The sequence below is a fragment of the Shewanella marina JCM 15074 genome, from assembly GCF_000614975.1.
Classification (GTDB): domain Bacteria; phylum Pseudomonadota; class Gammaproteobacteria; order Enterobacterales; family Shewanellaceae; genus Shewanella; species Shewanella marina.
Window position 1 is genome coordinate 1 of sequence record NZ_BALM01000005.1, and the last position, 57,671, is coordinate 57,671.

Sequence of the window (57,671 nt, forward strand, 5' to 3'; positions counted from 1 at the left end):
TATTATGTTAAATATGATATTGTTGAATCTATTAGCTTTATCTGGTTTTGGTAAATGCCACCCAAACTGAGAATCTCTGCCATCCCTATTTTTGACCCCATATTGTCTTATAAGTTGAGATTTGTTTAACGTTAACTTGGTGCATACATTGTTCCTTTGCTTGATAGTAGAATTTGCTGCTGCATTGCCTCAGCTTGTAAATGGCGAACCTATTTGTTCTGCTATCAATATCTAGCAAAATGGCGCGGTAACTTTCGGATGAGATTGTTGTGGTTCAACTCTTAATTCAATCTGGATTGAATTGATGATGCCATTAACAGTGATGATGGTTTGCTATTGAATACATCAGGCAGTGATATTTTTAATCCTGGGTTATTTGATTGGATTAGTTCTGTCCCAGGTTGAATTCTTTGTGTATTGCTTTGTGTTATGTGACTGATTGTGCTGAATTGAAACTGCGGCTTGCTTAATCATAGTCGTTCAAACATGGCTTTATTTAGACTGTTTATAAGGTCTAAATTTTAAATTCTGATGTATCACAGGCTTCAACTCGCCGCGGATTTTAATCTGGTTAAGCTATATTTTGGCCTGTTATTTAATAAAATATATCTGATTCAATTGCTTATGTCGTTAGTCTGCTGCTTTGTATGCTAGCAATTAGTCATTTCCTGCGCATTTTCACAATGAAATAGAATTTCTAGAATCAAATAAATAACTTATCAAATTGTAACTAAATGTTTCTTATCATAAGCTTAAGTCTGCGCTGCGTTATATACGAAAAAAAATTTATCGTAACAAATATTAGGAATAACGAATTAAGCTTAGTTATAAAGATTTTTAACCATGGCTAGTTATATGATTTTATTATGTTTTATTAATACTGCATATGTCATGAAAGTTGGCTGAAAACTGGGTAATATTCAGTCCATCATTGGTGCTAGTTATTCTGAATTTAATACCTATTTTGTGTTCTATATTTCTTCGACGGCTATGCAAAATCCCGCAAAAGTTTTATCAAACCCCTCTGTTTTGATTGTTTTTTGAGCTTCCCGGTTGTGCTTATGGAAATCATTCCATAACATAATTAGCAAGTTTTTAAGGATGACGACTTCTTCCAACCGGATAATTTTTCGCGGGAAATGAAAAATTATGCCCTTGTTCGTCATGCTTTTTACTCATTGTAATTTCAATATTTTTGATGGCGCCTTAGTGTGCCTTTAGCCTGTTGTAAAAGGCATAACCTTTAAATATAGCACATATAAACTACACTTTTATTTATGGAGTGAATGAATGTCAGTAAAGTTGGGCCATAGTATGAACAATAAATTAAGCGCAAATAAACATCGAGGACGTCATGTATATCGAATTTATTCGCGCAAGAATAAGGCCTCGCTTAAAACAGAAAGTTACTTAGAATGCCGATTTGCTCGTGTTTTAGAGATTGACCCATGCGTCGTTGCGTTTGCAGCACAGCCAGAGAGCCTGCATATTAAGCTCAATAATAAATCATTACGTTATACACCGGACTTTCTCGTCCGTTACCACGATAGGCCTGCTGAATATATTGAGGTTCATTCAAGTGATTTGTTAACTCCAGAATTTATTGAACGTGTTGAGCTTTTTTCTGCTTACGTGCAAGATCAGGTAGGTTGTTCAATTGTGATTAAAACAGAACAAGATCTGCCGCTGCTCAATGATTCAAACTTAGTCCTTATTGCAGACAATATGAATCACCAACTGAGTTTTGCAAAGGAGCGTTTATTGACCTATGAGCCGACTACATTTGCTGAACTAGTTGAGTATCTTTATACCACCCTTTCATCTCAACCCATTCAAGATGCGTATTACCTCTTAGCATGCGGTTATTATCAATTGCATCAGCCACAAGTGTTAATGAGTGCAGACTCGCCGATTTTTAGAGGTGAATAATGTCGACTCATATTGAAGTAGGACACAAATTCCACCATCAAAGTGGTGATATCAGATCTGTCTTATTTTCTGATGAAGAATCCATATTATTGGCATCTGAGTACGGTAATCGACAAACGCTAGGTACAGCAGATTTCATCAAACAGCTTGAACAAAATGAATATATTCAAATTTGCGAAGATAAACCGCATGTTGTGCTTAAACCCTATCAAAAGAAAGCGCGTGATGAACGTTTAGTATACATGCAGGAATTACAGCGTATCGTAGAAAGTGAAGGACTTAGACCCACGACTAAAGCTGCATACGATAAAATGATTGCTGCCGTTGAACTCAAAAAATCATCTTCAATAAAACACCCTGCGCGTTCAACTATCGCACGTTATTGGAAGGCATGGGCAGCATCATCATTTGATCATGACAGCCTGTGTAGTTTGAGGCGTACGCCCCTACTCGTGTTAATCGAGCATCTGAGGAAGCCTTATCAGATTATGTGGTCAATGCGTTTTATAAAAGTCATTCCTCTGTTATTAGTCGCTATTATAATGATTATGTCGCTGCCGTAAAAACCCAACAACAGACTAATCATCATATACAATTATTGAGCAAACGCACCTTTTATCGACGTTTGAATGAACTGATAAAAATTGATTGTGAATTAAATAAACCAGACATAACCGAAGCTCGACGTAATCAATTATTGTTGACATGTAGAAAGAAAATGGACGTCAAATTGCCATTTTCACGTGTTGAATGTGACCGTGTTAAATTAAGTATGTGCTTAATTGATGATGAAACGCTTAAGCCGACGCTCCCCATCTCTCTTTACTTTGCACTTGATTGCCACTCACGTTATCCATTAGGGGTCGTGTTAGAAATGGGGCATGGTGAAAATAAAGAAAATGTTGTTAATCTACTAAGACAAATCTACATGTCCGACGACAATCTTAATGCGAGAGGCAGACCTAAAATATTGTTTATGGATAATGGTGCGGGCTTTAATAATACAGTGATACCTAAGCTGTGCCAAAGATTAGAAGTCTCCCTTGCCTATACCCCCTCAAATAGTCCAAGTGCCAAACCTTTTATTGAGTCATTTTTCAATTCATTAAGGCATTGTTTTTTTTCTGGGATGAAAGTTGTCACTCAAAATGGAGAGCAAACAATAGGATTTAATAGTTATCGTTCTAAACGAAAAGCTAATGATACCAGTGTTGATCTTACGAAAATAGCAGACATTAAAGTGTCGGATTTTCTTCGCGCACTTAATATTTATTTAACTGAATACGTTAATACTGTGCATAGTGAGCTTAAAGATACGCCACAAAATGTATGGAATAAAGGACGCAGTCAGCAACTTGATACCAGCTATTTTATTAAGTATGAGAAAGTTAAACAACAATTTCATTGTTTTAGGCATAAAAGTTCACAAAAGTTGCAGAGTAACGGTGTCGTGAGAGTTCATAATCAAACTTTTTCAAGCCCACAACTTAAGTTCTTGTATAACCGACTTAACACCTTAGAGAATAATGGTTCATCAGTAGATGTCGTGGTTTATTATGATCCCTTTGATGCCAGTAAGGTGAGTGTGATTCCAGTTGATAATAAGGCTATCAGCCTGAAGAGTTTATTGGCTTAAATATCAATATTGATAATATGCATGACACCGTGAGTTTTGATGAGCTCAATGGCCATCCTCCGAAATCATATGATATTTGGCAACAGGATAAACATCAGGTTACAGGCCATCCAACCATTGAAGTGGCTAAATTTTACAAAAAGAAGAAAGGCACAAAACGCAGCGGTAAACCCGTTAGCTCATTTGAAGATAATCAGCGCAGAAATCTTTCTCTCATGGAAAAAATTCAGCAATCTAACCACCCGAAGGTGGAAAGAAACGACATTGCAAATATCGCTTCAAATAATGCTGCAGACCAATCCTCGTCAGGAAAAGACTCGGACAATAAATTCACGCCACGAGGAGATAAAAAGTTATGGGACATATAACTTATGCTCGTTACCCTGAATGTTTGGTTGAAACCGATTCATTATTAACGGCTTGGCGAAGTCTTTGTCACGTACATTCAATGTATTCGTCTGATTATACTAATAAAGGCCTTTTGATTTATGGCGCATCAGGTGAAGGAAAAAGTTGTTTAGCCAGTCATTACGCCAAGCTTCATCCTAAAAGTGAAATTGATGGCCGTATCCATCATCCTGTTTTGATGTATCGCTTTAAAGAAGCCAAAAAAACAACATCAGATATCTTAAAGTTATTAATTGATGCGTTAGGCGTTACACCGCCGAAAGGAAGAACAGAGCCTGGTGAGTTAGATAAACAATTTAAAACACTGGTCAAAAACCTTAATGTTGAGTTGATTATCTTAGATGAGATACAGCAAGTGTTACCAAACACAGATGGCGTACAAGCACTGAATACATTGAAATACTTTTGTGCATTGCTCGATGAACTCCCCGCCTCCATTGTGTTTATTGGAAGTGACCGCGCCATGCGCCTGCTTAAATTTGGCGAATTAACGCCTAAAAATATTGATGACAATGAGCAGTTAAGCCGGCGGATGTTACGCCCGATAAAGTTAGAGCGGTTTGAGCCTAAAACTCAAAAGTGGCTCGATTGTGTCAATTGGTACATGGACAAATTACAACTGCCATCTCTTACCGTAAATGATGGCTCACTTCTTAACCGTATTTATATCGCCTATATTGAACGCAGTTTTAGTACGCTTGAGTGTCTCTTTTTGCGTACAGATATGTCACATATCACTAATCAGGCAGAGTTAATTAAGCAACTCCATGAAAACTATCAATTATATTGCCAACATCTAAATCCATTTGATGAAACCAATTTAAGCGCCATCGCTGTGAATGAATTGATTGAAGATTATACGAAATCACTAAGATCGGAACAATCATGAAGCTAGCAATAACCCCTATAAGAAAAATGAACGAAGCGGCTATTGGTTATTTATTAAGATTAGCCGTCGCGAATGGGTACCAATATCTCTATCGATTAGTGGATAAGCGGCAAGTCAATAAAGTGCTGCGTTGTCAGCCGACCCATCATCATTTAATTGATAGTTTATTACCCTCTCAAGCGCCGGATTTAAGTCCGACTAGCAATCCATTATTTAAAACCACGCGCCAACTTCAGGCAAAAATTTGCTTAAGCTGTATCAAGCATGAGGGATATATTGCAGAAGAAGTACAAAATCCACACATTACCCATTGCAGCCAACACCAACAGGTACTGATTGATTACTGCACTCAATGTCACCATTCATTAGTTTGGGATATCAGTCTATTACAAGGGCGTTGTACTCATTGTCATGCCGAGCTGACAGCCAATCGTAATCTCAATATCGAGGTCTTGACACAAACCCAAGTAGCAGATTGCTTAGTGGCTGCGCATTTTATTAAAAATCCCCAAACGACGTTAATTAACCCCAATCAATTTGCTGTCGATAGCCATTATCAAATGCAGATAATACAAGGGTTTGAGCTATTGTCTAATACGCAGATGATGCAAGATTGGTCTCAGCAATCAGTACAGCGCTCTGCTTCTGCTATGCCAACGAATATGTCCCAAATCAGCATTAGATTATTGATGAGCTTGCTGCAACATCAATGGCCATCACTAGAAAATATCGGACTTGATGGGTCAACATCTAAGTACAGTGCTTCGGTTGATGTCAAACCATTGAAGGTGCAATTGACACTAGCCCTTGAATTGCTTGGCGCTAATCGTGAACAACTGAATCAGCTAATTGAGTTACAACTTGTGGAAAAACAAGGTAATGCGCGCTTAAGTCGGCACAGCATTATTGACTTAGCACCATTATTGCGTGAGCTCAATACTTATTCATGTATACCCAACATGCAAGCTATTACCCATCACCAACAAATGCTATTACACAATGATACGACCCTAACTGACATTCTTATCGCAGCTAAAAATGGTCGGCTTGGCATTGGTTACTGTGCAAATAAGAACCTTGCAAGTTCAATTTATTGTGAGCCTCAGCAGTTACAAGCATTTGCTCTTAATCACTTCAAAAATAAACATCAACATATCATTAGCATGGATAAGGCGGTACACATTACAGGTTGTAGCCTTAAAACCTTACAGTTACTACGTAAAGCGGGTCGATTACGCCAACCCAAGTGGTTTCGTTCAGGACTGGATAATTATTGTTTACGGGATGATGTGGTGAGCATTCGAAAGTTAGTCGAAACTGGACAACTTGATTTTGATTTTTAGATTTACTAATTCATACAAGCCTTCTCATTAGCTGGACATTAAGCAGTAATTAATTGTTTTTTATATAATTGGATGAAAAGGTGTTAGATAGTTTGTTCCATTATATTGGTAGATATTAGGGCATTTAATGGTGTATCTTAATTTCCTTCCAGAATTACTCTTCGTAATATTTTCAATATTTACTTATAAAGTAGCTTAGGTGTAATAGTTTAAAATATAGTAAAGAAACCAATTTTGGTTGTAATACACATATGTCAGATCTAGTTGAAACTAAAATAAATTAAAGGTCTCAATAATGTACCAGAGACCTTTAATTATTTTTAGTTAATCACGATTTGTTTCGAAGTGAAAGAATAGCTCGTACTGCGTTTTTATTTAAAACTTTTTGTTCTCGACGGATCGCTTCCTCAATATCACTACCGCTTCTTTTATCAAGTTTGATTAATAAACTATCAGGTAATAAAGAACTAAGAGTATCACATTTTGAATCACTCCAATTAATAGAAGCAGTAGCACCATCAATTCTTTTAACTAACAATAATTCAAGTAATTGCAAGCGTTCAGGATCTGTCGTGACATAGCCTATGGGTAAAGTTAAGGCACTATCTAAATGAGGCTGGCCATGGTATTGAACTATTCCTATAACCCCTGGGATTAATAACAGTTCTAATCTATCAAATTTTGCTTCCGTAGTTAAACTGACACCGTTTGAAAATCGCCCAAGATGTTGTTTACGCTTTAGACGACTATCACCGTTATTTTTACTCGAATGTAAAAGAGTTACTCGCCCGCCTTGACCTTCGGAATTGTTATCTAAAATATCACATAAATCTCTATTAAAACGAGCTAAATGACTACTGTTTGCCCCCCAGAGTGGAACTTCACTACTGTACCAAATTGCTTTTGGGATAATAGAGCTTTCTTGCTGCCGTAAAGTGTTTTTTAACTCGCTAATGAAGCGTTTGGCGTTGTCTGGCAGATAAACAGCTCCCAACATGCCAAATGTTAGATTACAGCCATATCCAGTATTTCGCTTCTCTCTGGCTTCTAACCAGCCAGAGTAATCAAACTGATATTCATTTGAGAAATTTACTAATACAGGGTCATTAGTTAAATGACAGAAATCAGTGCAATTTAGGCCTGATTCATTAAGCAATTGCTCACCAAGAAAATCTGCAATGTGTGCTTCCAATTCATTTGCCAATGGTATTCTATTATTGCCTATACGCTCGTACGAGCGTGTAAATTTTTGAGGAGGACTATTGTGAACAGCATTATAGCTAACTTCAACATCCACAGGGATTTGCACCATCTCATTAGAACTACACCCCATTATCTTGTAAAGTTGAGTTCTTTGACGCTCATAATCATTATTCCGACTCAATATTAAGTGATGACGGAATTGAGTACTAAATGCTTCTGTTATTGAAGAAATATCGACATCTAGTTTATCTCTAGGCAATAATTCAGGCAATCCCGAAGTTAGTCTGCGATGTTGCTGTGGTTTACAAACTGACAGAGTCAGTAAATCGAAGGCTACGTCTTCAGTTTGTTCCTTGTACTTTACGAGGCTTGGCTTGCCGTCATTACCAGCTGCATGTTTTCTCAAAAATGAGCTTGCTTCTACATGACCTTCTGGATTGATATTTATTAGACGATTAGCAAGTAAATTATCTAGTAGAACTTCTCGCTCTCTGTCGTTAAGTCCAAAATAACTTTGTAGTTCACTTGGGTATAGTTGGTCAAAAATAAGCAACAGTCGACAAGCGAACTGCTCTATTCCTGGCATTAATTTTTCTTTTGTCCAGGCGCAATTTATTTTGTAGCTGCGTGCTGGTATTAATAAGGTAATCACATTACCCAGACGTGGTTCTGACATTATTCATTTTCTCCTAACAAGCTATTCCCACAAAGTATTTGGTAGTTTGGGTTGGCTGCGGATACCTGGTTACTAATGAAATCATGTACAGTCCCTAAAGCTGAATCATTATTACCCTTTGACCACATTCTTCTTGCCCCTAACACCAGCAGACGTTCTTGAGCACGTGATATAGCAACATTGATACGTGGAGCATCTCTCAGAAAACCTTGAAGTTTTTCTGTGTTGTCTCGAACTAGGCTTAGAATAATGATTTTATTTTCTTGCCCTTGATACGAGTCAACGGTATTAATCTTTATTAATTTACGTATTCTACCAGCCCATTCTGCACGGCTAATTGCGTTTTCAATTTCTTCTTTTTGCTGTCTATACATTGTAATAATGCCGATCGGATACGGTTGTTCTGCTGTGATTGTGTTTTCTAACTGGGTAAAAGTATTGCCGTCTGCTAAGGTCTGTAATACTTCAAGTAAAATTTGAACTTCCCTAGGGTTATAATAACGCCCATTTCCTTTTTGCTCTTCTCCCCCATTTGGACATGCACTCGAACTGTCAATCCAAGTCACGGACTTATCCCAAGGACTAGGGAGTTTCTGGTACCACTCAGGAGAGTTTCCGCGGTCTGTATGCAACTTACCCATATCTTTAGCATAAAAACATTCAGAAACGAGATCACCAATAGGTTCAACCATTCTATATTGAGTGTCTAGAGCAACTCCGCTTGTAGCTTTAAATGCTTTTTCAAAATCAGATTCATAAAAAATGCCTCGACCAACTTCTAATTTCTTGGCAGCAAGTTTGAGATGTTGTTGTTGATAGAATGGTGGTAGCTGTTTATGATCTCCAACAAGTAATATTCTTTTGCCTGACTGTAATGCAACCATCAGTTCTGCAGCTTGCGCTCTACCTGCTTCATCGACAATAACCCAGTCAAAGCTAGACTCAGTTAACTCTAGCCGGGGGCTACCAACACCTACTAAGGTTCCACATACTAACTGTTTACTTTTGAACATAAATCGGTCAAAGCCAGATTCACCTCCTTGAAGTACATCCATCCACTCTTGGCTCATTTCCAGTAACTGTAGAAAACGATTGAGGTTTTCAGGGTTGTTATAGCAACGTTGGGCAGATATTATGTCAGCTAATTGGGAGAGCAGAGTCTCATCATAAGTTAGAGGTTCTGATATTTCACTTTCGAACATTGAATAAACCACTGTCTGAATTCGTTGTTCTATATGCTTAAGTTGTTTTATTTCCTTTGAAACTGTTTCTTGATAAGTTGGGCTATTGCTTTTATTTTTTTCTAACTTTAAAATTTCACGCCGACACTGAGCAAGTGATACTAGTAATGGGTTTAAGCTTCGGTGTAATTGACATAGTTGTTCAATTAAAGAAGGAGCCATGCCTAATCGCTTCCCGAGCGTACTGACTCGCAGGTCATATTCCCTATGAAATTTATGCTGGATCTGACGTTGAAGAGCTTTTGTTTCGACGCATAGCATTCCCTCATCAATCATTTGTTCGTGTCCAATCCTAACCGTGTCTAAATCCATCCCCTGTTGATGGCATAGTTCTCTGGCTTTTATCGCCACGTTATCAACGGCTGTATGTGACTGGCCAACTAAAAGTATGTTATTTACTCCACAATGTTTGTATAGATAGTGAATAAACTTTGAAACAAAGGTTGTTTTACCAGTTCCAGGGGGACCTTGTAAAACGCCAACGGGTCCTTGAGATACAAGTTGTTGGAATGCAGTTATTTGCTGTTCATTAAACTTTTGCTCAGGCTGGTCATATAGTTCTCGTAAAGTGTTGATACTTGGCAATGGTTCCATTGTCTGCATTTGTACTTTTTCATGATAATTAAAATACTGGGCAAGTTGTGGTATTTCAGCCTTATGGTCAATTACTCGCTGTAAAGCTTTTAAACGGAGTTCTCGTGAAGACTTGTCTCGAATTGACTCTAGTTGTAGCTGACTCCCATTTTGGATTCGCTTGCGAGCGGAATCAAAATCGAAACGTATAGCCATAAGGCTTGGTGTCGTTTCAGCTAGGCGGAGTTCTCCTAATTGAATTGAGTCATTTTTTTCTTTCAGGTATACGAGAATTTTATCATCAATTTCGAAATTTAGATCTGTTCCAGATTCAGTTGTGTATGAATAGAGTAAACAACCACTTGTCGACTCTTTAAATTCTGCTGAATCAATAGTTACCTGTTCACGTAACTCACCCTCGGTATCAGCAAGTGCTTGCCATAATTCAATTGGTTGTGAATCACTGACATCAAAATCGTGCTCTTCCATTTCTTGATTTGGATTAGCTCTTTCGATGATAGCGTCGATTACAGGATCAAGTGACATTAATAATTCTATGAAATCATTGCGATCAGTAAGTATCCCCTGTTGAATAGACAATGGTGATTCAATCTTAGTTTGAGAATGTTTCCCGGCTTTAATTGTTTCTTCAATCGATAGACTAGTGTTGTAGTTTATTCTTGATATACACCGTCCCTCAGGGTTGAGGTCTACTAGTAACTGCTCGCCAAGGCCTGTAATAAAACAGCGTAGCTCATTAGGAAAGCGAGGGTTATTAGACCAACTACAATTGAAATGGTATCCGCCATCATTTGGTTCTAGTAATTTTAACTCGGCAGGCCATGTTTCTCCGCGCCAACGTATCAAGATAGAATTCTCTAAAACAATTTGAGGTTTAGAGTCGATTTGGTTTTCGGGTAAGTTGGTTGCTTTCAAAGATTGTAGTAAAGGATCTAACGCAATTGGAATTCCATCAGGTGACTTGCTTGCACGACTAATTTCTGCTGCTACTGCAATAGGCATACTTTCATGAAAAAGCTCATCTATTATTTTATAAATTGCAAAGCAATCACGCCCGAAAGCATCTGTAGCATCTGGATTAGAGGGTTGGTAGGATTTGTTCGAAGTCAATTCATCACTATATTCCAATAATCCAGTTAGTGTTATAGTTATCTTTTCATCATTTTGAACTAGTAGCTTATTAGGGCATAAGTTACCATGCGGCAACTGCTTCTCATGAAAACGGAGCACAGTATGTATTAATATCTCTGCAATATTTAGCCGTTGTGCATGATTTAACTCATTTGAGGATATGTACTCTGACCAAAGTTGACCTTCAATATGCTCACTTACTAGGTAGAGCCCTCCTTGTCCTAATAAACCATAGGCATAGACTGATGGGGTAGGTAAGTCAAGTCGTTGAAGCTTATCTATACGTTGTTTAAATGTATAAATTCTTCTGTTGACACCTGGTTGCTGAGGATTTAGTGTTACCCCTCCCCAGAGTTTGACTTGTAGTACTTGATCATTTTGAGCTGTAAGATAATCGATATACCCAGTTTTAGCTATCGCAGCAAGAGCGGGATAAACGGTAACAAGAGCTTCGGGTAATGGCTGATACTCCATTACAACGCCCACACTATTCATATCACTTCGGAAAAAATTGCTTTTTTCTATTTCTTGGTAGATCTGGTTTGCTTCGTCATGTCCTTGGATTTGCTCTTGTGTTGCTAAATTGAACTCATTCAACATGATATCTGCACGAGGAAATCGTTTACTTGGCTCTAGATTTAAAGCCTGTTCAAACCAAGTAGTAAGAGTTCCTCCAAATAAATCTTCTTGTGGTGTGCGCCACTCAGGTACTTGTTTTTTTACTAATAGGGATTCACCAGAGAAACAGATACGGTATGCTATGACGGCTAACATAAATACATCTTGGCGGTATGGTTCGACAGCCTCTTCAAAGGCGTCCTCAGGGAGGATATAAGGTGCACTTTGTAATGTTGTGCGCAATTCTTCTAAATTGTCACGCCCATCAATATATGCAGAGCCAAACCCTGTGACAATAATACTTTTTTGATCTTCTGCATACCAAAGATTATGAGGATCTACATCGCGGTGACCAACACCTAGACTGTGTAGTTCAGAGAATGGTGCTAATAATGCCCGAACACGGTCGATCCGTTCCAGTTTACTCCAATTTTGAGCTTCGCTGTCTAATACTTCATCTAATCTTTTAAAGCTTCTACGTAACTCGTAAAGTTCACGGGCATCGTCGGTTACATTCTCTTCTGAAATTTCGCTGATAGCACGAAGCATATAATCTTGCATAGGAGAACTACCATTACGCACCTGACGACCTACTCTAGTTTCACGTAATGCTACTTCTGCCCATATTGTTTGTTCAGCGTATGCAACCCCTAAAGAATCGAAATTCCATGTTCGAAGCAAACCTTTATGGAGAGAATTATCTTTGTGACCAGCTCGAAACTCACAATATATATTGTGTGGGTGATTGAAAAACGGTTTATCGTTAGCTATATAATCGTTTTCTTTTAATGGTAAGGCTTTAACTTTAGGTCCATCAAAGAAAGCTTGAATAATTGGTAAAATTTCAATAGAGTTGGGACGTTTATATTCACCCTCAAACAGATATCCAAAGTTAGTTGTTTGAACCAGTTTATCGTAATGTTTAGGTTTTCCAATAGTTAAAAACTCGTCACGAGTATGAACAAAACGGCGTTCGCTTGTAGGTAAGTTTTCTGGGCCAGCCTTACCACAAAGTACGACATGAGCTTCTACATGTAAGAAGTAACCTAGTTTTCGATAAAGCTCTTCTTGTAAAAGATTTTTTAATCTTAATGCATGCTCGCGTTTAATTTGATAAGGGCTCTTACCTCGAGGTTTACCATTTTGAAACCATTTCCCACCATCATAAGTAATAGTACCATTCCATTCTTTTAACTCAACTAATAGTAGACGGTCTGCTGTAATAATAAGTGCGTCAATTTCCATTGAGCCTTGACTATCCGTAACGACTAACCCCGCATATCCAAACCAACTGTCAGGAAGCTGTTTAACCATCATATCAATAGTTTTAGTCTCGCTGCGGTGCAGACCTGCACCACCAACAATCTGATATTTCACACGTAATCCTTTAACCTCAATGGAGGTTTTGTATTAAATTATTAAAATAGACAATATATTCATTTAGATGAATGTCTGCATAAATGAGAATTTTAAATATTAGAAAATCACTGGAAACCGTTTACGAGTTACGTTCGATATACTTAAGCATTTCGGCATGGATTGTAGGCTCGTTATGCTCAATATAGGGGCGTTTTGCAAATGCACTATTTGAATCGTGGAACTACTTAAACCTGTCTCATTTTGAGCTAACGCTACAATCAACCTAAACTTTGACTCAGCAAGAACTAGCCAAACTAGTTTGTCAATACATCCCATTTCTTAAGGTCATGATATTATCGAGATATGTCATCATCACCATTGTGTACTAACCTTTCCTCTAATTTAGCTATAAATGAGGGGCGTGAACTCAACTTATTGAGTAAGACAAGTCCATTTTATGAATTGAGAAATTTTAATGTTAGGCTTTGAGTTTTTAGGGGCTTCATGCACTACAGTTAATAGCTCAAATGTATTCCCTACGACAGTATGTATTTCACTCCATCACTTTCTATAAACTGTTCTATCAACTATATTCTTAGTTCTCGAAAATTATCCCTAATAAATTTTAAGTATCTAGTCGCCCCTGTATGGTTACGATCATGTTAGAATAATCGATTGTTCGGCACATTAAATGCCTTATAAATCAGTCTATAATACTTAATAACTGTATATAAAATTATGACGTAAGTATCATTTTAATGATATTCATAATTAGATTGTGTACTTTAAGAAAGCATTATTCATTTTCTAAGTAAGTTATAAACCTCTATTATACTAACAGTGGTGATTTGCTTATATTGTAGTGGTCAACATCAATTGACCACTACACAGTAGCCATTACATCATTGATTAATAATAACCCTTAGTTTAACTCCACTTATCTCATCAATATAAGCTTCGGTGGCACCTAGAACTAATAATTGATCTTCAGACACTTGAGCTTTTGATATAGCAGGCTGGACAATAGCTACACCCAGCTTAAAAGTTGAATACCTTGCTATCTTTGCAAAGTGAATCAAATCTTCGTACTTGCCTTTATCAATTCTCGAAGCCTTTTCTTGATTGAGCCTTGTACGCTCACGATCCATCAATCGTAAGATTAGCTTCTCTTTATCACCAAACCACTTAACACTTTTTTCCGCTTGTCCCGCTACTTGATATACGTCGTCAACTCTTGCTCCAGGGCGTGCTACCCCATTTTTCTTTGAACAATACTTACAGTGAAAAAGGTCAATAACGAGTTCTTTATCATCGTTGTTTTTTATTGCTACGATATCAGCGACTTCACCTGCACCGTCATCATCAAAAACTAAATCATAACGGTCTTTCAATTTCTGAATTGTATGATATTGAATAGAGTGAGTTAGTTTAGCCGTCGTCTGTGACTCTACAGATATGTCAACTCCTGCCCAATCCCAGTCTTCCGTATTGTTAACATCATATAAATAGGCATAATCTTCGTTTGGGTAATACCTAAATCCACCATCGATAACGGATGTATCGCACATAAATATGGTTGGGGGATATTCATCAAAGAACTCAGATAATTGCCGCACTTGCTCTCCAAGTTTAATATCAAGATTGTCTTGCGAAACGAAGCTGACCTCACCTTTGCCTGTAATTGTTACTTCAATTGGGCTAACTGCATACTGACTCTTTAGAACCAAGTTAAATACTTTAGGGTCTTTATTTTGCACTTCCGCTATCAATAACTCGCAATTAATTAAGGTATCTTCCCAATTAGCAGACTTTACTGTTATTTTGGATTCATTTTTTCTTAGTAGCTCTACAGGCCATTCAACAGACAGAGGCGGAATTTCTGGATATTCTTCTAACTCTTCAGTCTGCATTGCAGTTTTCATGACTTTATTAGTATCAATGGTCTCATCTAGAATTTTTGCTCCGACTCCCTTGCACCAAGTGATCCATTTGTCCAAAGAATCACTATCCATCGCCCAAACCTTACCTTTATGGGAACAACCTATACTTACTAGCTCACCATTTTCGTACCCTTTGCCAAAAATATTAGATTTTGTAGCTCTATTTGCTTCTATATCTGGAATCTGCTCGTTAATCTCGGTACCTGTATGCATTGAATAACGTAGACCTTTTTTATTTTTATTTAGACCTACATTTTGGAGTTTCAGGCGTTTAAGCCCAGCTAAAGATCTAAATACATGCTCCCCTTGCACTTGAGTTGCATTCTCTGCTACTAACTTGACCAATCTTTTCACCAAACCATCTTTAGCTGAAGAGTGGATAAATAGGAGGTTTGTGTTCTGGTCATAAAAGGCTATATATAAGTCCCAAGACTCATTGAATAGTTCTTTTGAGCTTGTCCATCCAACTGGTAAATAGGATTTGACAGAGAAAACTAATGTATTCTTTTCATCGTTAAGAACCGAATCCACTATCTGAAATTGCTTATTCGCAAACCTTTGAAATTGATCTGGCTGCCAAGTAGCTACACGCATCCTATAAACAGTCGTGCTAATGCTAGGTGTCAGACCTAAATCAAGTAGCTTACTTGGAGTCGAAAATTCAGCTCGAAACTCTTGATACTCTTTTTCATCTTTGATTTTGCGAGAGCTGATGTCGCTTATAACGTTGTTCCAGTCGGAATCTTCTTTGTACAACTCCTCCAAGCATTCGTTAACATTGGGATTAGCAATGTTTGCCACGAACTTTGCATCACCAACATCTTGTGTAGTCCGTGTAAAGCGACCTGTGAATTGAAGCATAATGTTTATGCTCTTATGCGGATCGTGAATCGCCGATATCTTTAACTGTGGCAAATCAAAGCCTTCACCTAGCATATCAACACAAACAATAATTTTGTGTTCCCTATTTATTATTGCTTGTAAGACTTCTGCTTTCTTTTTCACCTTACTGTTGATTAAGACTGGCTTTAAATCCTTTTCATTAGCGTATAACTCAAAAATGTCTTCGGCTCTTTTGATGGTACTAGCCCTAGCCATTACAATATGATCTAGCCCTGCCGCCAGATCTGCTCTCAGTAGTTCAATAGCTTTCTCTGCAATTGCCTGATCAGAATGCTCTTCAACAAACTCCCTTACTGGGTGAAACTCAATTGGTTTGAAGTAGCCTTCATCTTGCGCTTTTTTAAGAGGGTAATTAAATATTATTTTTCCCTCAACTCTTGAACCATCACTTCTAAAAGGAGTCGCAGTAAATTGAAATACGGATTTATCCTTGAATTGTGACTTTACTCTTGCCCATGTTGCAGCAGTGATATGATGCGCTTCATCCACTACGAGGTGTGTGCACGCTTCAGTCAACTTTACAAAGTATTCACTTTTGAATTTAGCAAGCGCCGATGCAGATGCGACTATGACGTTTGATTTCAATAACTCGTCTAAATGTTCATGATCATCAACACCATGTCTTACGGTGGCAACAATTGGGTTGAGAGTATTTTCTGTAATTAATCCAAGTTTTCGAAGAAGACCTAATTGGACGAATTTATTCTTCGTTTGTTCTCGCAATGCGTCAGAGGGAACTATAACTAGGGTTCTTTTAAAATGGCCTGCTACCACAATGGATAATATGGTTTCAGTTTTCCCTGTACCCGTCGGCATTACCACTGTCGCAGCTGTTGTATTATCAGAACGTTCGTACCCTAACGCTGAAAAAATCCCCCAATTTGTGGGGGTCTCAAGCCACTGACCTGATTGGCTACATTTTCTTCATTGAACAAAAAATTAGATTGGCACCATGAAGAGTGAATTGATTCTGGAGTGTGCTGGTCTGCATTAATTGGTAACCAGGTTACCGTACTATTTTTAACTTTTACTTCTTTCAACTGTTCCATCAAAACATTTCCCTGAAAAATATCATTAATCGATTGATTTTTAAACTATTAATTTACCACTCAGCGAAAAAATTATCTACAAAAGAGACGGTAGCCTCGTAGATATACTTCTAGCAACATATTGGTTAAAACAAGCCACTATCGTTTTGTGTAGATGGGGGGATCAGAATACACAGCACTCAATTTAGCTTTGCTTATTTTGGGTGGTGGATGTGTCGGCGTGGCCAAGTAATTCTTGGACATGTCTTAGGCCTGCATCATTTTCAAGCATTGTTGTTTTAGAGTAGTCGCACTAAGGCGCTCTTGTCCCTAAGCGACTTTGGTACATAAGTAATCGAGTTTTATTTTACGAAATCCGCTGAATTTGATTTCCATAGGTCAGTATTCGTAATTTGGCTTGAGAAAAGAATGAAATTATACAATTAGATTACTCTCAGTTACGCATTTAGATTACTCTCACTTACGCAATTTTTGTTTATATAATAAACAGTCATTATGAGTGGTAAACCGTTTTATTATCCTTTATTGAATCCATTGTATAGATGTTAGCCCTCCATTTATAATGGTAATTTAGTGAACATGCGCTCCAGTCCCCTTTTGTCTTCCTCAAAATAATGGCATAAATGTACGATATCCATTATAACTGTATATATGAACAGTTATTAAAAGAGCGAACCAATTGAAATTTTATGTGGTATCAGACTTACATATCGATTTACATGGAATAAATCGTAGTTACTGGCAATATTTCGACAAAGATGCGGTGTTGCTTATTGCCGGTGATACAGCTAACGCACTCAATGGTATCGAATATATAAAAAAGGTGCTGTGTCAGTATTTTAATGTGGTAGTCATGATTGCAGGTAATCATGAATGGTACAGTAATAAAGGAAAATTAAACCGAGTTAACCATTCCTATAAGAAACAAGCTGGCGCTGAACTCGACTATCTTCAAGTATTAAAGAACTCACCTATCGAAAGACTTAAAGCTCACAGTGATACTACTGAGAACTTATATTTTCTTGATAATGAGTTGATTACTGTGGATGGTTGTACAATTTATGGTGGGACACTGTGGTTCCCTATCCACACCTATTCAGCTGAATTATTGCAATCATATTCAAGGCTGATGAATGATATGGAATATATCAATCTTCGAATGATTGAAGAACAATATCAGGCGTTTATAAACAACTTTCCTGATAAAGTTGATATTGTTTTATCTCACCACCTTCCCTCTAAAGAAGCCTTTGCTGTTCTTGAAAATGCAGATAATGACTACGCGCCATTTTATCACGCAGGGTTAAGTAATAAGCTAATTTCAAAGGCTAAGTTTTGGGTGTCTGGTCATCAACATGATGCGGTTGAAAAAGTCATAGCCGGCTCAACTACTTTCATATGTAACCCTAAAGGCTCCGTGCCTCTCAAACTAGGAGACATGAAGATAAAAGCATTTTATCTTTAATTGATTAAATAAAAGTGTATATCGTTATGTTGGTCCCCTTACATTTAAGGCTATGTCCTCTCTAGTAGGTTTAACTAAAAATGAGTTTAGAGCCGTGAGGTTTTCAAATCTTTAGCTCGGAGCGTACAGCATCCCAATTAGGGAATTCAGCGCTGCCAAATTGAAATATCTTGCCTTCAAAGCTCTCCTGACCTTTGCCTGAAATATAATCATCTATAAGAATATCGCCCTTTAATAGTCCTTTATTTGAGCAAATGATAAGTTTTTCAACAAAGTCATAACCTAGATATTTCTCAACCCAGACTCGTTTTTCTGTGTAGCAAAGAGGGTTTCTTGGTGAGGGAGCCGTCAATATATAAAAATCATATTTAGGACAATCATTTATTGCGGATACTGCACTAATCGCACCTTTAATTGGTTCTAGATTGGCAAAGAATCCGTATTGTGATTGAGGATATTTTATTTGCGGGTTTTTCAACGTAGCTTCATTAAAGGCCTTTTGAAAATCACAAATTACATCGTCCATATCTACGTAAATAATCATTTTTAGTCCTTGTTTGAACATAACTTTATATCAGTAAGTATGCATGTTTTGATGATTTTGACAGTAATCACTCTTTTCAAAAGATTACCCACGGTATCACACACATAATCGTCACAATGTAAGACATCATAACCATAGTTTTTTAAGTCCTGCTTAGTAATATAAATAGTGTCACTATTTTTGGTGGCCAAATAAATTGCTACTAACAGGATCTAGAACAATAGAACCAACGACCTTTCGATTAAAAACAAGGTCTAACGCATACGCATTAGTTCCACTCACTCCACTCATAAGCTCCATTACTCCATTCCTCAATAAATAGATTTACCCCTAAGGCGCGAGTAATACGCAGTAGCGACGACAAAAGGATTTCTTCAGTACCATTTTCCACTTTAACTAGAGTTGTCTTTGAAATACCGCACATCAACGCTACGTCTTCCTGAGTCAATCCGCTCTGAGTTCGTTTCGCCTTTATTGCTTGTCCTAACAACTGACCAGAGAATTTCTGTTTTAAATCTGGAGTCTTGCTAGCTATTACTCTTTTTGCCATATACACCTCTAGCTTTACAATTTACGTGTACGTGAAGTTTTGATGAAAAATACTCTCATAGTTATAGCTATAAGTTCACTGTAATGAACTTATATTTCACATTGAGTGCGCTAATATCAATAAGTTTAGTTATGTGTACTTTTACGTACTCTAGTGTCATTTCTTATAATTAAGTCCATTGTAGTGAACTTTTATGGTCACATAGACAGATTTTATCGTATAAGTTTAGCTTGCTGTACTTTTATGTATCTTTATTTCGTTTTGTTTAATTAAATTCATTTAGATAGCCTTTTTAAATGGTATAGCAAGACTGACAACATAAACTAGAATTTGGAGACTAAATGCTAGTGACTAAGAGTTAGAAACTAAGTCTTAGTTTCTAACTCTTAGGCATGCTATAATGCCGTCCTACTCCCAAGAATAAGAGGCAATACAATGTTAAGTTACACTGACTTTTTCTCCAGAAAAGTAGCGAAAGGCAAAGCATTCTTTGATCGCCAAGACCAAAGACGTAAATTAACTATTGATCTGTCTTCATCATCATCAGTATGGCTAGCTGGAGAACGTAGAGTCGGCAAAACCTCTGCTGCTATTCATGTATGCAGTGAACTTGAGGCTAACCCAAGCCAATACGGCATAAATCATTTCGCATGGAGCGAATGCGATATAAGCTCCTGTGCAACTATTGAAGCAACAAAGCGTCAAATATTGCACACTATCGCCGATGCGGCAGGAAAAATAACGGGAAAAAGCAAGAAAGCTATTGAGCTGCTTAAATCAGCATTTGCTCGTTTCGACCCCGAACTGTCCGTGGGCGGTTCCGATATTGCAAAGCTAACGTTAAAGCTTAAATCAATATCAGCAGAAGACTCACTGCAGGACGCTATCATTGCGCTAGACGGACTCGCTAAAAAACAAAATAGCAAAGCCGTTATCATCATTGATGAATTCCAGACATTGGCTGAAATAGAACAGGCGACCGGAGAGAGAATTGAGTGGGACATTAGAGCTGGACTGCAGCACTCAGATAATGTGTGCATGGTTTTTGCTGGCTCTAAAAAGCGCATGATGAGCGAAGTGTTTTTAAATAAGAGCCGAGGCTTATACGGCATGTGTCGCAGAATCAATATTTTTGAGCTACCTAAGGATGACTGTATCGCACACCTAACGCTTGCGTCTAAACAATGTGGCTACACCTTTGATGCTAAAGCGCTAGAAATGATTGTGGACATAACATTGGGGCACCCGAGAGACTTCTCACACTTAAGCCTACAGGTTTTTGAGGACTCCACTTTTGATAACGTTAAGCCTAAGCATATTAGCACTGATACTGTGATTAACGCTTGGGGCACATATATCAAAGACGTTGTTATTGACGAGGTTAGTTCTTTATTAAAGGAGAAGTTGAACAACAACAAACGCGCTGAGATTTCTACAATCCAAGCAATTGCTCATACTAGGCCACGCACAAACAAGATTAGAACTGCCAAATTTGCAATGCTGGTAGGGCTTAGTACGACCCCTATTGTTGGGGCAATTAAGAACTTAGAGGAACAGGGACTTATTAGGATCGTAGACGAAAGGTGGTCGCTGTGCGAACCATCATACGAAGAGTCACTTAAGCAAATATCGAAATACCATTTCGATCCAGCACTAATAGAGGCCGTGAAAATACTAAGCGAACAGTAAAAAAATTTTTTAGCCTACATTTTTTGATGGCTGGACTGAAGTATTGCCGTTACTTTTAACCGAATCATTACTAATTTTTGATTTTGTTTGTTTAGGTAAGTCAGCAAAGCCTGAAGCAACTCTGCAATTAGCTGCGGACCTGCCTTTAATTCTAGAATACCCTGTCGGATCAGTCTCTGCCAATGGATTGTTCATGATGTATGAATATGGGGTGACTGATTGAGTCGATGTAGGACTTTGAATAAGTGGGTCAACTGACATAAAGCGGCCCAGGTTGTAGTCATACACTCGCCCGTTCATGTGAATGAGCTGCTGCTCATTAAAATGTTCATGGTCAGTAAAGCCGCGGCGATACTGATTGGTGTCTGATAAATCGATTAACTTGGATAGCACCACATTGCCATTGAACATGTCAGTATGGTGGTCTGCGCCGACATTTGTGGTGCGGCCAAAGGCGTTAAAACGCGGAGATGGCTACTTACGCAAACAACTTATCCATGGCGCAAGGACTGTTGTCGCTCATTCAAATAAAAAGAACGATGACTTAAATCACTGGATTAACCAATTTAAATGTAGTGGTGCATTAAATTTGGCTGCCTAGTTAGAGGTGATATTATCGCCTCACAATCCTAGTTAATTAAATCTAGTTCAACCTGCATAAACCACCATTATTATGGGGGGAAATATTATTCTTTATTGGGTGCTAGGTAGTTAGATTGTTTGTATGGTTAAAGTGGTCGAATAATAGTGATGGACATGATTTTTAATATAACATTGTCTACCCGAAGGTAGACAATTGTTTTTCTATAAATTTTTTAAGTGAATCTCGTTTAAGGTTTCCAGAAAGTTCATTTAGATAATTCACAGACTTATGAGGACCAAGTAAAGTAAGCAATGAAAGCACGGCTTCTTCAGCAATTCCTTCTTGCTCCATTTTGATAATAGCAATAATATCTTTTGCGTCATCACAATTACCAACCCAACCAATAGCTGTAATAGCATTCCCTTGAATTAACTCATTATCCGAAAATAAATACTTTCGAGCATATTCTCGCTGCTCTGTTACATCGCCGGAGCTGCTTTGGCCTAATAAAGCTGCTAAATGCAATTTAACTAATGGGCTTTTTAGTGTTGACGTACCTTCCATTGACCACCATTTAGCAATGGACTGAGTTTTAGCAGCTCTATCACCACCATTCAACCAGTTTTTGTATAGCGAATTAGATACTTTGATAAGCAAATCTTCACATAGAAACTGTGCATCTAAATTGAACACTTTAGGATATTGTGCACAATTGGCCGCATCAGCCTTGACCACATTATCCAAAACATCTTTTTCCCATTGAGAAGCGTTCGCTTTTCCAACAACCCCCACCCAGAATAAAAATAAGGTCAATACAATCTTCATGATAACTCCCTATCGTAATGGTAATTTTCGACTTAAAGGTGTGGGCCATTTCTGTGTTCCTAGCTTTTGACCTGTGCTAGATTTGTAACGAAAGTAAGTCCCTTTTAAAGGAGTTCTAATTGTATTATCAATTACCAGAGGCTTACCATCAAAGCGCATTACTTCACCGCTAGGTGACAAGGCTTTATGATGTGTCCGAAAGGTAGAAATCTTCCCTCTAACTCTAACCCTCCTAAACTGCTCAATTTTCACATCAAACTCATGAAAATCGACATGCAACTCCATGCCGAATGATACTGGAGAGCCACCCCTTATAGTTTGCCCATCGACAATTGAGTGCCCTGACAATACATCTCTCACGTCAGGTAAGTCTGCACCCGATGAAAATGCAGATCTCCAGTTCTTACCTATAATTAAGTCCAAACTCCAAGAGTCAATAATCTCTTCTTCGATTCTATCTATATTCTCTTCACCTGCGGGGGCATGCAGGGTGGAAGGTATTCGGGTTAAAGCTCGCCATAGAAGCCTTTTTCTTTATGAGATGTTCGTGCTTGATTATTATTGCCCCCCCCCTCACCACCAAGCCTAGTACCATCATCCTGGCTGATAGTCTCTGTAGAACCAATTTTATCAATCTCAAAGTCTACATTTTTTGATGGCTGGACTGAAGTGTTGCCGTTACTTTTAACAGAAACATCACCACCTTTTGATTTTGCTTGTTTAAGCAAGTCTCCAGAGTCATAAGCAAGTCTACAATCAGCTGCTGACCGACCTTTAATTCTAGTTCCTGTAGAGCAATACCCTGTCGGATCAGTCCCTGCCAGCGGATTATTCATGATGTATGAATAGGGGTTGACTGATTGAGTCGATGTGGGGCTCTGAATAAGTGGGTCAACTGACATAAACCTGCCAAGGTTATAGTCATATACTCGGCCGTTCATATGAATGAGTTGCTGCTCATTAAGATGCTCATGGTCAGTAAAGCCGCGGCGATACTGATTGGTGTCTGATAAATCGATTAACTTGGATAGCGCCACATTGCCATTGAGCATGTCGATATGGTGGTCTGCGCCGACATTTGTGGTGCGGCCAAAGGGGTCAAAGTAGCGTCGACTGACGATTTGCGCATGTTGATTGACCAAGGTAGTGGCACTGCCAAGTCTGTCGCGTAAAGTATAGAGTAATTGATGCTTACGCTCTGGCGTATAGCTAAGTACCGCGATGTCGCCAATAAAGGCACGCCAACTGCCATCGTTGTCGGCTTCATAAAACTTATCGACATAATGAGTGTTAACGGTTTTATTGGAAACAGTGCGAGTTTGCAGTGCACGCATATTGTCACTGCCGTAAACAAAGTGCGAGCTTGCGCCGCGACCGATGACGCTTAATGGTTTATCTAACGTGCTATAGGTCATGGTGAGGCCATCACCAGAGGTTAAGTTACCTCGCTGGTCATAACCAAAGCTGACAGTTGCACCATTGAGTTTATCAATTTGGCACACAGCATTAGGTTTACTACTATTGCACTGGTTGCCATATCGATAAGCGTTTTGATGGTTTTGACTGTAATCGCTCTTTTTCAGCAGATTACCCACGGCATCATACGCATAATCAACACTGCCATTAAATCCTGCTCTACCTAAGAAAGCCTGACTGGCAAAGTCATAATCCGTGAGGCGGTGTAAGTCATCATAGCCATAGCTTTTTTCCAGTCCCGTTTGGTAATTAATCTCCTGCGTGAGGTTCATAAAGGCATCGTATTGCTCATAAGCATGGTGGTGCAGCGTGCCGGTTTGCGCAGTCGTTTTAGTGGAAGCCATCATGCCTGCGTCATGATAACCGTTGACTTGCTGCATACGGCTGTTGGCGAGCCCAGCCCCAGTAATATGCCTTGTGCATCCATGGCGGTGATGCGTTGGTAGGTATAACCCGATGCGGCATTACGAGTATGAGTCATATAGCCAGTCTCATTGTATTGATAGGCTAATGTGAGACCATTAGGGTATACCAAACCTTTCGGGCGACCATAAAAACTGTCGTACTGATGTTTTACGGTGCGAGTTTGGTTATCGCCGCCAACGGCATTGCTGACTTGCACACTAGATTGAGTGACTTGCAAGGCCGCGTTATATTGATAACTGCGGCGAATACCGTTGCCTTCTTCTTGGGATAATAGGCCTTTTTTGTCCGTGTCCCAGCGATATACTGAAACGCCTGCATCATGCCCGCCTGTAATCGTTTTGCGCGTGATGCGCCCAAGGGTATCTAACGTCAAGGCTTGACTGACGCCATTAGCATCTTTTTGATAAGTCAGTTCGCCTAAACTGTTATAAGTAAACTCTGTGCTGCCTTGGTTAGGGTCAATAACCTTGGTTTTATGCCCTAGGCCATTATATTGCGCTTTAATCTGATTACCGTTGGCATCTTCAATCACTAAAGGTCTACCTGCACCGTCATAACCAAAGCGATTAGTACCGCCCATGGCGTCAGTGGTTTGATATAGCCAGCCTTGTGAGCCATAAGTGCGAGACATGCCAAGTCCTGCAACACTGATGTGGGTGGTTAAACCGTCGTACTCATACTGAGAAAGCAGTCCGCCGTTATAACCGTTGGGTAAACGGCGCCATGCGGGACGGTCTAATGCATCAAAACCCCCAAATTCCGTATATTGTGTGATATCGCCGGCGTAATACACTTGTGAGTCTTTGATTAAACGGCCTAAGCTATCATAGTGTTTATCTTGATATTGATAGCGACCATCAAAGCCTTGAGTGGCACTACGAACTGGTCTGCCAAGACTGTCGATAAAGGCAAGACTGGTCGGCATACCCGCACTGCTCACTTGAGTCAGCCATTGACCATAGGCGGGGTTGTGGTTGCTATGACTGGCTTTTAAATAACGTAGATATTGATGTGGTTGACCTGTTTGTTTAACTAACACTGGGCGCCCTAGTACATCATATTCTGTCTCAGTGATACGATGATTGGCATCAGTGATTTTGATAGGTAACCCTAGTCCCATATCATAATGAGTGGTTACTTGATGATTGAGGCTATTGGTGACGGTAAAAGGCAAATAACCGTCTGCTTGTGTGCTGTCGCCCGTACGAGTGTACGTTATCTGGGTGACGCGACTATTCATGGTACTGCAACTGCCATTAGTTGGCGTTTCACCCATTACAGTACTGCGATACGGCAAGCCATAGTCGTTATAAAGGTTTATTTCAGTTCGTTGACAACTATTAATGCCATTGTGAGTCCCGAATGAGGTTACTTGTTTAGGCTTGTGGTGAGTTACATCCCATTCATCAACTACTTGCACTTGCTGGGTGGATTGGTCAAAACCGGCTAAGTTGCCTCCCCAACTGCGCACAACAGGACTGATAGTGCTGGTTTTGCGGTCATATCGACGCAGCCACCAGTTATTCTCATCCGGTGCAAATGCGGTGTCAACTTGAGTCTGATAGCTAAGCTGTCCACCTTCCACTTCATCCACTAACGTGGTGGTACTCCGCTTAATATTACCAAACTCATCGACATCGTTAGCGTTCACCGCTTGCGTAGACGTGGAAAGCATTTTGCCATTAAGGTCCCAGCGGGTTTGCACTTGCTGGGTTAACACATTGTGTTTGACTCCACTGACTTGATGATTAGGGTTATCTTGCCAAGTGTACTGGGTTTGGCTGATTAACTGACTGCCTACATGGACTTGTTGCTGCTCAATCAGGCCAACTTCTGGGAATTTTTGGTGAAAGCGTGACGACACAATTTTATTGCGTCCCTGCTCTTGCTCAATTATCTCTCTAAAGCCCGTAAAGCCACGTCCTTGTAAGTGATACATGGCGCCTTTATAGGCATATTGGGTTTGGTTATGTCCGCCTTGTCCATTGGGAGAATCAAACGCATTGACCACATACATACTGGAGCCAAAATGTATGTAACCATCACCAACGTATTCATGGTCGGTATGGTAAAGCTTATCTTGCCCTGCGCTCGCTATACCGCTTGATAATGGACGATAGTGCCAGCGGCTTTGATTACCAGCACCATCAGTGACTGCTTGTAAATAATCGACGGGTTGATAATCGCTTGGCGTTTGACCTGAGCCCGCGCCGAAATTGCGATTATAATAAACGCCATATTGCTGCCCAAATCCCGCAAATGGTGTACCTGAAGCATCTCCATTGTGCTCTGTATAATCTCTTTTTCGATGCACAAAGAGTAAGCTAGGCAATCCAGTTCCATAAGCATCGACGACTCTTGATTCGTAGGCATGGCCATAATAATCCGTTGGCTCCCGCCTTAAAGAAATGCTGCCATCCTCATTTTCATCAAAATGAATGACATCAAATTGATAAATGCTATCGTCAGCTTCTGCACTATTAATACTTGTGCGGCTACTTATAGCATTAGTTGCATAATAGTTACCGTATAATGCATCCCCACACCGCATTGATTGGTTATAACGTGGATAGACCGTCGATACTAAAGCGCAGCCTTCGATTACACGTGTGCCTGGCGTCAAAAGCTCTGGTTGACCGTCAAAGTTAATATCGTAAACCTTGAAAGCATTGTGATACTTAGGTACACGTCTAATATCGGGTTCACGTTCAGAGTGATAATAATAGGTAATACGACTGGCTAATGTGTCACCATCGATTGGTAATGATTGGCTAAAATTACCTAACCCTTTATTTAATCGAAGAATTAATGAATCATCGACTTGCCTATCATCATTCCAACCTATCCAATCTTGTAATCCATCTGCGTTAACATCAATAAAATAACTAAAATAACTGCTTGTTCCTGCTACGATAAAATCTAGGCTCTGGTGGCTAAAATTATTCCACAATCCCGTTGTCATTTGGTTAATTAGTAATGTTATAGGTCTAGGTTGAGGATAGCCATTTTTAACATCTGCCCCTGTTTCATTAATAATCAAATCAGGTAAACCATCACCTGTCATATCACCCATAAATTGCACATCAGTAATTAAGAAATGCGCGGTGTTATTGGCAGCGCTGGTTCGTTGATAATGAAAAACTACCTGACCTTGCTGATAAGGAGAATGAGTTTGTTTAGTGTGCAAGAATAGCTTCAATAGTGGATTATGGCTGTTATTGTCATACAGCATCAAATCGACCCAACCATCACCATTATAATCAGCTAAATGCACAGGGTGACTGTCTTGTAGGCCAGTGACACTGGATGGTTGTAATATAATACCTGTATTTATCCGTGCACCATCCGTATATTGAATAATGAGTTGATTATTCACATTTTGCCAATCATCGGTTTTTCCATCTTGGTTGATATCCCCATTGACACATATTGGTTTTAAAGACAAACGGTTTAGATAACATGGATCCAATTGGAATGGATTTTCACCTGTTTTTTGCCCTTCCGCATTAACATATTGCCCTAACCAATCAGCCACACCATCGCCATTTGAATCACCTCGAGGCATCACTTGATGGATTTCTTTTGCCTCAGGGTAAGCCATGCCTTCACCAAAATTAAATGGCTCAAGCGTGTGCGAAAGTTGTTGCTGCCAATCAAAGTCGGTTGCAGGTAAACATTGCTGGCTGCCGCTGTCTGTATATCCACACTGAATGACGGATGATAATAAACTGCGCTGACTTGCACCGCTGTAGTCATAACTGAGCTGATAACTGTGTACTTTGCTGCTTAAATGATAGGTGTTGATTTCAGACAAACGGCGCGTTGTGACCGTTTTACCGCCTGCGAGATAACCAGATCGTTTATCTTCTCTCGCCTCGTAAATCAACTCAATTTTACGGTCACCTTCTGCAGTTTGGCTACCGGTATAGTGAATGTTTTTAAGCAGGTGTTCGCCTGCCACACTGGTGTCATAGTGGTAATTAATGGTGTTGGCCCCACCACTATATCGCTCTTGAGTGACTTTCCAGCTTAATGGTGTGCTTAAGCCAGATGGTGCAAAACGACTTTGAGTATCACTGCCATAACTGGCTTCACTTCCATCTGCACGATAAACGGTAAAGTGACTTTGGTTACTGTTTATCTCTCCTTGTTGAATAACTTTAACAAAGCTGTCCATTTCAGTGCGGTATTCCGTACCTGATTGTCCATAAGCGCCCGAAATTGCGATTAGTCGTTGACCGTTGAAACAGAGCCGGTCTGTTTCTGCATTAAAGGTTACCGCACGCGTAAAGCCATCTTGAGCATAGTTGGCGCTGCAGCGGCTTATACTAGAGCCTGCATTGAGTGACCAGCCCATACCTGCAATACCATTACCTGATTGCGAGTTGTAACTGAGTGAAACTTTAGGCTGAATGCCTCCGCGCCCAGGTGCGAGTTGGATTGGAATATTGTAGCTCGCTTGACCACCCGAGACGCCGCCATTGCCTTTTAGTTGAGCTGCGTCGATATTGACAGCTTGTGTTGGTACTTGATTGCTGCCTAGCGCATCTGGCACCGTGGTTTCAGTTATATTGATGCCATCATCGAAATTAACGTAAAGTTTATTTGATAATGTCCAATCACTGCAGCCTGTGCTGTTACAGGCGCGGACACGATATTGATACTCGCCAAAATCGGAAATGCTGGCATGGTATGAGGTGGCCGAAGTGCTGGTGACGCTTTGCCATGCGCCGCCATCCAGTGCACTTTGCAATTGATACTGAGTGGCCTTCGCTGTTTGATTCCAACTAATATCAAACTCAGGCTCGGCGACGCTACTGGGTAAATTGATTGCTGTTGGTTTGTTGGGCGCCGTTAGGCTCACTGTTACGGTGCGAGCTTGCACATCTGAATAGCGGTTATTACTTTTTGCACGAGCATAAACAGTATACTGGCCCGCACTTAGGTTGCTGAAACTGTATTGATATGGCGCAGTGGTGTCACTTTGCATGATGAGTTATTCAGTTTAAATTCAACTTGCTGGATACTAGAGTCGATATCGCTGGCATTGGCACTCACCGAGAGATTTTGTCTATCCGTAATTGAATTAGGGGCGCTCAAATTGACGATTGGCGCGTCATCGACTGCATTAACGTTAACGGCAAAAGTACGGCTAGCACTTAACTGTCCATCACTGACGGTTACAGTCACATTGGTGCTGCCTGATTGATTCGCTTTAGGGGTGACCTTGACATAACGATTGGCGCCAGTTCCCCATACGCTAATGTTGCCTGTCGGTACAAGAGATTGATTGCTTGAAGTGCGTGACAAGGTCAGTGAATTGACAGATGTATCAATATCAGCAACGTTGAAACTGATGTTCCCCGTACTGCTGTCTTCATTAATGCTCTGATTACCAATAGCGCCAATAGTAGGTCTATCATTAATGGCATTAACCGTTAACCTAAATTGTCGAGAAGCCGTTAAGCTCCCATCAGAGACCGTGACTGTAATGTCTGCAACACCAGATTGGTTCGCTTTTGGGGTGACTTTAATATAACGGTTTGCTCCTGCTCCCCACACACTAATATTACCATTCGGCACAAGAGACTGGTTGCTGGAGGTGCGCGATAACGTTAATGAATTTACTGAGGTATCAATATCACCTACCGTAAATCCAATGGTCCCAGTATTGCTATCTTCATTAATTGTTCGATTTGAAATGCCGCCAATTGTTGGTCGGTCATTGATGGGCTTAACGGTTACCCAAAACTGACGACTGGCCAATAATGCGCCATCTGAGACATTAACCGTAATAAGTGCGCTTCCCGATTGATTAGCTTTTGGGGTGACTTTAACGTAACGATTGGCACCCGTGCCCCACACGCTGATATTACCGTTAGGTACTAAGCTTTGATTATTTGAGCTACGCGATAAGGTCAGCGAATTAACGGAAGTATCAATATCGCCTACCGTAAACCCTATAGTGCCGGTATTGCTGTCTTCATTCATTGTGCGGCTAGAAATGCCACTGATGGTTGGTCGGTCATTAATGGCGTTGACTGTCACCCAAAACTGACGACTGGCGGATAATGCTCCATCAGAAACATTGACGGTAATCAGTGCATTACCGTACTGATTAGGTGCGGGTGTGACTTTGACATAGCGATATTGGCCCGTGCCTCCTAAACTGATATTTCCTGTTGGAACAAGCGTTTGATTACTGGAACTTCTTGATAGTATTAGTGAGCTGACGGGGGTATCAATATCTGAGATGGTGAAGATAATATTACCCGTATTGCTATCTTCATTAATCGTTTTATGGGGTAAGCTACTGATTGTTGGTCTATCGTTGACATTTTTTACGGTTACCCAAAACGAGCGACTGCTCGATAACTGTCCATCAGATACGTGTACTGTTATCAACGCACTACCATATTGGTTTGGTGCTGGCGTCACTTTGACATAGCGGCTTGCACCGCTGCCTCCCAAGACAATGTTTGAATATGGAACTAAGTTAGCGTTATTGGTGCTACGGCTAAGAGATAAATTGCCCGCAGGTGTTTCTATATCATTAACACTAAAATAGATATTGCCAGTATTACTGTCTTCATTAATAACTTTGTTGCCAATCGAGCCAACAGTAGGTCTATCATTTCGGCAAGAAACATTGACTGAAACACGATACTCAAAATAAATGACTTGTTTAAGAAAGGCGGGTGTTGGCGCAGCATTCAAACCTGCAATAGGTGGTTTAATTGGGGTAATGTTATCGCCATAGCCATCTTGTTTAGTTTTAATGATGAAAGTGTCACCACCACAATAATTCTGATAAGCTTTGTAAGCCAAACCGTGCATTGTAGATGAAGTGCTTAAGCTTCCATGAATTGGAGATGACTGAATACTGATACCGTACTCAGAAGGTGAAATACCAAGCTGGATGTAAGTGAAGTCTAACTGAGTATCCTCAACTGCAGCAAGATTAACATGCTTAATAATGGGGTCGATAGATGGTATCGGCGGTACCCATTGGCCGCCTTTTGCTATTACTGTATTTACACTTATTAATAACCCAATAAAAAATAGGAACGCTTTAGTCGTAAAACGGTTAAATCCATTTATAGCCATTGTCCAGCCCTTCTCAATTTAGGGATGTAGCTGAACTGCAAATCAAAGCATTAACCCATTTGTTTTTATGATTTTATGCTACTGATAATTTGAAATGAATAAACGGGGTCATCATCTAAAAGTTAATAAATCCGAATTATATTTTACAAACTATTGTAATTTATTATTTTTCTTAACTATTTATATGAAAAGAGAGAATTAATGCTTACACAATCTGTGGCTTTTTTCTCTTATTATTACTTAATACCTAATTGTATTTCAAATTAGTACAAACTGAATGCGGTAATGGTTGTAGTGGTACATTAAATTTGGCCACCTAGTTAGAGGTGATATTATCGCCTCCCAATCCTGAATATTTTAGTTCAACCTGCATAAACCGCCACTATTATGGGTGTCATAATAAATTTTGGATTCTGCGTAACTGCAGTTTAATGAATATTATTCACAAGTCTGCTCACTTTTACATTCGATAATATACATCCCTATACTATGGGTATTTTAAACACTTCTTGAAAAAATCATTTTGATTATCAGTACTGTCAATTTCATCAAAAACCTCCCACTTTGAGAATATCCCAGCATCAACTTCACAAATAGAGTCAAGAATAGGAGCATAGCTCTCCCAATCCAGTGGTTCATCAAACATCTTAATGACAACCGTTCCTGTATCAAAATACTTAACATCTAAAGAATTATTAATAATATTATCTTTATCTACAATAAAGTTTTCTATTAAATTTTTAGAAATTAAATTACACCAATATAAACCAGGTAAATGATGGTTAACAGACCTCCCAACCCATTGATGAATTTTAGAGTTACCTATCTGTTTTACAATCAAATTTCGATACTTTCTTTCATCCCAATCACAAGCATATCCATATGTTACATTTCTTTTTGCAAAGAAACACAATAACTCATCAACATTTCTCAGTGGTATTTTCATCTTCACATCAAAAAATAATGAAGATTTATCTCCAGATAAGCTTACGTCAACGGTACTTGATTTTGCATGTAAAAAATACCCTAACGGATTTTCTTCAATAAAATCACAAAATTTATCTGTATATTCAAATATATTATTCTTTTTATCTATTCCTGTTTCATTTTCACTAAAATACTTTGGAATAAACTCACTAGGAAGATTAGAAAATTCCGATACACACTTCCTAATCTCACCTTCACTACCTAAAATTTGAATTATCACAGAAATCTCATGTTTATAGGACAATTGTTTTTAACAAAAAGCCACTATTATGGGTGGCAATATAAATTATCAATCTTCTAATTCGGTGACAATATAATTATTTAGAGAACCAAGTACCCTACCTTCGCCTTTTCATGAACGGGTCATTTATAATTTTTTCATACAACCTGTTGCAAGCATCAGCTTCAGAGTCAAATGTTTCAAATTCGAATTCAACGCCACGCTCAAAGTAGTAGGTACACCAAACTTCACCACGGTCATCAAGGCAATGCCCTTCCATTAGTGTGTTGCCATTTAAACAATAGCTTTCAGTGTTATAGTTTTCTGATTTTAACCTTTCTTGTAATTCAACTTTATTCATAGCTATCAATTTCCTAATATTCGCAAATGCCCACTATTGACCAGATTACCTGTTACAGCACCGTTTATCGCCTGGCAATATCTTTAAGTACCCATTGTAATTCTTGATCGTTACCTTGTTGGAATGATTGCCAGTTAAGCTCAATTTTAGTATCTAGTGGTACTTGGTTTTGTTCAGTAATAGCTAAATTGAAACGACGTTTTGAATAGGTGATCTGTAAGTTTGAGTGAGGTAAGGAGAATGAATCCATATCTTGAAACCCAGTTGGGATAGCTCCCGGTAGTTCGCCAACGATTTTCGCATTCAATAGTTGTCGAAAATTAATCGCATTGACCATGGCGGCCGAATAGGTTTTTCTGCCTACCAAGACATAAACCCCTTGCTGCCAATCAATTGAATCGGCAAGGTTTAACCATCTTGCCAGCATAACGCCAACATATAGATCGCCGCCATAGTTATCTCTTAAATCAATAATGATATGGCGTAAACGCTCTTTATTGATTACCTCTAATGCCTCTTCACCAAACCGATTCATGGTCTTCATGTACGGATAACGCTCAAAACGAATATACAAGGTTTGGTTTTTGAGGGTTTGATGCCACAAATATTGACTATTGTTACTGAATAATCCGGTTTGCGTGGCAGAATATTGATCACGTGGGAAGACGCTTTCACTCATCACTTTATCTCGTTTCGAACGAGAAAACGGCTGTAACGGTAGGGTAAATTGTTTGCCGTTGGCCTTAAAAGTGAACTGGGCGACTTCGCTGTCGTTGATTATGCCAAATGCTTTTAACAGCGCAGACATCATCATGTAAGTAGATACCCGCTCATATTGTGATGAACGATTCTCGACAAAGGGGACGATAGCACGAAATTTTTCCCGCACTTCTTCAACGGGATGACCACCTATTTTTACTAGCTCTGCGCCAAGCAATGCTTTGTGCTCTTTACTGGTTTTAACCACCCGCACGCTGCGGTCAAAAAACAATAAATCAATGGGAAAAATCTCTATCCCTTGTTGCGATAATGGAATACTGGTGTGACCATCTCCTATTTTATGGTGTATTTTCATTAATTCAATAATCACTTGGTAACGGGTTTTATCGGCCAAATTAGTTTTAAGCTGTTCAAGTTGTTTATTGAATTGTCGCTCATTTATTTGCGTAAACGGGTTAATGTGACGCTTAACTATGTTTAGACGATAATGCTCAATATCACTTTGCCACTGAGATACTGCTTGCTCGGTTAGAGCTGTAGCTGGCAGGCTAAATAACCACAAGGCGCCAAACAGCGCCGATAGAGACTTTCGTATTTTTTGTTTGAGCATCATAAATGTAAGGCTACTGAAAATACATAGAAGAAGCGTGCAAGTATATAAATAAAAATGATTAGATTGATGATCGCTGTTCATATATTCATCCATGCTAGGTATGGGCATTGAACAACACAATCAACTTGTTACCCGTTATGTTATTGTTTTCGTTTTATAAGATATTTGAAGTTCATACTTCAAGATATCATTCTAGTCATATATTTTTAAGGCTTAATAAGTGATTTGTTATGTAATATTTTTCTCACATTTCATTTCGTTTATATGGTGTGTTTTAAATGTATTTAAATTGAATTCGGTAATTGTACTGATTGACATCATATTTAATCCTCTATAACTTCGTATTTTTAAACATCTAGAATAACTCCAGTTAAGTCATTGTTTATAAATGCTTTAATTTCCATTGAATATAAATCTAATTTTATTTTGCACGGATTCACAAAAATCTCAACTTGTGTGACAAAGTAAAAAAATGTCAGACGTTTAAGTGGTTGATTATTAAATAGTGCCATCCCTATTTTTGATCCCATATTGTTCTATGAGTTGAGATTTCTAATATGGCTGCGAATTGAGTAATGCTTGGTTAAGTATAATTAAAGCATTACTCAATAATGAAAAATCTAAATCAGTATTTATAATGCAATCACTTGCTGCTCTAGCTCTTTTGCTGTTTTTTGACTGATAAACTCATTATATAAAGCGGTCTTATTTGTTGGGTCTACCGTTTTATCTTGTCCTATTGTTTCTTCAAATAACACATGAGTTAGTGTTTTCGGGATCGTGACTAATGCACATACTTGTTCTACATCATTAATTTCTATGAGTGCGATTTGTTCAACTTGGCTATTTTGTATAGAGATACTTGTGACTTGCTTTGCTATTTGCTCAAAAGATGAGCCGGTAGTTGATAGTCCTGTTGATTGGTTTAGTTTTTGATAGCTTTTCTCTAAAATACTGGCCTTTAATTGCATGTTTTGCGCTAATGTAATTCGAGTTAACGAAATCGCATGATTACGGTCAATGGAAAAATTGCCAGAACTTGAGACACAATTAGATGCTGAATAACCATTTGCAGATGATGGATTCATTACCCAAACAGGAATATTACTCGATGTTTCTATATTAGTGACTTCCGTATTCGCACAGCCACCAACAAATAAAACTGTTAGAGCTACAGATAGTATTTTATTATTCATGTCATAACCTTTATTTTTTATAGTGCTGATTGTTGATAAGATTTATTGTATTGCTGTAGTCTTTTATTCACCTTTTGAAGATAATTACGTGTTTCTTCATAAGGTAAATTAGTTATTAGTTGTTGGTAAACTTGATCTGAATTCATTTTATTTATTTTATTAATTGCGGCATTGACTGATTTACTTCCAAAGGCTTTAGCGACATTGCCAGAGCCAGTATTATAAGCAGAAATAATGCTATACATTGCACTTTGTGGATCATTAATTCCTTTTAAGTATCGACTCTGTAATATTTTCAAATAAGCTGTACCTGTTTCTATATTTACTTTTGGGTCGTATAACTCTGTTGCAGTCATTGGAGAATCTTTTCCACGATATAATTTATTTACATCATGTCCTGCAGTATTTGGTACTATTTGCATAAGGCCATAAGCTGGTACATGGGATTTTGCGTTTGGATTAAAATGTGATTCAGTATGCATAATCGCCAAAATTAAGGATGAAGGTAGGTTTTGTTTAATACTTTCAGTATCAATATGTGGAATATAATTTTTTGCACGTTCTGAAATGGCTGTTTTGGGGATCGAGACTTTGTACTGTACAAGTTTTATTGGTTTTTTTATTTGATGATTTTTGGCCTGCTCAAAGTTCTTTGTATGCTTTTTGATTCTATTCCCCTGCTCTTTTGACATAATTTGCTTCTGTTGAGAGAGCACTTTCTGTTTGCTTGACTCATCAATAGAAATATTTTCCTGCTCCATAAATATGTCGAGCTGACTCATTTGTTGTTCTGTTTGTCTTTGTATTTTATTTTTTATATCTTCTAAAACTGAATTTTCTGGTAATACATCTACAACTGCGACGGAATCCATTTTTGAAAAAACAGATTCAGCTAAGCCTACCTCACTCCATAATTTCTTATTTGAAGAAATAACATTTTGAACTGCAATTTGTTTTTGTTGAATGTTGGTTTCGTCAGCTTCATTAATTTTTACATTGATGATTATTTCGTTATTTTTGAAGTCTATGACAGTACGACTAGTATTGTTTTTATTATTGATAACATGCATATCTTGAGATGAGGTTTTTGAGTCGCCCCATTTTACAATAGAGCTTTGCTGTTCTTTATCCCATTGATTTAAATGGATTTTTTGCCATTGTGCGAATTCATTTATATGGTTTGCGTACCATTGATCAAACTCGATAGAATCATCAATCGAAAGTTTAGCAACCTCATTATCAAGATTAGTAAATGGATCATTGGCAGATACATTCGCAACGAGTAGCAAATTTATAGCTAAAAAAACGATGCTTTTTCTAAATTTATTCAAGAGTATAATTCCATTATCATTTAAAAATATGAAGATAGATCGCCAGCGGTTTTTTGAGCATTTGCATCGATAGCACTATCTATCTCAAACAATAATTGTTGGCAATTTGAGGTATTACATTGCTGTACAATAGTTTTACTTACTTCTAATTTTCCAAGTTGCATTTTCCACTGTGCTAACCAAAATTTAATATTGTCAGTTCTAATATTTTCTATTTCTACATATTTATCAAAATAGGCTTCTGCCTTTTGACTATCTTGAGATTGGAGTAGTAATGTAATAAGTGCGGCAGCATCAATTGAAACGATAGGTTCTTTTATTAAAAAAGGCAGTAATTGCTTAATTTTGGCATATTGCTTAGTTGTATAATAAGCAACGGCATAGCTTAACCCCGTTGTTGCAAGGTTCGTTGCTTTACCACTATCGATCACGATGGCAGAACATGATGCGGTAAGCTTAGTAACATCATCATATTTAATTTTATTAAGATCATATTTAAGATCTGTCATTGGCCAATCTGAAAATGGCTCATTAATAAGTTGCTGGTCAATTAGGATTAATTCATATTTATTTCTCAATGGCAGTCCAAGTCCTTTACGACACAGACTTTTCATTTGATTGTGAGTTAATGGCTTTTCTCTTGTTACAGTAGCTGAGTAACCTGGTGCCGTGCCATTGACTTGATAATGGTTCCCTGCAAATGTCCAAGAAACCTGTGAATTAGCCATTGCTGGTAAGCTTAAAAAGCTCACCAGCATGAAAAAATGAATCTTATAACTCATTAATGTTACTAACCTTGCCTGATGGTCCTTGTGAACTATCTGTTTCAGTCAGTCCACCTGTAGAGTTTAGTTTTCGATTACGGTCTGCTTGACCTTCTTTGATACGTTGCTTATTTTCTGACGAAGCCTTTTGCGCTGCTGCTTCTAATGATGGAGCATAAACTGCAACTGCTAATGACCAAGCTCCATCAGTACTGGTAAATGTTTTAACTGAAACACCAGGGGGAACTTTACCCGCAGCAAACGATTTATATGAATCCGCTGTTTTCATATTGTTTAAGAAGGTGTGTTTATCTTCACCTAATGCTTTTGTTTCAGCAGGGTTAATGCTTTCTGGCTCATACTCAAATTGTTCATTTTTCTCTAATTGATTTTCAGTAAAGCCACCTTCCCAATAAACCTGTTCCCCCTGCATCACTGAGATTAAACTATTACGTGCTTTTGCTTGTGCTTGAGACTTAGCTGTACTCAATAATTTGCGTGCGACACTTTTATTTTTATTATCACGAATAATTGATGAGCCGAATCCTAAAACATAAGACTCACCAGTTTCTGCATTAGTAATTACTTTTGCACCAACTGGTGGTAAAACTCCAGCTTGTAGATCAGATACTATTTGCTTAAAAATAACATTAGGCTCTGTTGTTTGAGTTAATGCACCAACACTGCGCTTTGTTTGCTCTCTAGTTTTAGGCGTTGAAATTAAAGTAACACGTACTAAATTTTCACTGGGATCATCAAAAACATCAAATGTTACATAGCCGACCAAAGCCCCTTTTACTGACTCTGCGCAGTTATCACTCGTTAAACTAACCGTGTTAGCGACACTATCTGTTCCGGTGTCAATGATATCCATGGTTTCATTGATGGCAGTACCGCACATGTTACTCATGCCTTCCATATTTTCTACTAATTGTTTTTTAGCAATTTGGAATGCTTTTAAATAAGCGCCACGTTTTGATAAGAGCGTAGCATTTCGATTCTCATAAGTTTCGTAGCTCGCAGAGCCACTGGATAAAATACCGACTCCTGAACTTACTGCGATCATTTTAACGCCATCACCATCATCTTCTATCAGACTTTGATGTGCGACTAACACTGCGGCTTTGGGATCAGCGGAAATAATTAGGTCATCGACCTCTTTAACGTTGTCAGTGTTGATTGATTGAGCTTGATCTACATTAGTAGCAGGAACAAGGTCATTTAAATCAAAATCTACATTTGCATATGCTGTACTTAAACTACTTGCTAATGCTATAGCGATAAGTGTTTGTTTAAACATGTTAAATAATATCCTTATATTCTTAAAGAGCCTGAATTTGGTACTCGTTAAGTACAATTAGTTTTGATTTATATTGTGGTTGATGCATTTTTAACGTTGGCTCTATGTACTGGGCAAGATCGTTAGCGTTATTGAGCGAACGAAGCTGAACAAACACCTTTCCTGATTTACTGCTAATTTTTACATCAGAGACCCCCGTTATTGCACTTAACAACGAGTATAATTGCCCCTGTTTGCCTGCGACGTGTTCAGATAAAATCAACTCACGAATAGGCCCACCACGCATAGCCATCTTTTGCATAGAATCATGCAATTGCTCTTTTAGGTTTTGTCTATTTTGATCAACGGCTAAGTGCACAGTTGCTAACTCTGTCAACATGCCTTTTTTATTAGGAAGAGTAATTAGTCTGGGATCGTTTTGCCAAACACCATACTGGTTACCAGCACGATCAAGTACCCGAGCACTCAACTCCAGTTGCAGTCCAGACGGTGTGAGCTTTTCTTGCTCTGTGATCTTGAGAATAATGCTAGCTTGAGCACTTGATGGAGATAAACCAAATCCCATTGATGCTAACGTATCTTTAAAGTTTGCTTGTACCACTGGAAGCTGTGCATCAACAAATACTGATGGTTGTCCTAAACTTTGAATTAAGTGCTCAACTTTATCTGCAATGAGTTTTTTCTCTACGGTAATATCAAGTGTTAATTTTAAAGTGCCGTCCTCTAACTCCTGTGTAGCAATTTCATTCCAGCTACTGACAACACCTTGTGATTGAAGTGATAGAGATTGTTTGGCAACTTCTTGAAGATTAAATTCATCACTATCTGCAGACGCTGACATGACAGAGTTTGTCTGTTGCATAAAGCCTGATTTAACCATTACGCCAAGAACTTGGCTTACTGCTCGTTGAAAAGCATCTTGTTCAGCAACTTGTCTTGCACTTAAACCAGAACGACTTTTGCCTTCACCTACCACGACGACAGATACTGTTGGCTCAGAGTTCCAAGTTACACCATTATTATTTAGTGATGTTTCTGCTTTTGGTGATGCAATTCGCACTGTTATACAGGTATCATCACCAAAGATTTCAACTTGATCATAATGCGCATGGATTTGTCCTTGCGCTATTCCCGATATTAATAAATCGCGTGTTTGTTGGCTGAATTGTTCATTAAATAATTCAGTATCATTAGTTGAAAGTGAGTATGAGGTTTCACCTTGTAAAAATAAGCGGAGTTTATTTAAGCCATCCGCTTTAGCTGTTGCCACTGCTAAAGCACCGCGACCATATGCGCAACCTTGTTCAACAAGAGCCAACTCAGGTTGGCTCTTGTCTAGTTCCAATGCAGGAACAGAAAGGCATACAAATAAGGTACTAAGGGTAAATCCAAGAGTTAACCTTTTTGCACCCATGTGCTTCGCTCCTTCATAAACTCCATTGGTACTCCGACACTTACGGCAAATATGCGACGTTGTTGATCTGGTCGATAAATCCCTTTACCTGCTATATCACGTACTTGTTCGGCTAATTCGCTGTTTTTCCAACGTACTAATTTTCCTTGAGCACTCTGCATACTGGGATTCACTGTTGCAACACCAATAGGTTCAACAAAACCGGCGCTATATTCAAAAATAACCATGGTTTCATTAGGTAGTACACCTGCATTTTGACCACGATCTAATGAAATACGGTCACCTTTTATTCCCATTACTTGTGCTGTGGCCGGCATTTCTTTTAGCAGGCGAGTCAACATAATGTCGAAACTACGGGAAGACATCTCATTAAGAACCGACTCAACATCTTTACCACTGGTATAGTTAAAACCGCGGTAGTAATCACCATTAGCTATCACAGTTGTATAACTGTTCTTTTCTCTAACATCAAAGTTAGATACACGGATTTTGCCGATATTTGGATAACTCAATTTTTCACGTGTATAAGGATCTATAACACCTGTTGAGACTTCCATTGATGTTTGGAATAGTGATTGAGTTGAACCAAATAACATATCTCCTGTTTTTAATACGTCGACTTTAATGATGTAATCTGTTGCTAGCTTACTTTTACTTGTCGCCTTATTTGCTACGCTTACAGCACCTTCATCAGCAAGGATTTCTTCCATTGCTGAATTGACGGCCTGGGTATCACGCGTCAAAATTCGGAAACGATTAATCCCTGCAAATTGGTTTTCTAAAGTATTCTCTAGGGATTTAGTCTGAAACTTGCCAATGCTTGAATGCATCGCATTAAAGACATCGGCAGAGCGTCCTTGCAAATTTTCACTAACATTTGTTTGCACATCGCCAAAATAGAGACGAATAGTTTTTTTTGCTAGCGGACAACGAGTATCTTTTTCTTTTGCTTCATAAGTGCAAAATTGCAGGCCTTGGGTGTTAAAATATGCAGGAACTTCAATATCACTATTCTCAAAATCATGAGCAGATTTGCCGATGATTAGCGATGAATTCCCCGCATTACTTTCAACGCTATAAGTTTGTGAGCTTTGAGTGCTTTGACAGCCTGCTAAGACAATGCTCATTGTCACCAAACAAGCAATTTTAGATAGCTTCATTATGACTTCACTTTATCTGCAACGATTTTATCTAATTCGTTAAGTTGTTTAATCGTACCTTGATCCAGAGAAATCATTGTGTTTGCATCCAAAGCTAGCATTGAGCGATTTTTAAGCTCATTGTATGCTTCTACGATTGGTACTATTTCTTTGTCTTCTGTTTCTTCTTTTGACTCGTTAGATACTGATTTGAAAAGACTATTTAATGCACCACCTGCTGCATCATATGCAATAGCTTGTGCATTATCGGCCGCAACAATTGCAATTTCAGCTGCTTGAAGTGCTAAATCACTTGCTAATTCAACGTTAGCTTCAAAAATTTCGTCAGATGCCTTTTGAAATGCTTCAACTTGAGGTCGGATCTTTTTATCTTCTGGCTTATTTGAATCAAAATCGTTCATTGCCTTGACGAGTTCTTCATCAGACTTATCCGCATTAATTGCTAAGAAACCTGCAACATCAGCGTGTTTCGCAGATAATGTTGAATAGTTATTAGCGACCGTACATTGACGCTCTTGGATTTCCACCATGATTTTAGAGACTTTATCTACGGCATATGCCACAGGTGTGTACTTATCACCAAGGTCAATACATTTTTGTGCGATTTCTGTTTGCATTTGTTTGCGATCAACTGTAGAAGATTCCACTCCTGAAATAGAAGAACAACCAGATACGGCAGAAATGATTAGGCCTGCTAAAATAGACTTTTTAAACATGTTACTTTCCTTTATTTAATAACATATGAATTGATTTATTACTAACACTTGTAATAAGTTGTTGCTTGGCTAGTTCAGTAGCTAGTTCAATACTGATTGGTGAAGTTCCAATTTCTTTAAATATTTTTTGTTCGACAATAACTGTTGGGTTATTTTTTTCAAAAAACTGTAGCCATAATATTTGTTCTGCAATAAATTGGTTGTTTTGCTTACCATTCCTAACCTGAGTTTTATATAAAGCAATAAATCTGAGTCACCTGATATTCTTAATCTATTGCTAATAATAGACCTGAGATGAGACGAAAGTGAGTCTTGTCCTGATTTTATTGAAATAGATAAACCTTGTTCTTGTGAATTAAATTCGCGTTCTAGACGTAATTGTTCGATATCAATTTTATTGTTATATCCTGCCTTTATGGCTGACAAGGTCATGATATAATTTTTAGTTGTTACTAACTGCTCACCAATCTTAGACAGGCGCTTAATTGATTGCCAACCATACGTTTTAGTATTGAGTTCATCATGAGTCAAAATATGATTATGGTTAATATTCTTTATTAGTAATTTAGCCCACTGGTGACTATCAATCTTAAATATATATTTACAAATATGATCTTTGCAGCTGTAGCTATCAACCATCATACCAATTACTTCAATAGGTAAAGTCGTTACTTTAGAATCAGATGAATAATCTGATAAACTAATACTATTACTCTTAGTTTGGATATTTTTCTCTGTTACTTGAATTTTACTCGTCAACTGTAGCGCAAGTTGCTTTTTGGCATCTAAAGCAGCTGTTTTTTGTTCTTCGCCATAACCCGTTACAAAAATATAATTATCTTTGGTCTCTGCAAATACGGTTGTAGTTATTAATATTGAAAGAAATATGATTACTTTCATTTTTGAGAAAATACCAATTAATTTGTTTTTTGAAAGGTACTGAATTTTTATAATAAATACAATATATGCAGTAGGACGTGAGATTCATTACAAATGCATTTTTCATTCAATTTTTATGCATAGTGGTAAATAGTTATTTAAGAAGTGGTAAATTAAGCGTTGAAGATAAAGCGTGTCTATGGGCGTTGCGTTGTATTAAAGTAAAGCCTTATGTTAAAATTTGTTTTAATGGTTGTTTATAGACTTGAATAATTAGTTGAAACATTAATTATTCTGTTTTTGTTAATTATGAAATAAATCACGCTAAATAATGAAGTTTAACGCTGTAATTGCTTGTGATGCATTTGATTATTATGGTTTTTGACGGTTATTACTTCTAATTAATTGTACCCTTAATTTGAAGTAAGTATTTAAGTGTATTTAAATTAATATGCAAATAATTATTTTACAATATAAGTTGATTGCTTAATGACCTTGAAATGTTCAAAGTTCTAGTTATTTAAAATTAAGATTTTCATTTGTTATTTTTACAAAATTAATATTTTAAATATTTAATTTTACAAGTTGGATATTTGTTATGGGTAAAGTGATGTGTTTAAATTATTTTGTGAACTGCATACATTACAAAAAATTAATCAAGCAACGGGTAAAAAATGGGTATAGTGTAAATACGTTAGCGATGGATATAACTCTATAACTAGCAGGAGATGATGTTCCTCCTTTAACTGCCTTTCTGACTAGCTTTTAACTATCTCTAAGGATGATGACGTCTAACAACAGTCGGCTTTGAATAGCTGTGGATTGCTCTACTTTTGTGGAGTGAGTTGTTAGTGCTGCTTATTCATTCTATTCCTTGCCTTGTTTTAATGTTTATTGGTTACATATAAGGCAAAATAATGCAATATTCCGCTGAAATCCAATCTATGTGTGCCGTTGCACGTGGTCCACAACATCAATCTGCTCCCATTCCTGTTGAAGGACGTTGGGTCAGTCCAAAAGAGGTTATTGCTATCTCGGGTTTGAGTCATGGTGTCGGTACTTGTGCACCTCAACAAGGTGCAGCCAAACTCACACTTAATGTCAAAAATGGCATTATTGAAGAAGCACTGATTGAAACAATTGGTTGTTCTGGTATGACCCATTCAGCGGCAATGGCTGCTGAGATTATTACCGGTAAAACTATTCTTGAAGCATTAAATACCGACCTTGTTTGCGATGCGATTAACGTCGCGATGCGGGAAATCTTTCTGCAATTTGTTTATGGCCGTACCCAAACTGCATTCTCATTAGATGGTTTGCCTATTGGCGCGGGTTTAGAAGATTTAGGTAAAGGTCTGCGTAGTCAAGTTGGTACCCATTACGGCACTCTTGCGAAAGGAGCTCGTTATATGGAGATGGCCGAAGGTTATATTACAAAAATGGCATTAGATGAGAATAATGAAATCATTGGCTATCGATTCGTCAATGTAGGCAAAATGATGGCGGCTATTAGTAAGGGGGTTGCAGCGCAAACCGCCATGGAGCAAGCCACTGGTGAATATGGACGTTTTGATGAAGCTGTACGGTTAATTGATCCACGTCAAGAGTAATTGCAGGCGATTCTATTTATCCGTCAATTATCCAACTTACTAAGAGTATTATCATGATTTCATTATTTGAAGGTTTCGATCGCCGTATAGAACAAATCCGCCCTATTCTTGCTCGATATGGTTTTAATTCGTTAGAGGAAGCAAGGCAATACGGTGAGCAAAAAGGCGTTTATGCTTACGATATTATTAAAGAAACACAAGCCATTGCATTTGAAAATGCATCGTGGGCATATGTGCTGGGCGCGGCTATCGCACTTAAACAAAATGCTGCTAATGCGGCCCAAGCTGCCGAGTATATTGGTCAAGGGCTACAGGCATTTTGCATTCCAGGTTCAGTTGCAGATCAACGCAAGGTCGGACTCGGTCATGGTCGACTTGGTGCCAGTTTATTAACCAATGACACTCAATGCTTTTGTTTTCTTGCTGGGCATGAATCTTATGCTGCAGCCGAAGGTGCGATTAAAATCGCGTTAAATGCTAATAAAGTAAGACAACAGCCATTACGGGTTATTTTAAATGGTTTAGGAAAAGATGCGGCTTACTTAATTGCTCGTATTAATGGTTTTAACTATATCAATACCTTATTTGATCACCAAACTGGCGAATTAACGGTTATTGATGAGCGCCGATTTTCTAAAGGTGCTCGTGGAGAAATAAATTGCTATGGCGCTGATGATGTCAATGAAGGCGTTGCAATTATGCATAGAGAAAATGTCGATATTTCAATCACGGGTAATTCTACTAACCCTACCCGTTTTCAACATCCTGTTGCTGGTACTTATAAAAAAGAACGTCTTGAAGCAGGTTTAGCTTATTTTTCAGTGGCATCAGGTGGTGGCACTGGCCGTACTTTGCATCCAGATAACGTTGCTGCGGGTCCAGCTTCTTATGGCTTAACTGATACCATGGGGCGTATGCATTGTGATGCACAATTTGCAGGTTCTTCTTCTGTACCTGCACATGTTGAAATGATGGGACTTATTGGTATGGGCAATAACCCAATGGTGGGTGCAACTGTTGCGGTAGCAGTGGCAATTGAGCAAGCATTAAGCTAGTCACTTATGTGTTACGATGAATAGATGAGAGTTATCTTTTATTTGATGTTGATTTAGGCATTCAAAATCAATGGGATAACTCTCTACATTGCTCTTTAGACAGGATAAAGACTGAATAGATTAATGTGCCCGTTTAGGCCCATTACGGACGATATCTTTGCCGTTATCAAACACGTCTTGTGTTACCCAACGACCAAGCAATAACTGGTGTTTATCATCAAGCACAGCAACAAAAGGTTTGCCGTTACTGTTGTTAGTTGCCAGTGCAATACCTGCTACATTCTGCAAGCCTAAGCCACCTTTCTCAACCAATAGCAAAAAAGCTTCAAGCTCTTCTAGTGTATCGATAATATCGTTATCGTTAATCATTGTGTTTACTCTGTTACTACTAAAAAGAGACTAGCATAGCAGTTATCAAGTTTGGCATAAATAATTAGTTGGACTTGATTATGATTGATTTCGTCATTGCTTTAGTCATTTTAAAATAAGTGTTAAATATTTTAGTAAAAACGATTAATAAGAGCTGTTGTAATTAATATTATTAAAGTGTGACCCTGCTCTGATCCGTTTATATGTAAGATTCTTATACTGGTCGTATAAAAAAACAGCATGTAAATCTAATCTGCCCACAAATCGTTTTTTTTTGTATAGAATATGCGCCCCTATCGCTCTTTATTGGAAATATATTCTGTCAGATTGGTTGATTACTGCATTTTGTAGTAAGGATCTAGATGGAAGGACCATTTATGAATACATCAAGTAACGATAATAATTCACCTGAAAGTGAGTTATTAACGACTCCCGCGGCTTCACCTGCTCAGTCAGGATTACTTAATCGATATTTTAAGCTTTCTGCTCACAATACTAATGTACCAACTGAAGTCATTGCTGGTATCACTACCTTTATGACCATGGTATATATTGTGTTTGTTAACCCACAAATCCTCTCTGCTGCAGGCATGGATGCTCAGGCTGTATTTGTTGTGACCTGCTTAATTAGTGCAGTGGGTTGTATCGGTATGGGGTTAATCGCTAATTTACCTATCGCACTGGCTCCTGCTATGGGCTTAAATGCATTTTTTGCATATTCAGTTGTGGTGGGTATGGGTACCGATTGGCAAACTGCAATGGGCACTATTTTCTGGGGCGCAGTTTGTTTTGCTATCGTCTCTGCTGTAGGTATTCGTTCATGGATCCTAACTAATATTCCGCAATGTCTCCGTATTGGTATTCCAAGTGGTATTGGTTTATTAATTGCGCTTGTGGGTTTAACTAACGCTGGCGTGGTTGTTGCCAGCCCTGCAACTATGATTACTGTCGGTAATTTAACCTCATTGCCTTGTGTATTAGGTGCTTTAGGTTTCTTTATTGTGATGATCTTATCATCACGCGGTATTCATGCCGCGGTGTTAATCTCTGTGGTTGTAGTGACTGCGATTGCGGCCTTAATGGGCGCTATTGAATATAAAGGCATTGTTTCTATGCCGCCTGATATTAGCAATACATTTGGTCAGCTTAACTTAATGGGCTCATTAGATGTGGCTTTTGCCGGTATCATTTTCTCTTTTGCTTTAGTTAGCATGTTTGACAGTTCAGGCACCATGATTGCGGTAACAGAAAAATGCGGTATTACCGATAAAAATGGCCGTTTCCCTCGCATGAAAAAAGCATTAATGGCTGACTCGGTGACTTCTGTTGCTGGGGCTTATATGGGCACCTCTACCGTTACGGCATTTATTGAAAGTTCATCAGGTGTTGCTGTTGGTGGCCGTACTGGTTTAACTGCAATTGTGACGGGTTTACTGTTCTTAGTGGTTATTTTCTTCTCTCCACTAGCTGGCATGGTGCCAGGTTATGCGGTATCTGGCGCACTTATTTATGTGGGTATTTTAATGTGCTCTGACTTAGCCAAGGTTAAGTGGGGTGACATGACTGAAGCTGCTCCTGCATTTATTACTACAATTATGATGCCTTTTAGCTTCTCTATTACTGAAGGTATTGCGACGGGTTTTATTACTTACTGTGTCATGAAGGCTGGTACTGGCAGATGGCGTGAAATCCACCCTTGCGTGTTGGTTGTTGCGGCTTTATTTATTATTAAGTTTGTCTTTGTAGACGCACATTAATTTACGTAGTTAACTTAATATTTAAGGGTGCTTTTAAGGCACCCTTTTTATTTGTCATAAAGTAGAAATTGTCAGCGCTAAGCGGTTATTAATTGCTTAAACAGTTATGATTGCTTAGGCCAAATATAGGCTTCAATTTGGCATTCAATGATCTTCTCTTGATCTGTCACAATAGCAATTTTTTCATATAATATTTCAACAGGATTCTCAGTAGATTCAGCAATTAGTCGTTGTTTCAAACTGTCTAAGCAAGTCTGCTCTGCCTCGGTTATATTCTCATAATCTTCTCTATTGACTTGTTTGCTGACTGACTTTTTAACCCCTCCAGTAATTAACATTTTAGTGTCGGTATAGATCCCCTTACCCGCATTGATACTTTTTTGTATGCCATCTTCAGGTAATACTTGCATTTTTACGCAAGCAGATAGTGCTAATGATAATGATGTGATACAGCCAAGTTTAATGAGAGTATTTAATGTCATTATTGAATTACCTTGATGATTTTTGTCTATTTATGTTCAACCTAGCACGCAATTGACTGTATTAATAGTTGCTAATTAATTGATTTGATTAATTGGTAAATCACCATAAATCGCTGGTTTAATATTCGTTTTAGTTATGAGTTCCAGTTTTTAAGTTCTATTGTACGTTTTCTGTATGAAACAATCGCTATGTTGAACACAGAGCTAGATTTGAAGATTACGGTTTGTTTGAAACAACAATTGTTGCCATGTTTTTGGACGTTGCCGGTTTGCGTTGAACTCATTTATTAGTTACCAATTAAAGGTTAATAAGATGCGCCGAGGTGATGTTTGTTTGACCCCAGCGTGATAATAACTGGGGAGAAATAATGAAAAAAATCATATCAATTACACTGTTTTGTGTGCTTACAATTTTTATCTCGTTCAATAGCTATGCCGCTTCAACCAAATATCCAGTTGTGTTGGTTCATGGGTTGTTTGGTTTTGATGACATTTTTGGCATCGATTACTTCTATGGTGTACCGCAAGCAATGCGTAGACAAGGTGTTGATGTTTACATTGCCCAAGTTTCGCCTGCTAATTCGACTGAAGTAAGAGGCGAACAACTACGAACCTATGTTCAAGCCGTATTAGCCATACCGGGGCTGCAAAGGTTAATCTAATTGGTCATAGTCATGGCGCTCCTACCAGTCGATATGTGGCCAGCGTGAGTCCTGAAATGGTGGCATCAGTGACCTCTGTTGGTGGTGTAAATCGAGGCAGTGAGTTTGCTGATTTCGTACGAGGTGCTGTTCCTTCTGGTAGCTTTTCTGAGTGGCTAGTGACTCAAGGATTCAATACCCTTTCAAGAATTATTAGCGGTGTTTCTGGCGATCAGCTTCCTGCAAATAGTTTGGCAGCGTTAGAATCACTCACGACGGCTAAAACCACCCTATTCAATCAAACATATCCTGAAGGCTTAGCTGATACAGCTTGTGGAGATAGACCGCCACTGGCTGAGAATGGTGTTTATTATTACTCTTGGTCAGGTACTGGGCAGCTAACTAATATGTTTGATATTAGTGATTATCCGCTTAGTTTAACGGGCTTGGTATTCAATGATAATAATGATGGTTTAGTGTCGCGTTGTAGCAGCCATTTGGGACGTGTGATTAAAGATAATTACAATATGAACCACCTAGATGAAGTTAACCAAACTGTTGGTATCGTTAGCTGGTTTGAAACTAATCCGATAACTGTATATCGTAGACATATTAATCGATTAAGTCGCCAAGGTTTGTAGAGGTTAATGTGATAGATAAAATTAAATATTATCTCAAGTGGTTTTTTGTTTATGTAGCTGCTGCGTTTTCATTGTTGATGTTTTTTTTGATCGAAGAGCAAGTTTTGCTGTCGAAAACAGACTCAAAGACTAAAACGATGATAATCACTAACGGATTACCTGGACTATCTCAAAAGGTTCAGGCTCAGAGCATGGAGGATACAAGAGTAGAACCATTTTCAGCTTTGCAGTTGAATACGCAGTTAAAGTGGAAGTTTGAAGATATTATTTTTATTTATCAAAAAGATGACAATAATCTAACGATTCATCAGTTACTACTGCTGTTAGCACAGTCATTACAGCTATCAACCGTTGATAGGGATTATCTTTTTGAGTTATTTTCACGCTACAAAGCTTACAAAATGGCTCTTGTTCCTATCAAACATCATGCAATAGCAACCAAGGTGTCTAATCTTGATGAAACGATTGCAAGGCTTGAAAACCTGCAACAACTGCAATATGAGTTCTTTTCAATTGATGAGATTAACGGTCTGTTTGGCGATGATAATCGTTATGATCAACAAGCGATTGCTCGAATGCAGATTATGCGAGATACCAGTTTATCTGCTCAGGCTAAATCTGATTTACTTAAGCATCAAATCAGTCAAATGGATGCCGCAGATATTGCAGTTTTACAGCCAAGTTTGGCGGCATCAACCATTAATACTGCTTTGCAGCATACAGCGATAAATAGTATTGATGCGTTAGTGACTGACCAAGTGATAAAAGAAAGAGCTGAAGCATTTAAGCAAGACAATCAACAGTGGCTTGAACGCGTTAATGCTGTAACGCAAATGAATTTAGATATGCCATATGCACAGTTAGAGCAGTATGTAGAGCAACATTTTAGTGCTGCTGAGCAAAAAAGATTACAGGTTTATATTAATAATCCGCAGCTCTATAAAGGTTGATGTTACGGCTAATGCCATATGGAATTAGCCGTATTTTTATTTATAAGGTCACTTTCTTAAACAGTAATGTCATCCGATCTGATTCTCCAATCGCTTTCATTTTTTTAGCGAGTGCGGGATCATCTTTACTGGTTGCCAGTGACGGTGGTAAGCGCCATACAATGTCGTCGTCATTGGGTTTATCTTTTGGATTGGCATTGATTTCAGACTGTGCCACCAGCTTAAAGCCCATACTCTCAAATAATGCGATGACTTGTGATTGTTTTAGGTAACCGCGGCTACCATCGGCTTTGTCATCAGGGGCCGATTCAGGGAGTCTATGTTGTACCACGCCCACCAGCCCATTAGGTTTCAATATTCGGTAGGTATCTTGTAGCGCGGTCGAAACAGTATCATCTTTGCTTTCATAGCGATTTAAATTGTGTAGCGCGCGAATAAATAACACTCGATCAACGGTTTCATCAAGACTATCGGGCACATCATCGAAAGGATAATTAGCGGCTTTAAAGTCTTTTGAAGTTAATTCATGAACCTTAGCTGCAAACTTATTGTTGTTATCGATACGTTTTTTGACATTCTCTTCACTTGCACCAAAGTTTTGATAAATTATCGCAGGATAATCGAGTGCATATAAGCCACCCTTGCCGCTACTCGCTATGTAAGGCGCCAAAATTTTGCTATACCACAAACCACCAGGAAGTACTTCCGCCACAACCATACCTGGTTTTAATTGGAAAAACTCTATGGTTGCTTGTGGATGGCGGGCAATATCGCGAGATTGATCTGATCTTTGTTCGATTACCTTAGTTAAAGTATCACTACTATTGGCATAAACATTTTGTGTCATAAAACCTGCCATTAATAATGTGGCAGCAATAAGAGAAGGTGTTTTCATTGGATAGCCTCAAATTATTAGTCTGCAATAACATAACAAATTGAGGCAAAGGTATAAGCGTTTTATGTTAAGGCATTGTAACTAAATATTACAACGCCTTGATGATGAGTTAATCAATGTCGCCCAAGCGATCCATCGGTTTACTAAAGGCCGTTTGATGACGTTCTACTTGACTGGTATGCAAATATTGAGATGTGGTATCGATACTTTCATGGCCTGCATCGGCTTGCACGTGTGAAAGTGGACGGCCATTAAGGTTAATATCGTGAGTTATACCGGTATGACGAATATTATGCGCAGTCAACTTGGCCATTTGAATACTGTCTTGACTAAAACCATCTTTAAGGGCCATTTGCGCCGCGGTTTGGATGACAAACTCGACATCATCCCGTAATTGTCTAATGCCAAGATTGGCGTTTAATTCACCGACTTCTCTACCATGACCTGCTGCGCGATGACGAATAAACAAAGGACTCGTGTCATTTGGCATAGGTAGATCTGCTAAACCTAGAAAACGTCGATAATCAATCAAGCCTTGTAGCATCGCTTTTGATAGCGGAATACTTCTTGATTTACCCCCTTTGCTTATAGGCACATAAAAACTCCAAATGCCCGTTTGTTGATTGAGCTTAAATTGTCCCATCACTGGAGAATAGCCAACACGAGCAGAGACTTCTGAGATACGTAAATAGCATGAATAGAGCAGCCTAATTAGAAATAAACTACGTTGATGAATGCTAGGTTGTTCAGCCGCCAGTTTTTGCGCGGTAGCAATCACATAAGACCATTGTAATTCGGTGAATGAAAGTAGGTTTTCCTCTTCACTATTAAGTTTAAATTTACTTCTGCGTGAAAACTTACTGTAGTTTAGCCAAATTTGGGCGGGGTTCCGTTCACAATACTCCTCACCAATCAGATAACTATAAAATGAAGATAGAATGGCCAACTTAGTTTTTAAGGCATTATCACTCAGTTGGTAAACTTGCTCGATACCATCTCGTTTTTTGCCTAAAAATGGTCGCCATTTAGGATTAGCTAACCGTAATTGACTGACTTTATCTAACTTAAATTGGGCTTGGTTACAAAATGCGATTAACTCTTGTGGAGGATGCTGACAGTAATCCACATAAGCCGCCATTTTTTTACGATCGATATCAGCTAATGAAAGCTTTGCAACATCAAAACACCAATGCAGAAAACTGGTAAGCTCGCTGCGATAAGATTTATAGTTATTTTCGTGGTGTTTTTGTTCAAACAGCCATTCACAGGCATGTTGATAAATGAGCCCTGCATCATCAAGACCATTAACACTGAGTTCGGTGATATGTTGATTAATTTGTACATTGCCCAGCATAAGGTGCTCTGGGCTATCGAATAAAGGTAATACGGGAGGCTTATCCATCATTATACTGGTTAAAACATTTGTCGGTATTTTAGCTGTTTTAGTTTGCTAAATCTCTGTTTCAACATGTTTTTTGATTTGAATAGCATTAGATTGATAACAATTTGCACAATCTTTTGTACAGCCAATCCGCTTTTTACAGGCCCATAGACATAATTGCCAAACCTGTTGCTTAGTTTGTTTATCAAGGCACTGTAGATCTGCGGCGCACAGATGCCCTTGCTGGATAAGTGAGGCAAGCTTTGTCGTACTAATACCAATATTGAGTTGTTTCATGATGAAAACCATTAAATTTGTTATTTGATAATGATAATCGTTAGCATCTATTGCGCAACTCAATTTTTCCGATTGAAATCACATTTTTAATCTATAGCGGTTATGTGCGGTTATTATCTGCTTTGAAATCAAAGTAATAATAAAGGTCCTTGCCCGCCACTGTTAGCGTGATCTTGGCTCGCCAAATCATATTACCAGAAGAACATGAACCATAAATAAATTCAGATTCATATACCCTATCTGCAATACGCGTAATTTGAGTCGGAATCACGCCCATAAACATATCTCGGCCTGATAAAGTCATTTTTATATTCGTGACAGGCAACTGACTCGTAATGGTTGCAGAAAGTGGCGTCTCACTTGGTGTATTAGCTTGTGACATCGTTAAAGAGACTTCATTGCCCGCAATTGTTTGAATACAAAGCTCATCATAAAAGTTGCAAAAAGTTGCAACAATGGCCGATGACGCTGTTTTTTTGGGTTGTAATGCTTCATCTATGGTTTGATCTTGATGACATCCTGTTAAGAGTTGTACTGATAATAAACATACCAATCCTACTAACATAAATTTCAAATTCATGCGTAACCTCAATTGTTAATGAAGTTATAAAATATGGCAGGATGTTATTATCTATATTGATCTAGATCAATATTCAATTGCTTGTCGCATATATCTTTTTTGACCTAGCTCAAGTATTATGTTGTCAGCTTGTTAACCCATTAAGGATTATAAGCTTTTAGGTTTACATGGTGGGGGATGTTATTAACAAATCTTAGCATGTGTAGATAGCGGTAACTCAAGTTTACCATTCATTAAAAGTAATAAGCAGTGGAAGCATTATTATGACTCATTCCCAGCCTACAGGCGCTGATTACAACTATACCGTCGTCCGTCAATTTGCATTAACCACAGTTTTGTGGGGAATTGTAGGTATGTCGATTGGTGTGTTAATCGCCGCCCAGTTAATCTGGCCACAACTCAATTTTGAAACTCCTTGGTTGACATATAGCCGTTTAAGACCGCTTCATACAAATGCAGTCATTTTTGCATTTGGTACATCGGCTCTTTTCGCTACATCGTATTATGTCGTTCAACGTACCTGTCAAACTCGATTATTTGCACCTAAATTGGCTGCATTTAGTTTCTGGGGCTGGCAAGCAATTATCTTATCTGCCGTATTCACTCTGCCTTTAGGGATTACGAGTGGTAAAGAATATGCAGAGCTTGAATGGCCAATCGATATCGCCATTACCATTGTGTGGATCTCCTATGCGATTGTGTTTTTTGGCACGATCGTTAAGCGCACAACATCGCATATCTATGTCGCAAACTGGTTCTTTGGCGCCTTCATTATCACGGTTGCGGTGCTGCACATTGTTAACTCAATGGCGGTGCCAGTAAGCCTATTTAAGTCTTACTCACTCTATGCTGGTGCGGTTGATGCAATGGTACAGTGGTGGTATGGCCATAATGCAGTAGGTTTCCTATTAACGGCTGGTTTCTTGGGTATGATGTACTACTTCGTGCCTAAGCAAGCGGGTCGGCCAGTATACTCGTACCGTTTATCCATCGTTCACTTCTGGGCATTAATTGCATTGTATATTTGGGCAGGTCCTCATCACCTACATTATACCGCGCTGCCAGACTGGACTCAGTCATTAGGCATGGTGATGTCATTAATTCTATTCGCACCTTCTTGGGGCGGTATGATTAACGGTATTATGACGTTATCAGGTGCTTGGCATAAATTGCGTACCGACCCTGTATTAAGATTCTTAGTGGTATCGTTATCATTTTATGGTATGTCGACCTTCGAAGGCCCAATGATGGCAATTAAGACCGTCAATGCCCTATCCCACTATACGGATTGGACTGTTGGTCATGTTCACTCTGGTGCGCTTGGTTGGGTAGCAATGGTGTCAATTGGTTCGCTATATCATCTTATTCCTGTGTTATATGGTCATGGCCGTATGTACAGCACAAGCTTAGTGAATATTCATTTCTGGTTAGCCACCATTGGTACCGTACTTTATATCGTATCAATGTGGATTTCAGGTGTAATGCAGGGCTTAATGTGGAGTGCGGTTAACTCTGACGGCACCCTAACTTATAGCTTTGTTGAAAGCTTAGAAGCTTCTTACCCATTCTATATTGTACGTTTCATTGGTGGTTGTTTCTTCGTAACAGGTATGTTGCTGATGGCTTACAACGTCTTTAGAACAGTAAAAGCGCCTAAGGATTCTTTACCTTCGCTTTCAGAAGCACAGGCATAAGGAGAAGCACTGATGAAATTTAATCATGAGTTAATTGAAAAAAACATCGGTTTGCTAGGTATCTTTACGGTTATTGCAATCAGTATTGGTGGTTTAGTGCAAATTACCCCGCTGATTTTCCAAAAAGACACAACTGAGCCTGTTGAAGGATTAAAACCGTTTACTGCGTTACAACTTGAAGGACGTGATATCTATATCCGTGAGGGTTGTTATAACTGTCATAGTCAGATGATCCGTCCATTACGTGCTGAAACCGAACGTTACGGTCATTATTCTGTTGCTGGTGAATCAGTTTGGAACCACCCTTTCCAATGGGGTTCTAAGCGTACAGGTCCAGATCTGGCTCGTGTCGGTGGTCGTTATAGTGATAAATGGCATGAGGTGCATTTAATTGACCCGCGTGCGGTAGTACCGCAATCCAACATGCCAGGATTCCCTTGGTTAATGGACAACGTACTTGATGGCAAATTAACTGCAGACAAGATGCAAATCTTTAAAGATTTCGGTGTGCCATACACAGATGAAGAGATTGCTAATGCGAAACAGTCTGTTGAAGGTAAAACAGAAATGGATGCCTTAATCGCCTACCTGCAATCACTTGGTCATGCACTTAAATAAGGGAGATATGATAATGGACTACGGCACATTTCAAGGTATATCGACTTTAGTTGTAATGATCACCTTTGTTGGAATTTTTGCTTGGGCTTATAGCAAACGTCGTAAAAAGCAGTTTGATGAAGCTGCTAACCTAATTTTTTCAGATGAAGAAATTGCCAATCAAGCAAAAGACTCAGGAGAACACAAGTAATGACAACCTTCTGGAGTTTATGGATAACAATTTTAACTTTAGTCGTTATTTTCGGCTGTTTTTGGTTATTACGGATATGTAATAAGAATACGACAGACGTAGAAGAAGGCGAATCTATGGGTCATAGCTTCGATGGTATCGAAGAGATGAATAACCCATTACCAAAATGGTGGAGTTATATGTTTTATATCACCATCGTTTTTGGATTGATCTATTTAGCGCTCTACCCAGGTCTTGGTAATTTTAAAGGCCTATTAGGCTGGACCAGTTCTAATCAAGGTATTGTCTCTTTAGCTGAGTCTAAACAAGCTGTCATTGCAGCTAAAGAAGACGGTGCTTATGTGCAATACGATCAAGAAGTGGCCCAAGCAGATGCTAAATATGGTCCTATTTTTCAAAAGTACGCAGATACGCCGCTGGAAGAGTTAGTGAAAGATCCTGAAGCGCTAAAAGTGGGCGGTCGCCTATTTTTGCAAAACTGCGCTCAATGTCATGGCTCTGATGCTCGTGGTAGTAAAGGCTTCCCTAATCTGACAGATAGTGCATGGTTATATGGAGGTGATCTGGCCACCATTAAAACCAGTATTATGAATGGCCGCCGCGGTATGATGCCGCCTAAAGGTGGTTTACCAATAGAAGATGGTGAAATCAAAGGCTTGTCTGAGTATGTGGTTAAACTGTCTGGTCGTAAGCATAATGAAGCGCTTGCCGCTCAAGGCCAAGCTTCATTTATGAAAGGCTGTTTTGCGTGTCACGGTATGGATGGTACGGGTAACAAGTTGATGGGTGCGCCTAACTTAACTGACAGTGCTTGGTTATATGGGGGCAACCGTATGGCGATTGGTCAATCTATTACATTAGGACGCATGGGCGTAATGCCACCGTGGAAAGATGTTTTAGGTGAGCAAAAAGTGCATGTGATTTCAGCGTATGTATACAGCTTATCGCACCAAGATGAGTTAAATAAATAAGCATTGCGTTGTGATTAAAAGGCTCCATTTGCGGAGCCTTTTTTATATCTGCTTACTCTTTAATCTATTAGAACTTTAGTAGCAAACTAGTAACGTTAATAACGTGCTTATTACATATCGACACGGTAAAATGAGCACTTATCAAGAATAAAAGGATTTGTCGTTATGCAACAAGTAGTACCTTGGTATAAACAGTTTTGGCCGTGGTTTTTAATCGTGCTTCCTTTATGTGTTGTTATCGCCAGTTTTACCACGTTAAAAATCGCCATTGATCACGCTGATCCATTAGTCGCTG

At 38.7% G+C, this 57,671-nt stretch carries 47 protein-coding genes, 1 pseudogene and 1 riboswitch (1 of these 49 running past the window's edge); of the genes and pseudogenes, 20 read left to right on the plus strand and 28 right to left on the minus strand.

Annotated elements, in window-relative coordinates:
• Positions 1-1,290: 1,290 nt before the first annotated feature.
• The 6 genes from JCM15074_RS05505 (at position 1,291) to JCM15074_RS05530 (ending at position 6,205) form a co-directional block, all read left to right on the plus strand.
• Positions 1,291-1,929, plus strand: coding sequence for a TnsA endonuclease N-terminal domain-containing protein (locus JCM15074_RS05505; RefSeq protein ID WP_051536831.1), 639 nt, complete (start codon positions 1,291-1,293; stop codon positions 1,927-1,929).
• Positions 1,929-2,492 (plus strand): hypothetical protein, encoded by a 564-nt coding sequence (locus JCM15074_RS05510; RefSeq protein ID WP_025820317.1) that lies wholly within the window; start codon positions 1,929-1,931, stop codon positions 2,490-2,492. Before JCM15074_RS05505 ends, JCM15074_RS05510 begins: the two co-directional genes overlap by 1 nt.
• A 155-nt stretch (positions 2,493-2,647) precedes the next feature.
• The gene (locus JCM15074_RS05515; RefSeq protein WP_025820318.1) at positions 2,648-3,565 is read left to right on the plus strand and encodes a TnsB C-terminal domain-containing protein; all 918 of its coding nucleotides are present in this window, start codon (positions 2,648-2,650) and stop codon (positions 3,563-3,565) included.
• Between the two features lie 29 nt (positions 3,566-3,594).
• Positions 3,595-3,933, plus strand: coding sequence for a hypothetical protein (locus JCM15074_RS05520; RefSeq protein WP_148300735.1), 339 nt, complete (start codon positions 3,595-3,597; stop codon positions 3,931-3,933).
• Positions 3,921-4,862: a TniB family NTP-binding protein gene (locus tag JCM15074_RS05525; RefSeq protein WP_025820320.1), complete on the plus strand. Its 942-nt coding sequence runs from the start codon at positions 3,921-3,923 to the stop codon at positions 4,860-4,862. The genes JCM15074_RS05520 and JCM15074_RS05525 overlap by 13 nt, the downstream gene beginning before the upstream one ends.
• The gene (locus tag JCM15074_RS05530) at positions 4,859-6,205 is read left to right on the plus strand and encodes a hypothetical protein (protein ID WP_025820321.1); all 1,347 of its coding nucleotides are present in this window, start codon (positions 4,859-4,861) and stop codon (positions 6,203-6,205) included. The genes JCM15074_RS05525 and JCM15074_RS05530 overlap by 4 nt, the downstream gene beginning before the upstream one ends.
• Positions 6,206-6,533: 328 nt before the next feature.
• Here JCM15074_RS05530 and JCM15074_RS05535 read toward each other — a convergent pair whose 3' ends face one another.
• The 4 genes from JCM15074_RS05535 to JCM15074_RS24535 form a co-directional block, all read right to left on the minus strand.
• The gene (locus tag JCM15074_RS05535) at positions 6,534-8,084 is read right to left on the minus strand and encodes a hypothetical protein (RefSeq protein ID WP_025820322.1); all 1,551 of its coding nucleotides are present in this window, start codon (positions 8,082-8,084) and stop codon (positions 6,534-6,536) included.
• Positions 8,084-13,045, minus strand: a complete 4,962-nt coding sequence (locus JCM15074_RS05540) for an AAA domain-containing protein (RefSeq protein ID WP_025820323.1) — start codon at positions 13,043-13,045, stop codon at positions 8,084-8,086. Before JCM15074_RS05540 ends, JCM15074_RS05535 begins: the two co-directional genes overlap by 1 nt.
• An 884-nt stretch (positions 13,046-13,929) precedes the next feature.
• Positions 13,930-16,743: a DEAD/DEAH box helicase gene (locus JCM15074_RS21110; RefSeq protein WP_267880171.1), complete on the minus strand. Its 2,814-nt coding sequence runs from the start codon at positions 16,741-16,743 to the stop codon at positions 13,930-13,932.
• Positions 16,728-16,919, minus strand: coding sequence for a hypothetical protein (locus JCM15074_RS24535; RefSeq protein ID WP_199899777.1), 192 nt, complete (start codon positions 16,917-16,919; stop codon positions 16,728-16,730). Before JCM15074_RS24535 ends, JCM15074_RS21110 begins: the two co-directional genes overlap by 16 nt.
• Before the next feature lie 679 nt (positions 16,920-17,598).
• Here JCM15074_RS24535 and JCM15074_RS05550 point away from each other — a divergent pair.
• Positions 17,599-18,384, plus strand: a complete 786-nt coding sequence (locus tag JCM15074_RS05550) for a metallophosphoesterase (protein WP_025820324.1) — start codon at positions 17,599-17,601, stop codon at positions 18,382-18,384.
• Between the two features lie 103 nt (positions 18,385-18,487).
• Here JCM15074_RS05550 and JCM15074_RS05555 read toward each other — a convergent pair whose 3' ends face one another.
• Entirely contained in the window at positions 18,488-18,928 is a 441-nt protein-coding gene (locus JCM15074_RS05555; protein WP_051536832.1) for a 5' nucleotidase, NT5C type, read from the minus strand.
• Between the two features lie 268 nt (positions 18,929-19,196).
• A complete protein-coding gene (locus JCM15074_RS05560; protein ID WP_025820326.1) occupies positions 19,197-19,478 on the minus strand; it encodes a helix-turn-helix domain-containing protein in 282 nt (93 codons plus the stop codon).
• 435 nt (positions 19,479-19,913) lie between these two features.
• Between JCM15074_RS05560 and JCM15074_RS05565 the strand changes: the two genes are divergently transcribed.
• Positions 19,914-21,167 (plus strand): AAA family ATPase, encoded by a 1,254-nt coding sequence (locus JCM15074_RS05565; protein ID WP_025820327.1) that lies wholly within the window; start codon positions 19,914-19,916, stop codon positions 21,165-21,167.
• Positions 21,168-21,176: 9 nt separating this feature from the next.
• On the opposite strand, the gene JCM15074_RS05570 is transcribed toward JCM15074_RS05565, so the two are convergent.
• Positions 21,177-21,560: an RHS repeat domain-containing protein gene (locus JCM15074_RS05570; protein ID WP_199899778.1), complete on the minus strand. Its 384-nt coding sequence runs from the start codon at positions 21,558-21,560 to the stop codon at positions 21,177-21,179.
• Between the two features lie 67 nt (positions 21,561-21,627).
• Between JCM15074_RS05570 and JCM15074_RS24175 the strand changes: the two are divergent.
• A pseudogene (locus JCM15074_RS24175) lies at positions 21,628-21,738 on the plus strand (IS110 family transposase); the annotation flags it as partial.
• 207 nt (positions 21,739-21,945) lie between these two features.
• Here JCM15074_RS24175 and JCM15074_RS05580 read toward each other — a convergent pair.
• The 15 genes from JCM15074_RS05580 to JCM15074_RS05655 all read right to left on the minus strand — a co-directional run bounded on the left by JCM15074_RS05580 (position 21,946) and on the right by JCM15074_RS05655 (position 43,266).
• On the minus strand, positions 21,946-22,575 hold the full coding sequence (locus tag JCM15074_RS05580; RefSeq protein WP_025820330.1) for a hypothetical protein: 630 nt from the start codon (positions 22,573-22,575) through the stop codon (positions 21,946-21,948).
• Positions 22,576-23,081: 506 nt separating this feature from the next.
• Complete coding sequence (locus JCM15074_RS23450; protein WP_051536833.1) at positions 23,082-24,431, minus strand: RHS repeat domain-containing protein; 1,350 nt, start codon at positions 24,429-24,431, stop codon at positions 23,082-23,084.
• Positions 24,395-29,467 carry a SpvB/TcaC N-terminal domain-containing protein gene (locus JCM15074_RS21115; protein WP_051536834.1) on the minus strand — a complete coding sequence of 1,691 codons (5,073 nt, stop codon included), beginning with the start codon at positions 29,465-29,467 and terminating at the stop codon, positions 24,395-24,397. Before JCM15074_RS21115 ends, JCM15074_RS23450 begins: the two co-directional genes overlap by 37 nt.
• Positions 29,419-31,584, minus strand: coding sequence for a tandem-95 repeat protein (locus JCM15074_RS05595; protein WP_025820332.1), 2,166 nt, complete (start codon positions 31,582-31,584; stop codon positions 29,419-29,421). Before JCM15074_RS05595 ends, JCM15074_RS21115 begins: the two co-directional genes overlap by 49 nt.
• Before the next feature lie 487 nt (positions 31,585-32,071).
• Entirely contained in the window at positions 32,072-32,791 is a 720-nt protein-coding gene (locus JCM15074_RS05600) for a hypothetical protein (protein WP_025820333.1), read from the minus strand.
• A gap of 118 nt (positions 32,792-32,909) precedes the next feature.
• Positions 32,910-33,152, minus strand: a complete 243-nt coding sequence (locus JCM15074_RS05605; RefSeq protein WP_025820334.1) for a hypothetical protein — start codon at positions 33,150-33,152, stop codon at positions 32,910-32,912.
• A gap of 64 nt (positions 33,153-33,216) precedes the next feature.
• Complete coding sequence (locus JCM15074_RS05610) at positions 33,217-34,485, minus strand: S41 family peptidase (RefSeq protein ID WP_051536835.1); 1,269 nt, start codon at positions 34,483-34,485, stop codon at positions 33,217-33,219.
• Between the two features lie 632 nt (positions 34,486-35,117).
• Positions 35,118-35,681, minus strand: coding sequence for a hypothetical protein (locus JCM15074_RS05620; RefSeq protein WP_025820337.1), 564 nt, complete (start codon positions 35,679-35,681; stop codon positions 35,118-35,120).
• Positions 35,682-35,698: 17 nt separating this feature from the next.
• Positions 35,699-37,012: a transglycosylase SLT domain-containing protein gene (locus tag JCM15074_RS05625; protein ID WP_025820338.1), complete on the minus strand. Its 1,314-nt coding sequence runs from the start codon at positions 37,010-37,012 to the stop codon at positions 35,699-35,701.
• A 20-nt stretch (positions 37,013-37,032) separates the two neighbouring features.
• Positions 37,033-37,794 (minus strand): hypothetical protein, encoded by a 762-nt coding sequence (locus JCM15074_RS05630; protein WP_025820339.1) that lies wholly within the window; start codon positions 37,792-37,794, stop codon positions 37,033-37,035.
• On the minus strand, positions 37,784-39,076 hold the full coding sequence (locus tag JCM15074_RS05635; protein WP_025820340.1) for a hypothetical protein: 1,293 nt from the start codon (positions 39,074-39,076) through the stop codon (positions 37,784-37,786). The genes JCM15074_RS05630 and JCM15074_RS05635 overlap by 11 nt, the downstream gene beginning before the upstream one ends.
• A gap of 22 nt (positions 39,077-39,098) precedes the next feature.
• Entirely contained in the window at positions 39,099-40,490 is a 1,392-nt protein-coding gene (locus tag JCM15074_RS05640; protein ID WP_025820341.1) for a hypothetical protein, read from the minus strand.
• A complete protein-coding gene (locus JCM15074_RS05645; RefSeq protein ID WP_025820342.1) occupies positions 40,472-41,650 on the minus strand; it encodes a hypothetical protein in 1,179 nt (392 codons plus the stop codon). Before JCM15074_RS05645 ends, JCM15074_RS05640 begins: the two co-directional genes overlap by 19 nt.
• Positions 41,650-42,366 carry a hypothetical protein gene (locus tag JCM15074_RS05650; protein WP_025820343.1) on the minus strand — a complete coding sequence of 239 codons (717 nt, stop codon included), beginning with the start codon at positions 42,364-42,366 and terminating at the stop codon, positions 41,650-41,652. Before JCM15074_RS05650 ends, JCM15074_RS05645 begins: the two co-directional genes overlap by 1 nt.
• Positions 42,367-42,447: 81 nt before the next feature.
• Positions 42,448-43,266, minus strand: coding sequence for a hypothetical protein (locus tag JCM15074_RS05655; protein ID WP_025820344.1), 819 nt, complete (start codon positions 43,264-43,266; stop codon positions 42,448-42,450).
• 694 nt (positions 43,267-43,960) lie between these two features.
• A riboswitch (Fluoride riboswitch) is annotated at positions 43,961-44,046 on the plus strand.
• 116 nt (positions 44,047-44,162) lie between these two features.
• Here JCM15074_RS05655 and JCM15074_RS05660 point away from each other — a divergent pair.
• A complete protein-coding gene (locus JCM15074_RS05660; RefSeq protein ID WP_025820345.1) occupies positions 44,163-44,855 on the plus strand; it encodes an iron-sulfur cluster assembly scaffold protein in 693 nt (230 codons plus the stop codon).
• Positions 44,856-44,908: 53 nt separating this feature from the next.
• Complete coding sequence (locus tag JCM15074_RS05665; RefSeq protein WP_234400170.1) at positions 44,909-45,910, plus strand: GGGtGRT protein; 1,002 nt, start codon at positions 44,909-44,911, stop codon at positions 45,908-45,910.
• Positions 45,911-46,030: 120 nt separating this feature from the next.
• Here JCM15074_RS05665 and JCM15074_RS05670 read toward each other — a convergent pair whose 3' ends face one another.
• The gene (locus JCM15074_RS05670) at positions 46,031-46,279 is read right to left on the minus strand and encodes a hypothetical protein (RefSeq protein ID WP_025820347.1); all 249 of its coding nucleotides are present in this window, start codon (positions 46,277-46,279) and stop codon (positions 46,031-46,033) included.
• A gap of 377 nt (positions 46,280-46,656) precedes the next feature.
• Between JCM15074_RS05670 and JCM15074_RS05675 the strand changes: the two genes are divergently transcribed.
• Positions 46,657-48,036, plus strand: a complete 1,380-nt coding sequence (locus JCM15074_RS05675) for an NCS2 family permease (RefSeq protein WP_025820348.1) — start codon at positions 46,657-46,659, stop codon at positions 48,034-48,036.
• A gap of 104 nt (positions 48,037-48,140) precedes the next feature.
• Here the strand turns inward: JCM15074_RS05675 and JCM15074_RS05680 are convergent, their stop codons facing one another.
• A complete protein-coding gene (locus tag JCM15074_RS05680; protein ID WP_025820349.1) occupies positions 48,141-48,518 on the minus strand; it encodes a hypothetical protein in 378 nt (125 codons plus the stop codon).
• Positions 48,519-48,886: 368 nt separating this feature from the next.
• Between JCM15074_RS05680 and JCM15074_RS25745 the strand changes: the two genes are divergently transcribed.
• The 3 genes from JCM15074_RS25745 (at position 48,887) to JCM15074_RS05690 (ending at position 50,750) form a co-directional block, all read left to right on the plus strand.
• The gene (locus JCM15074_RS25745) at positions 48,887-49,180 is read left to right on the plus strand and encodes an esterase/lipase family protein (protein WP_444544577.1); all 294 of its coding nucleotides are present in this window, start codon (positions 48,887-48,889) and stop codon (positions 49,178-49,180) included.
• Positions 49,180-49,800, plus strand: coding sequence for an alpha/beta hydrolase family protein (locus JCM15074_RS21120; RefSeq protein ID WP_444544578.1), 621 nt, complete (start codon positions 49,180-49,182; stop codon positions 49,798-49,800). The genes JCM15074_RS25745 and JCM15074_RS21120 overlap by 1 nt, the downstream gene beginning before the upstream one ends.
• A 191-nt stretch (positions 49,801-49,991) precedes the next feature.
• A complete protein-coding gene (locus JCM15074_RS05690; RefSeq protein ID WP_025820350.1) occupies positions 49,992-50,750 on the plus strand; it encodes a lipase secretion chaperone in 759 nt (252 codons plus the stop codon).
• Between the two features lie 40 nt (positions 50,751-50,790).
• Here JCM15074_RS05690 and JCM15074_RS05695 read toward each other — a convergent pair whose 3' ends face one another.
• The 4 genes from JCM15074_RS05695 to JCM15074_RS21125 all read right to left on the minus strand — a co-directional run bounded on the left by JCM15074_RS05695 (position 50,791) and on the right by JCM15074_RS21125 (position 53,903).
• Entirely contained in the window at positions 50,791-51,645 is an 855-nt protein-coding gene (locus JCM15074_RS05695) for a class I SAM-dependent methyltransferase (RefSeq protein WP_025820351.1), read from the minus strand.
• A gap of 109 nt (positions 51,646-51,754) precedes the next feature.
• Positions 51,755-53,047 (minus strand): tyrosine-type recombinase/integrase, encoded by a 1,293-nt coding sequence (locus JCM15074_RS05700; protein ID WP_025820352.1) that lies wholly within the window; start codon positions 53,045-53,047, stop codon positions 51,755-51,757.
• Between the two features lie 48 nt (positions 53,048-53,095).
• Positions 53,096-53,323, minus strand: coding sequence for a hypothetical protein (locus tag JCM15074_RS05705; RefSeq protein WP_037469211.1), 228 nt, complete (start codon positions 53,321-53,323; stop codon positions 53,096-53,098).
• Positions 53,324-53,423: 100 nt separating this feature from the next.
• Entirely contained in the window at positions 53,424-53,903 is a 480-nt protein-coding gene (locus tag JCM15074_RS21125; protein ID WP_025820354.1) for a hypothetical protein, read from the minus strand.
• Between the two features lie 260 nt (positions 53,904-54,163).
• On the opposite strand from JCM15074_RS21125, the gene ccoN reads away from it, so the two are divergent.
• From ccoN to JCM15074_RS05735, 5 genes are all read left to right on the plus strand, one after another.
• On the plus strand, positions 54,164-55,597 hold the full coding sequence (ccoN, locus tag JCM15074_RS05715; protein WP_025820355.1) for a cytochrome-c oxidase, cbb3-type subunit I: 1,434 nt from the start codon (positions 54,164-54,166) through the stop codon (positions 55,595-55,597).
• A 12-nt stretch (positions 55,598-55,609) separates the two neighbouring features.
• Complete coding sequence (gene ccoO / locus JCM15074_RS05720; protein WP_025820356.1) at positions 55,610-56,215, plus strand: cytochrome-c oxidase, cbb3-type subunit II; 606 nt, start codon at positions 55,610-55,612, stop codon at positions 56,213-56,215.
• A gap of 13 nt (positions 56,216-56,228) precedes the next feature.
• The gene (locus JCM15074_RS05725) at positions 56,229-56,405 is read left to right on the plus strand and encodes a CcoQ/FixQ family Cbb3-type cytochrome c oxidase assembly chaperone (protein WP_025820357.1); all 177 of its coding nucleotides are present in this window, start codon (positions 56,229-56,231) and stop codon (positions 56,403-56,405) included.
• The gene (ccoP, locus tag JCM15074_RS05730; protein WP_025820358.1) at positions 56,405-57,376 is read left to right on the plus strand and encodes a cytochrome-c oxidase, cbb3-type subunit III; all 972 of its coding nucleotides are present in this window, start codon (positions 56,405-56,407) and stop codon (positions 57,374-57,376) included. Before JCM15074_RS05725 ends, ccoP begins: the two co-directional genes overlap by 1 nt.
• A 165-nt stretch (positions 57,377-57,541) precedes the next feature.
• On the plus strand, positions 57,542-57,671 hold the beginning of the coding sequence (locus JCM15074_RS05735; RefSeq protein WP_025820359.1) for a FixH family protein. 350 nt of this gene lie beyond the right edge of the window; only the first 130 of its 480 coding nucleotides appear in the window; it begins with the start codon at positions 57,542-57,544; the stop codon falls past the right edge of the window.

Coding starts and splice junctions, on each gene's coding strand:
- JCM15074_RS05505 (WP_051536831.1), top strand. CDS start 1,291: ATGTCAGTAAAGTTGGGCCATAGTATGAACAATAAATTAAGCGCAAAT.
- JCM15074_RS05510 (WP_025820317.1), top strand. CDS start 1,929: ATGTCGACTCATATTGAAGTAGGACACAAATTCCACCATCAAAGTGGT.
- JCM15074_RS05515 (WP_025820318.1), top strand. CDS start 2,648: ATGGACGTCAAATTGCCATTTTCACGTGTTGAATGTGACCGTGTTAAA.
- JCM15074_RS05525 (WP_025820320.1), top strand. CDS start 3,921: ATGGGACATATAACTTATGCTCGTTACCCTGAATGTTTGGTTGAAACC.
- JCM15074_RS05530 (WP_025820321.1), top strand. CDS start 4,859: ATGAAGCTAGCAATAACCCCTATAAGAAAAATGAACGAAGCGGCTATT.
- JCM15074_RS05535 (WP_025820322.1), bottom strand. CDS start 8,084: ATGTCAGAACCACGTCTGGGTAATGTGATTACCTTATTAATACCAGCA.
- JCM15074_RS24535 (WP_199899777.1), bottom strand. CDS start 16,919: ATGGAACAGTTGAAAGAAGTAAAAGTTAAAAATAGTACGGTAACCTGG.
- JCM15074_RS05555 (WP_051536832.1), bottom strand. CDS start 18,928: ATGATTATTTACGTAGATATGGACGATGTAATTTGTGATTTTCAAAAG.
- JCM15074_RS05560 (WP_025820326.1), bottom strand. CDS start 19,478: ATGGCAAAAAGAGTAATAGCTAGCAAGACTCCAGATTTAAAACAGAAA.
- JCM15074_RS05565 (WP_025820327.1), top strand. CDS start 19,914: ATGTTAAGTTACACTGACTTTTTCTCCAGAAAAGTAGCGAAAGGCAAA.
- JCM15074_RS05580 (WP_025820330.1), bottom strand. CDS start 22,575: ATGAAGATTGTATTGACCTTATTTTTATTCTGGGTGGGGGTTGTTGGA.
- JCM15074_RS23450 (WP_051536833.1), bottom strand. CDS start 24,431: ATGCAGCAAGTCAACGGTTATCATGACGCAGGCATGATGGCTTCCACT.
- JCM15074_RS21115 (WP_051536834.1), bottom strand. CDS start 29,467: ATGCAAAGTGACACCACTGCGCCATATCAATACAGTTTCAGCAACCTA.
- JCM15074_RS05595 (WP_025820332.1), bottom strand. CDS start 31,584: ATGGCTATAAATGGATTTAACCGTTTTACGACTAAAGCGTTCCTATTT.
- JCM15074_RS05605 (WP_025820334.1), bottom strand. CDS start 33,152: ATGAATAAAGTTGAATTACAAGAAAGGTTAAAATCAGAAAACTATAAC.
- JCM15074_RS05610 (WP_051536835.1), bottom strand. CDS start 34,485: ATGATGCTCAAACAAAAAATACGAAAGTCTCTATCGGCGCTGTTTGGC.
- JCM15074_RS05620 (WP_025820337.1), bottom strand. CDS start 35,681: ATGAATAATAAAATACTATCTGTAGCTCTAACAGTTTTATTTGTTGGT.
- JCM15074_RS05630 (WP_025820339.1), bottom strand. CDS start 37,794: ATGAGTTATAAGATTCATTTTTTCATGCTGGTGAGCTTTTTAAGCTTA.
- JCM15074_RS05635 (WP_025820340.1), bottom strand. CDS start 39,076: ATGTTTAAACAAACACTTATCGCTATAGCATTAGCAAGTAGTTTAAGT.
- JCM15074_RS05640 (WP_025820341.1), bottom strand. CDS start 40,490: ATGGGTGCAAAAAGGTTAACTCTTGGATTTACCCTTAGTACCTTATTT.
- JCM15074_RS05645 (WP_025820342.1), bottom strand. CDS start 41,650: ATGAAGCTATCTAAAATTGCTTGTTTGGTGACAATGAGCATTGTCTTA.
- JCM15074_RS05650 (WP_025820343.1), bottom strand. CDS start 42,366: ATGTTTAAAAAGTCTATTTTAGCAGGCCTAATCATTTCTGCCGTATCT.
- JCM15074_RS05655 (WP_025820344.1), bottom strand. CDS start 43,266: ATGAAAGTAATCATATTTCTTTCAATATTAATAACTACAACCGTATTT.
- JCM15074_RS05660 (WP_025820345.1), top strand. CDS start 44,163: ATGCAATATTCCGCTGAAATCCAATCTATGTGTGCCGTTGCACGTGGT.
- JCM15074_RS05665 (WP_234400170.1), top strand. CDS start 44,909: ATGATTTCATTATTTGAAGGTTTCGATCGCCGTATAGAACAAATCCGC.
- JCM15074_RS05670 (WP_025820347.1), bottom strand. CDS start 46,279: ATGATTAACGATAACGATATTATCGATACACTAGAAGAGCTTGAAGCT.
- JCM15074_RS05675 (WP_025820348.1), top strand. CDS start 46,657: ATGAATACATCAAGTAACGATAATAATTCACCTGAAAGTGAGTTATTA.
- JCM15074_RS05680 (WP_025820349.1), bottom strand. CDS start 48,518: ATGACATTAAATACTCTCATTAAACTTGGCTGTATCACATCATTATCA.
- JCM15074_RS25745 (WP_444544577.1), top strand. CDS start 48,887: ATGAAAAAAATCATATCAATTACACTGTTTTGTGTGCTTACAATTTTT.
- JCM15074_RS05690 (WP_025820350.1), top strand. CDS start 49,992: ATGGAGGATACAAGAGTAGAACCATTTTCAGCTTTGCAGTTGAATACG.
- JCM15074_RS05695 (WP_025820351.1), bottom strand. CDS start 51,645: ATGAAAACACCTTCTCTTATTGCTGCCACATTATTAATGGCAGGTTTT.
- JCM15074_RS05700 (WP_025820352.1), bottom strand. CDS start 53,047: ATGGATAAGCCTCCCGTATTACCTTTATTCGATAGCCCAGAGCACCTT.
- JCM15074_RS05705 (WP_037469211.1), bottom strand. CDS start 53,323: ATGAAACAACTCAATATTGGTATTAGTACGACAAAGCTTGCCTCACTT.
- JCM15074_RS21125 (WP_025820354.1), bottom strand. CDS start 53,903: ATGAATTTGAAATTTATGTTAGTAGGATTGGTATGTTTATTATCAGTA.
- ccoO (WP_025820356.1), top strand. CDS start 55,610: ATGAAATTTAATCATGAGTTAATTGAAAAAAACATCGGTTTGCTAGGT.
- JCM15074_RS05725 (WP_025820357.1), top strand. CDS start 56,229: ATGGACTACGGCACATTTCAAGGTATATCGACTTTAGTTGTAATGATC.
- ccoP (WP_025820358.1), top strand. CDS start 56,405: ATGACAACCTTCTGGAGTTTATGGATAACAATTTTAACTTTAGTCGTT.